47 protein-coding genes and 1 other RNA gene (1 of these 48 cut by a window edge) are annotated in these 57,671 nt (G+C 51.6%); 32 read left to right on the plus strand and 16 right to left on the minus strand.

Features of this window, described 5'->3' with window-relative positions:
- Nucleotides 1–27 precede the first annotated feature (27 nt).
- The 3 genes from ispE to B2R29_RS00940 are packed head-to-tail and all read right to left on the minus strand — an operon-like array spanning nucleotide 28 to nucleotide 3,212.
- Nucleotides 28–885 (minus strand): 4-(cytidine 5'-diphospho)-2-C-methyl-D-erythritol kinase, encoded by an 858-nt coding sequence (gene ispE, locus B2R29_RS00930; protein WP_301179371.1) that lies wholly within the window; start codon nucleotides 883–885, stop codon nucleotides 28–30.
- On the minus strand, nucleotides 878–1,468 hold the full coding sequence (gene lolB, locus B2R29_RS00935; RefSeq protein ID WP_301179372.1) for a lipoprotein insertase outer membrane protein LolB: 591 nt from the start codon (nucleotides 1,466–1,468) through the stop codon (nucleotides 878–880). Before lolB ends, ispE begins: the two co-directional genes overlap by 8 nt.
- 1 nt (nucleotide 1,469) lies before the next feature.
- Nucleotides 1,470–3,212, minus strand: a complete 1,743-nt coding sequence (locus B2R29_RS00940) for a tetratricopeptide repeat protein (protein WP_301179373.1) — start codon at nucleotides 3,210–3,212, stop codon at nucleotides 1,470–1,472.
- A gap of 141 nt (nucleotides 3,213–3,353) precedes the next feature.
- On the opposite strand from B2R29_RS00940, the gene hemA reads away from it, so the two are divergent.
- The 5 genes from hemA to B2R29_RS00965 all read left to right on the plus strand — a co-directional run bounded on the left by hemA (nucleotide 3,354) and on the right by B2R29_RS00965 (nucleotide 8,705).
- Nucleotides 3,354–4,616, plus strand: coding sequence for a glutamyl-tRNA reductase (hemA, locus tag B2R29_RS00945; protein ID WP_301179374.1), 1,263 nt, complete (start codon nucleotides 3,354–3,356; stop codon nucleotides 4,614–4,616).
- Nucleotides 4,613–5,698, plus strand: coding sequence for a peptide chain release factor 1 (gene prfA / locus B2R29_RS00950; RefSeq protein ID WP_301179375.1), 1,086 nt, complete (start codon nucleotides 4,613–4,615; stop codon nucleotides 5,696–5,698). The genes hemA and prfA overlap by 4 nt, the downstream gene beginning before the upstream one ends.
- Nucleotides 5,695–6,534, plus strand: a complete 840-nt coding sequence (prmC, locus tag B2R29_RS00955; RefSeq protein WP_301179376.1) for a peptide chain release factor N(5)-glutamine methyltransferase — start codon at nucleotides 5,695–5,697, stop codon at nucleotides 6,532–6,534. Before prfA ends, prmC begins: the two co-directional genes overlap by 4 nt.
- Nucleotides 6,531–7,304 carry a HesA/MoeB/ThiF family protein gene (locus B2R29_RS00960; protein ID WP_301179377.1) on the plus strand — a complete coding sequence of 258 codons (774 nt, stop codon included), beginning with the start codon at nucleotides 6,531–6,533 and terminating at the stop codon, nucleotides 7,302–7,304. Before prmC ends, B2R29_RS00960 begins: the two co-directional genes overlap by 4 nt.
- A gap of 126 nt (nucleotides 7,305–7,430) precedes the next feature.
- Nucleotides 7,431–8,705 carry an NAD(P)/FAD-dependent oxidoreductase gene (locus tag B2R29_RS00965; RefSeq protein ID WP_301179378.1) on the plus strand — a complete coding sequence of 425 codons (1,275 nt, stop codon included), beginning with the start codon at nucleotides 7,431–7,433 and terminating at the stop codon, nucleotides 8,703–8,705.
- 105 nt (nucleotides 8,706–8,810) lie between these two features.
- On the opposite strand, the gene B2R29_RS00970 is transcribed toward B2R29_RS00965, so the two are convergent.
- The 3 genes from B2R29_RS00970 to B2R29_RS00980 all read right to left on the minus strand — a co-directional run bounded on the left by B2R29_RS00970 (nucleotide 8,811) and on the right by B2R29_RS00980 (nucleotide 13,361).
- Complete coding sequence (locus tag B2R29_RS00970; protein WP_301179379.1) at nucleotides 8,811–10,724, minus strand: phytase; 1,914 nt, start codon at nucleotides 10,722–10,724, stop codon at nucleotides 8,811–8,813.
- Nucleotides 10,725–10,853: 129 nt separating this feature from the next.
- Nucleotides 10,854–12,062, minus strand: a complete 1,209-nt coding sequence (locus tag B2R29_RS00975) for a TonB-dependent receptor domain-containing protein (protein WP_301179380.1) — start codon at nucleotides 12,060–12,062, stop codon at nucleotides 10,854–10,856.
- 291 nt (nucleotides 12,063–12,353) lie between these two features.
- A complete protein-coding gene (locus B2R29_RS00980) occupies nucleotides 12,354–13,361 on the minus strand; it encodes a TonB-dependent receptor plug domain-containing protein (RefSeq protein ID WP_301179381.1) in 1,008 nt (335 codons plus the stop codon).
- 413 nt (nucleotides 13,362–13,774) lie between these two features.
- On the opposite strand from B2R29_RS00980, the gene B2R29_RS00985 reads away from it, so the two are divergent.
- Nucleotides 13,775–14,701 carry a diguanylate cyclase domain-containing protein gene (locus tag B2R29_RS00985; RefSeq protein WP_301179382.1) on the plus strand — a complete coding sequence of 309 codons (927 nt, stop codon included), beginning with the start codon at nucleotides 13,775–13,777 and terminating at the stop codon, nucleotides 14,699–14,701.
- Nucleotides 14,698–15,891, plus strand: coding sequence for a helix-turn-helix domain-containing protein (locus B2R29_RS00990; RefSeq protein ID WP_301179383.1), 1,194 nt, complete (start codon nucleotides 14,698–14,700; stop codon nucleotides 15,889–15,891). The genes B2R29_RS00985 and B2R29_RS00990 overlap by 4 nt, the downstream gene beginning before the upstream one ends.
- Here the strand turns inward: B2R29_RS00990 and B2R29_RS00995 are convergent.
- Genes B2R29_RS00995 through B2R29_RS01005 form a run of 3 tightly spaced genes read right to left on the minus strand, consistent with a single transcriptional unit; the run spans nucleotide 15,843 to nucleotide 18,717 of the window.
- Nucleotides 15,843–16,427 carry a phosphoheptose isomerase gene (locus tag B2R29_RS00995; RefSeq protein WP_301179384.1) on the minus strand — a complete coding sequence of 195 codons (585 nt, stop codon included), beginning with the start codon at nucleotides 16,425–16,427 and terminating at the stop codon, nucleotides 15,843–15,845. The two genes, B2R29_RS00990 and B2R29_RS00995, sit on opposite strands and share 49 nt — an antisense overlap.
- 50 nt (nucleotides 16,428–16,477) lie before the next feature.
- Nucleotides 16,478–16,849, minus strand: coding sequence for a YraN family protein (locus tag B2R29_RS01000; RefSeq protein ID WP_301179385.1), 372 nt, complete (start codon nucleotides 16,847–16,849; stop codon nucleotides 16,478–16,480).
- 26 nt (nucleotides 16,850–16,875) lie between these two features.
- Complete coding sequence (locus B2R29_RS01005) at nucleotides 16,876–18,717, minus strand: penicillin-binding protein activator (protein WP_301179386.1); 1,842 nt, start codon at nucleotides 18,715–18,717, stop codon at nucleotides 16,876–16,878.
- On the opposite strand from B2R29_RS01005, the gene rsmI reads away from it, so the two are divergent.
- From rsmI to B2R29_RS01065, 12 genes are all read left to right on the plus strand, one after another.
- Complete coding sequence (gene rsmI, locus B2R29_RS01010; RefSeq protein ID WP_301179387.1) at nucleotides 18,716–19,579, plus strand: 16S rRNA (cytidine(1402)-2'-O)-methyltransferase; 864 nt, start codon at nucleotides 18,716–18,718, stop codon at nucleotides 19,577–19,579. The two genes, B2R29_RS01005 and rsmI, sit on opposite strands and share 2 nt — an antisense overlap.
- A gap of 187 nt (nucleotides 19,580–19,766) precedes the next feature.
- Nucleotides 19,767–22,103, plus strand: a complete 2,337-nt coding sequence (locus B2R29_RS01015) for a hypothetical protein (RefSeq protein WP_301179388.1) — start codon at nucleotides 19,767–19,769, stop codon at nucleotides 22,101–22,103.
- A 149-nt stretch (nucleotides 22,104–22,252) separates the two neighbouring features.
- Nucleotides 22,253–22,666: a MarR family winged helix-turn-helix transcriptional regulator gene (locus B2R29_RS01020; RefSeq protein WP_301179389.1), complete on the plus strand. Its 414-nt coding sequence runs from the start codon at nucleotides 22,253–22,255 to the stop codon at nucleotides 22,664–22,666.
- An 11-nt stretch (nucleotides 22,667–22,677) separates the two neighbouring features.
- Nucleotides 22,678–23,577 (plus strand): serine aminopeptidase domain-containing protein, encoded by a 900-nt coding sequence (locus B2R29_RS01025; protein WP_301179390.1) that lies wholly within the window; start codon nucleotides 22,678–22,680, stop codon nucleotides 23,575–23,577.
- 62 nt (nucleotides 23,578–23,639) lie between these two features.
- An RNA gene (rnpB, locus tag B2R29_RS01030) (RNase P RNA component class A) lies at nucleotides 23,640–24,009 on the plus strand.
- A gap of 78 nt (nucleotides 24,010–24,087) precedes the next feature.
- Nucleotides 24,088–25,086, plus strand: coding sequence for an adenosylcobinamide-phosphate synthase CbiB (cbiB, locus tag B2R29_RS01035; protein ID WP_301179391.1), 999 nt, complete (start codon nucleotides 24,088–24,090; stop codon nucleotides 25,084–25,086).
- Nucleotides 25,083–26,117 carry an aminotransferase class I/II-fold pyridoxal phosphate-dependent enzyme gene (locus B2R29_RS01040; protein WP_301179392.1) on the plus strand — a complete coding sequence of 345 codons (1,035 nt, stop codon included), beginning with the start codon at nucleotides 25,083–25,085 and terminating at the stop codon, nucleotides 26,115–26,117. Before cbiB ends, B2R29_RS01040 begins: the two co-directional genes overlap by 4 nt.
- Before the next feature lie 145 nt (nucleotides 26,118–26,262).
- A complete protein-coding gene (locus tag B2R29_RS01045; protein WP_301179393.1) occupies nucleotides 26,263–27,312 on the plus strand; it encodes an alpha/beta fold hydrolase in 1,050 nt (349 codons plus the stop codon).
- A gap of 271 nt (nucleotides 27,313–27,583) precedes the next feature.
- Entirely contained in the window at nucleotides 27,584–28,336 is a 753-nt protein-coding gene (locus tag B2R29_RS01050; RefSeq protein WP_301179394.1) for a TrkA-related ion transporter, read from the plus strand.
- A gap of 108 nt (nucleotides 28,337–28,444) precedes the next feature.
- The gene (locus B2R29_RS01055; RefSeq protein ID WP_301179395.1) at nucleotides 28,445–30,151 is read left to right on the plus strand and encodes a DUF3592 domain-containing protein; all 1,707 of its coding nucleotides are present in this window, start codon (nucleotides 28,445–28,447) and stop codon (nucleotides 30,149–30,151) included.
- Between the two features lie 111 nt (nucleotides 30,152–30,262).
- The gene (gene hemH / locus B2R29_RS01060) at nucleotides 30,263–31,252 is read left to right on the plus strand and encodes a ferrochelatase (RefSeq protein WP_301179396.1); all 990 of its coding nucleotides are present in this window, start codon (nucleotides 30,263–30,265) and stop codon (nucleotides 31,250–31,252) included.
- Between the two features lie 103 nt (nucleotides 31,253–31,355).
- Entirely contained in the window at nucleotides 31,356–32,174 is an 819-nt protein-coding gene (locus tag B2R29_RS01065; protein WP_301179397.1) for a crotonase/enoyl-CoA hydratase family protein, read from the plus strand.
- Nucleotides 32,175–32,308: 134 nt separating this feature from the next.
- On the opposite strand, the gene B2R29_RS01070 is transcribed toward B2R29_RS01065, so the two are convergent.
- Nucleotides 32,309–34,150, minus strand: coding sequence for an ABC transporter ATP-binding protein (locus B2R29_RS01070; RefSeq protein WP_301179398.1), 1,842 nt, complete (start codon nucleotides 34,148–34,150; stop codon nucleotides 32,309–32,311).
- A gap of 246 nt (nucleotides 34,151–34,396) precedes the next feature.
- On the opposite strand from B2R29_RS01070, the gene B2R29_RS01075 reads away from it, so the two are divergent.
- Nucleotides 34,397–35,560, plus strand: coding sequence for a type III PLP-dependent enzyme (locus tag B2R29_RS01075; RefSeq protein ID WP_076513758.1), 1,164 nt, complete (start codon nucleotides 34,397–34,399; stop codon nucleotides 35,558–35,560).
- Nucleotides 35,561–35,908: 348 nt separating this feature from the next.
- Here the strand turns inward: B2R29_RS01075 and B2R29_RS01080 are convergent, their stop codons facing one another.
- Both B2R29_RS01080 and B2R29_RS01085 read right to left on the minus strand, forming a co-directional pair.
- On the minus strand, nucleotides 35,909–37,219 hold the full coding sequence (locus B2R29_RS01080; protein WP_301179399.1) for an RsmB/NOP family class I SAM-dependent RNA methyltransferase: 1,311 nt from the start codon (nucleotides 37,217–37,219) through the stop codon (nucleotides 35,909–35,911).
- A 48-nt stretch (nucleotides 37,220–37,267) separates the two neighbouring features.
- Nucleotides 37,268–38,293: an AraC family transcriptional regulator gene (locus tag B2R29_RS01085; RefSeq protein WP_297533252.1), complete on the minus strand. Its 1,026-nt coding sequence runs from the start codon at nucleotides 38,291–38,293 to the stop codon at nucleotides 37,268–37,270.
- Between the two features lie 158 nt (nucleotides 38,294–38,451).
- Between B2R29_RS01085 and B2R29_RS01090 the strand changes: the two genes are divergently transcribed.
- Both B2R29_RS01090 and tmpT read left to right on the plus strand, forming a co-directional pair.
- Nucleotides 38,452–39,294, plus strand: coding sequence for a metal-dependent hydrolase (locus B2R29_RS01090; protein ID WP_068442415.1), 843 nt, complete (start codon nucleotides 38,452–38,454; stop codon nucleotides 39,292–39,294).
- A 102-nt stretch (nucleotides 39,295–39,396) separates the two neighbouring features.
- The gene (tmpT, locus tag B2R29_RS01095) at nucleotides 39,397–40,065 is read left to right on the plus strand and encodes a thiopurine S-methyltransferase (RefSeq protein ID WP_068440788.1); all 669 of its coding nucleotides are present in this window, start codon (nucleotides 39,397–39,399) and stop codon (nucleotides 40,063–40,065) included.
- On the opposite strand, the gene tsaA is transcribed toward tmpT, so the two are convergent.
- On the minus strand, nucleotides 40,049–40,741 hold the full coding sequence (gene tsaA, locus B2R29_RS01100; protein ID WP_301179400.1) for a tRNA (N6-threonylcarbamoyladenosine(37)-N6)-methyltransferase TrmO: 693 nt from the start codon (nucleotides 40,739–40,741) through the stop codon (nucleotides 40,049–40,051). The two genes, tmpT and tsaA, sit on opposite strands and share 17 nt — an antisense overlap.
- Nucleotides 40,742–40,916: 175 nt before the next feature.
- Here tsaA and B2R29_RS01105 point away from each other — a divergent pair, with 175 nt between their 5' ends.
- The 10 genes from B2R29_RS01105 to B2R29_RS01150 all read left to right on the plus strand — a co-directional run bounded on the left by B2R29_RS01105 (nucleotide 40,917) and on the right by B2R29_RS01150 (nucleotide 55,841).
- Complete coding sequence (locus B2R29_RS01105) at nucleotides 40,917–41,957, plus strand: DUF2333 family protein (RefSeq protein ID WP_068435924.1); 1,041 nt, start codon at nucleotides 40,917–40,919, stop codon at nucleotides 41,955–41,957.
- Between the two features lie 212 nt (nucleotides 41,958–42,169).
- On the plus strand, nucleotides 42,170–45,958 hold the full coding sequence (locus B2R29_RS01110; protein ID WP_301179401.1) for an FG-GAP-like repeat-containing protein: 3,789 nt from the start codon (nucleotides 42,170–42,172) through the stop codon (nucleotides 45,956–45,958).
- Nucleotides 45,959–46,046: 88 nt separating this feature from the next.
- Nucleotides 46,047–49,016, plus strand: a complete 2,970-nt coding sequence (locus B2R29_RS01115; protein ID WP_301179402.1) for a TonB-dependent receptor — start codon at nucleotides 46,047–46,049, stop codon at nucleotides 49,014–49,016.
- 84 nt (nucleotides 49,017–49,100) lie between these two features.
- Entirely contained in the window at nucleotides 49,101–50,603 is a 1,503-nt protein-coding gene (locus B2R29_RS01120; protein WP_301179403.1) for a hypothetical protein, read from the plus strand.
- A 177-nt stretch (nucleotides 50,604–50,780) separates the two neighbouring features.
- Entirely contained in the window at nucleotides 50,781–51,572 is a 792-nt protein-coding gene (locus B2R29_RS01125) for a DUF3450 domain-containing protein (RefSeq protein WP_301179404.1), read from the plus strand.
- Nucleotides 51,572–52,942 (plus strand): MotA/TolQ/ExbB proton channel family protein, encoded by a 1,371-nt coding sequence (locus B2R29_RS01130; protein WP_301179405.1) that lies wholly within the window; start codon nucleotides 51,572–51,574, stop codon nucleotides 52,940–52,942. Before B2R29_RS01125 ends, B2R29_RS01130 begins: the two co-directional genes overlap by 1 nt.
- A gap of 2 nt (nucleotides 52,943–52,944) precedes the next feature.
- Nucleotides 52,945–53,469, plus strand: coding sequence for a MotA/TolQ/ExbB proton channel family protein (locus B2R29_RS01135; protein WP_301179406.1), 525 nt, complete (start codon nucleotides 52,945–52,947; stop codon nucleotides 53,467–53,469).
- A gap of 15 nt (nucleotides 53,470–53,484) precedes the next feature.
- Nucleotides 53,485–53,895 carry an ExbD/TolR family protein gene (locus B2R29_RS01140; protein ID WP_068435124.1) on the plus strand — a complete coding sequence of 137 codons (411 nt, stop codon included), beginning with the start codon at nucleotides 53,485–53,487 and terminating at the stop codon, nucleotides 53,893–53,895.
- Between the two features lies 1 nt (nucleotide 53,896).
- Entirely contained in the window at nucleotides 53,897–54,511 is a 615-nt protein-coding gene (locus B2R29_RS01145) for an energy transducer TonB (RefSeq protein ID WP_301179407.1), read from the plus strand.
- A 25-nt stretch (nucleotides 54,512–54,536) separates the two neighbouring features.
- The gene (locus B2R29_RS01150) at nucleotides 54,537–55,841 is read left to right on the plus strand and encodes a tetratricopeptide repeat protein (protein WP_301179408.1); all 1,305 of its coding nucleotides are present in this window, start codon (nucleotides 54,537–54,539) and stop codon (nucleotides 55,839–55,841) included.
- Between the two features lie 74 nt (nucleotides 55,842–55,915).
- On the opposite strand, the gene B2R29_RS01155 is transcribed toward B2R29_RS01150, so the two are convergent.
- The 3 genes in view from B2R29_RS01155 to B2R29_RS01165 are tightly spaced (at most 2 nt apart) and all read right to left on the minus strand, a layout consistent with a single transcriptional unit that may run on beyond the window.
- Entirely contained in the window at nucleotides 55,916–56,395 is a 480-nt protein-coding gene (locus B2R29_RS01155) for a DUF4442 domain-containing protein (protein WP_301179409.1), read from the minus strand.
- Nucleotides 56,396–56,397: 2 nt separating this feature from the next.
- Nucleotides 56,398–56,814 carry a GNAT family N-acetyltransferase gene (locus B2R29_RS01160; RefSeq protein WP_301179410.1) on the minus strand — a complete coding sequence of 139 codons (417 nt, stop codon included), beginning with the start codon at nucleotides 56,812–56,814 and terminating at the stop codon, nucleotides 56,398–56,400.
- Nucleotides 56,807–57,671: the 3' portion of an alpha/beta fold hydrolase gene (locus tag B2R29_RS01165; RefSeq protein ID WP_301179411.1), read on the minus strand. Its footprint extends 77 nt past the window's final position; the window shows 865 of its 942 coding nt (coding positions 78–942); the start codon falls outside the window, past its right edge; its stop codon occupies nucleotides 56,807–56,809. The genes B2R29_RS01160 and B2R29_RS01165 overlap by 8 nt, the downstream gene beginning before the upstream one ends.

The raw sequence follows: 57,671 nt of genomic DNA on the forward strand, positions 1-57,671 counted from the left end.
CCTTACCACTTGGCGACACCCCAGCATTTAAGACGGTCTGAATAATACCTTATGCGTCGTTGAAAGGTTAGTTCCTTTCGCAACAAAGGCCACATACTCAGCCGGTAACTGGTCAGAAACCTGTTTGGCTTCTGTCTCAGAACCGAAGCTTGAAAATATGCAAGCTCCAGTGCCCGTCATCTTAGCAAAGGAAAATTTATTTAGCAAATTCAATGCTTTACCTATTTCTGGGTAGAGCATTGTGACAACTTGCTGGCAGTCATTTCTGCCCCCTTGCCTCAACGCGGTGCGAATATTAATGACCTCTGTATCCCGGGTCAAGCCCTCATGTGTGAAAATTTTACCTGTATCGACATGCACTTGTGGGCAGACCACCAGAAACCAGGGCTCATCCAGCTCTGGTACGGGGGTAAGTACCTCGCCAACACCTTCGGCAAAAGCGGCTTCTCCGCGTATAAACACGGGCACATCGGCGCCCAGAGCGAGCCCCATATCTGCGAGTTCATCCAGATTCAGGTTAAGCTTCCAGAGATGGTTGAGTGCTAGCAGTGTGGTCGCTGCGTCGGAACTGCCACCGCCGAGGCCACCTCCCATGGGTAATACTTTTTTAAGTTGAATATCAGCGCCGGGCGTTTTTCCGGTTGCGTAAGCTTGCAGCAGTCTTGCTGCTTTGATGATCAGGTTGTCTTCGAAAGGAACGTCGTCGATCGCTGGGCTGAGAGTTAACTCGCTATCGTTGCGAACCCGGAACGATAGCTCATCGCCATAATCCAGAAATTGAAACAGCGTCTGAAGATTGTGGTAACCGTCTGCCCGGCGTCCGGTGATATGCAGAAACAGGTTGAGCTTGGCAGGGGCGGGCAGTGTGAGCCAGTTGTCAGTCATGAAGTGTCCACTCACGGATCGAGAAGGTAAAACGGAAGTCATGGCCACTCACTTTAACCAGCCCCGGCAGCCAGTAGCCATTCTGATTTGAATAGCGCTTGTATGTAATGGTCCAGCCGTATTGCTCCATGCGTGAAAGAAGCCCGCTTTCGTCGTACTCAGTGTCAGCGTTGCCGTTCGGGCTGGCCTGTCCTTTTACCCAGTAGCGGATATCTGATACTGGGAAATTCCAGCCCAGGTAGAGCAGCATCAGTTCTTCTGGGGATTCTGCAAAGCGCGGCTCGTCCCAGCCGGGAAGCGTGAGTGCAGCAGAGTCCTTGTCCCCGCTGAGCCTTGTCGCGCCCTGACCAAGCGGCCCGGCGATATAGAGATCAAATTCGCGCTGGTTCTGTTTCCAGTCCATGTAGCCGGTAGCACTGTCATCCGGTGTAATGACCGACATTTTGCCACGGACCTGCCAGTGCTGAACGTCATTCAGGCTGTCCTGCAGAGCGTCGCTGCCACCCTGAGGAAGAAATGACGCACAGCCTGACATCAGCAGAGCTGTGGCTGCAATGAGCAGCCGGGAGATAAAACGAGGCATGTTATAAGTCCGACGGGTCTACACCAAGGCGTTCTAAGGTCTCATTAATGACCTCGCTCTTGGGTTCGAGTTCAAGGCCCTGGGACCAGATGTCGTATGCTGACTCTTTATCACCTGTGGTCCAGTGCCACTCACCCAGATGGGCTGCGATTTCATGATCGTTCATGCGGTTCCAGGCATCGAGCAGCAGGGGGCCTGCCTCATTCAGTTTGCCCTGACGGAAATAGAGCCATCCCAGGCTATCAATGATGGCCGGGTTGTCGGGCTGGAGCGCAATGGCACGTTCAATCAGAGGTTCGGCCTCATCAAAACGGTCGGTTTTATTGGCCAGACTGTAGCCCAATGCATTGAGTGCCTCAGCATGCTCTGGGTTCTTATCAATGATGTAGCGCAGATCACTCTCGAGCAGAGCCATGTTCCCAAGACGTTCGGCCAGCATAGCGCGGGTATAACGCAGGTTGGTGTCTTCGGGTTCGGCCTCCAGGGCAATGGATACGCTCTCGAAGGCCTCCTGCTGGCGTCCGGCCTTGATTAATATGTCGGTCTCGAGACGGCGCAGCTGTCCTGCGTACTGAGGGAATTCAGCGCTGCGCTCCTGCAGGTAACTGGTCGCTGCATCTGTGCCTTGCTCTTGATTGAGCAGTTGCGCCGCGGCAAGTTGCGCAGGCAGAAACTCGCGACTGTCGCCGATCTGGCGGTAGTAACTGATCGCCAGATCGGGATCATTTTCACTGGCGGCGATGCGCCCCAGGTAGTAACTGGCTTCTGATTGCTTGTCGCCGCTGTTCAGCAGTGTGCGCAGCAGCGGTTTGGCTTCGCTGTAATTTTCGAGCTCTTCTTCGAGAAGCGCCAGCGACAGAATGATCTGGTCATCATTGGGGTATTGACGGTTTATGGCAGCGAAGGCATTCCGGGCTTCCCGCACATCTCCCAGTTGCAGGAGCATGCGCGCACGCAGCACGGCGATCTGTTTGTTGTCCGGGTGATCATCCAGCAGCTTATCCAACCAGTCGATAGCTTCATCGACGCGTTGGTTACGAGCAAGAATGCGTGCCTTCTGCACGGCTGCAGGAAGTAACCCTGGCTCAAGTTTCAGGGCCTGATCAATACGCTGGATGGCGGCATCATCCTGACCAAGAGATTGCAGTAGAAGGGCTTGCCCGTACACCAGGTTGCCGCTTTCCGGGTAGGTTTGTGACAGAGCTTCGAGGTCACTGAGCTGATCGCCGCGGACTGTTTCATCGTTAGGCAGCAGGGCGGCTGCGTAGAAATCAAATTGCGCCACGCCCGTCATATCGTAGAAACGGGTGTACAGCTCAAGGCTTTGATCAAACGCCTTACGGCCAAGTGAGACCTGAGCCGCGGCTTGTACTGCACCGGGATCATCTGGTTCGACCTCGAGCCAGATTTCAGAAGCTTCAGCGGCAAACCCTGCAGCACCAATGTACTGAGCAATACGCAGAGCCCGTTCCGCGACGTTAGGGTCGCGGGTTTTACGGGCCTGATCAAGGTAATGAAAGAGTGCAACGTCGTAGCGTTGGCGCTGCCCTGCCATTTCGGCAACCAGCAATGAATACATGGTATTTGCCGGTATGGCTTTGTACTCGACAATTTTTTCCGGAGGCGCAGGAGTGGTCTCCCCGGAAGGCTTTGAATTCAGAGAGGCGCAGGCCGCGGTAACAGCGGTCAGGCCCAGTGTGAGGAGCGTCCGTCCGACGCGCCAGAACTGTTCAGCGTTGGCCATGGTGTGGTTTATCAGCAGATCCGGTATGCAACTATGTCGTTATTTAGGGTTACTTGGACAGGTAAGTCAAAGATTTAGCGGGAAAATTCCCGTATGGCTGTTTATAATCGCGGCTTTTAGGCGAGGAACTCTGGCGGCAGAATGAGTATCTGGGCATTGGGCATTAACCATAAAACCGCTCCTGTAGCTGTTCGCGAACGCGTGGCGTTCGATCCTGCCGGTATGCCTGATGTGTTGAAAAACCTTCGTGCCCTGGACTGTGTCTCCGAAGTCGTTGTTCTATCGACCTGTAACCGCACCGAAATATATTGCACCGCTGACGATCGTTGCCCTGACCTGATTGGCCATTGGCTGGAACAGAATCAGGAAATCGGCCGCAATGATCTTGAAGCTTCTCTCTATTCTCTTGAGAACGACGACGCTGTATCTCACACCATGCGTGTTGCCAGTGGCCTGGACTCGTTGGTACTCGGCGAACCTCAGATTCTCGGCCAGATGAAGTCGGCGTTTGCAGTGGCTCAGGAGGCGGGTACAGTCGGCTCTGAACTTGGCCGGCTGTTCCGTCAGACGTTCTCGATTGCTAAGCGTGTCCGTACGGATACGGCCATCGGACAGAACCCTGTCTCCGTTGCGTTTGCTGCCGTGCGTATGGCCCAGCACATCTTTGCTGATATGAAAAACAGCCGCGCGCTATTAATTGGTGCGGGCGAAACTATCGAACTGGTTGCCCGACATCTGCGTCAGGCGGGTGTTGAGCACCTGACACTGGCAAACCGTACGCTGGCGCGTGCACAGACGCTGGCGCAGGAATTTCACGCAGAGGCGGTGTTGCTGGAAGATATCCCGGTGGTTCTGCCCGATGCTGATATCGTGATTTCATCGACGGCCAGCCCCCTGCCAATCCTTGGCAAAGGGATGGTTGAGAAGGCGCTGAAGAAGCGTCGTCACAAGCCTATGTTTATGGTCGATATTGCAGTGCCGCGCGATATTGAAGCGGAAGTGGGCGAGCTTTCTGACGTATACCTCTACAGCGTTGACGATCTCAGGGATATCATTGAAGAGAACGTCCGCTCACGTGAAGATGCCGCGCAGCAGGCTGAAGAGCTGATCGAAGCTGGCGTTGAACACTACATGCGTGAGCTGAAAGCGCTGGATGCGGTCAGTACATTGACAGACGTGCGCAGTTACGTTGAAACACTGCGAGACGAGCAGCTTGAGAAAGCACTGAAACAGATTCAGAACGGGGGAGACCCCGAAAAAGTTCTGCGCACTTTTGCCCACACGTTCGGCAATAAAATGCTACATAAACCCATGACGGCGCTGCGCCGTGCTGGCGCCGAAGGGCGTCGTGAAGTCCTCGACTGGAGTCGGGAACTGTTCGACCTGGATAACTCAAACGAATGAAACCTTCGATACTGCAAAAACTGGAAAGCCTCAGAGACCGCTATGAAGAGGTTGGACATCTGCTGTCTGACCCGGATGTTATTGGCGATCAGGATAAATTCCGTAATCTTTCTAAGGAATATGCAGAGCTGGAAGAAGTCGCTAAAGCTTACTCAGATTATGAGCAGGCTGTATCAGATCAGGAAGAAGCGGAAGTGCTGGCCAGTGATGACGACCCGGATATGCGCGCCATGGGGCAGGAAGAGCTTGAATCGGCGAAGGTCGCCATTGCTGATCTGGAATCCAGAATCGAAATTCTGTTGCTGCCAAAAGACCCGGACGACAGCCGCAATGTGATTGTCGAAATCCGCGCGGGTACCGGCGGTGATGAGGCCGCCATTTTCTCTGGTGATCTCTATCGTATGTACACCCGCTTTGCTGAAACACAGGGCTGGCGTACCGAAATGATGAGCGCTAACGAGGGTGAACACGGTGGTTTTAAAGAAGTCATCGTGCGTATCAGCGGTACCGATGTGTATTCGCGCCTTAAATTTGAATCCGGTGCGCACCGGGTCCAGCGAGTGCCTGAAACAGAAAGCCAGGGACGTATTCATACGTCGGCCTGTACCGTGGCTGTGATGCCTGAAGTTGAAAGCGAAGACGAAGTCGACATCAATAAGAACGACCTGCGGATTGATACTTTCCGCGCATCCGGTGCCGGTGGTCAGCACGTCAACAAAACCGATTCGGCTATCCGTATTACACACATTCCGACGGGCGTCGTCGTTGAATGTCAGGATGAGCGCTCGCAGCACAAGAACAAGGCTAAGGCCATGGCAATGCTGGCCACTCGTCTGCGTGATGCTCAGCGCGTTGCTGCGCAGGCTGAGCAGGCCGCGACGCGCAAATCACTGGTCGGTTCAGGCGATCGCTCAGAGCGTATCCGCACCTACAACTATCCGCAGGGCCGGGTGACCGATCACCGCATTAACCTGACGCTCTACAAACTGGATGAAATCGTTCAAGGCGAACTGTCGCCCGTGATTGAACCTTTGATTCATGAGCATCAGGCCAATCTGCTCGCTGAAATGGCTGGGCAGTGAAGACAGTTGGCGACTGGCTGGCGTTGGCACAAACGTCATTGAGCGATAGTGATTCTCCTCGTGCGGATGCTGAACTTCTGCTGATGCATGTGTTGGATGTGAATCGCGCCTGGCTTTACACCTGGCCAGAAAAGACGCTGACAGAATCTCAGCAAGATTCACTGGACGCATTACTGGCTCGGCGTATTGAGGGACACCCGATAGCGCACCTGACGGGTGTCAGAGAGTTCTGGTCACTACCGCTCAGAGTTGCGCCTTCGACACTCATTCCAAGGCCGGATACTGAAACTCTGATTGAATGGGTACTGGATCTGGATTTGCCAAAGAGCGCCCGCGTCATTGATCTTGGCACTGGCACGGGCGCGATTGCGCTGGCCATGAAAAGCGAATACCCCTCATGGACAGTAGAAGCTGTTGAGTTTGATGCTGATGCGTGCGCGTTAGCGAACCTTAATGCCTCGCGTCTTGAACTTGATATCCATGTGATTCACGGCAGCTGGTTCGAGCACGTGGCTGGGCGTTTCGACCTGATTGTTTCCAACCCCCCGTATATCGACCCTGAAGACAGTCACCTTTCTGAAGGCGACGTACGCTTTGAACCCGCTTCGGCGCTCGTAGCTGCTCAATCAGGTCTGGCTGACCTGTTTCATATCATTGATCAGGCGCCTGATTACCTGAAACCCGGTGGCTGGCTGTTGCTGGAACATGGGTACGATCAGGCGGATGACGTATGTGACTACTTACGTCAGAAAGGTTTTGATAACGTTCAGAATCGCTGTGATCTGGGCGGCAACCCTCGCATTAGTGGCGGTCAACTGCCGGGAGCCTCTGAATGAACGACCATCAGCTACTGCGTTACAGCCGTCATATACTGCTTCCAGAGATTGATATTGAAGGGCAGGAGGCAATCGCCAGAGCAACGGTTGTTGTGATTGGACTGGGTGGGCTTGGATCGCCGGTGGCGCTTTATCTGGCTGCATCCGGAGTCGGGCACTTGATTCTGGTAGATGACGATCAGGTTGAAATATCGAACCTGCAGCGGCAAGTGATCCATGACACTGAGTCCGTCGGCTTGAGTAAGGTGCAGTCGGCGGCGCAGCGCTGTCAGGCTGTGAACCCTGATGTGAAGGTGTCGACTCATGTACAGCGTGCCGACTATGACTGGTTGCACAAGCAAGCCTGGTTCAATACCGGGTCTGAAGATCAGGGCTTGACCCTTATTGTCGACTGTTCCGATAACGCTGCCGTACGTTACGCAATTAATGATGTGTGTGTGCAAAAGCGCATCCCTTGGGTGTCCGGTGCTGCCGTTGCTTTGAATGGGCAGGTGGCTGTGTTTGATCCGAGCCAGCAGGATGCTCCCTGTTATCGATGTCTCTATCCATCCTTGAAAGATGACGCTCTGACCTGCTCAGAAAATGGCATCTTATCGCCTGTCGTTGGGGTTATAGGTACGATGCAGGTGGTTGAAGTGCTGCGCCTGATCGCTGGGTTTGGCACGCCACAACATGGTTACCTTCGTACCTACGATGCGAGTACAGCAGACTGGCAGCGTTGGAAGGTGCCTGCCAGGCAGAGCTGCTCCTGCCAGAGCGGTTCACGGTAGTTCTCTCTGTTTTTACTGAAATCCTGATGCCGCTTATCAGACCCTCTTCTTATACTTTATTACTATATGGTTATTTTAGAAAATAGGAGTACTCTAAGAAAATAACTATTCTCCGGAGGGACTCTCATGGCACGTGTAGTAATTCTTGGCGCAGGCACCGGCGGTATGGCTGGTTCTTATGAAATTCGTGAGTTGTTGTCTAAAGAACATCAGGTCACAGTGATCAATGAGCGGGAAGATTTCTGGTTTGTCCCTTCTAATCCATGGATTGCTGTTGGTTGGCGTAAGCGCCCGGATACCAGCTTCCCCATCCGTCCTCATCTGGAAAAGAAGGGGATCGAATTCATTGCCCAGGCGGTGACGGCAATCGACCCGGATAAAAACCAGCTGACCCTCGCCGATGGATCAACCGAAGCCTACGATTATCTCGTCATCGCTACCGGCCCCAAGCTGAACTTCGCTGCGGTCGAAGGTGCCGGCCCGCATGGGGGATTCACACAGTCGATCTGTGCGCTCGATCATGCCGAAACCTGCCTTGCTGATGTTGATAAGTTATCGGATGACCCGGGCCATGTGATTGTCGGCGCAATGCCCGGGGCTTCGTGCTTTGGCCCTGCGTATGAGTACGCTTTTATCCTCGATAAGGAACTCCGCAACCGTAAAGTGCGCGATAAAATTCCTATGACCTACGTCACCAGCGAGCCTTATATCGGTCATCTGGGCCTTGGTGGGGTGGGGGATTCGAAATCCATGCTCGAAAGTGAATTACGCAATCGCCATATTAAATGGATCACCAATGCTAAGGTCACTAAGGTCGGCGATGGCGTTATGTACGTTGAAGAATTAAACGACGACGGCTCGCTGAAAAAAGAACATGAGCTGCCATTTAATCACTCCATGATGCTACCGTCGTTCGCGGGTGTTGATCCTGTCGCCGCTGTTGAAGGGCTTTGCAATCCGAAGGGTTTTGTACTGATCGATGAGCATCAGCGCAATCCGAAATGGCGCAATATTTATTCGGCGGGTGTGTGTGTGGCTATCCCTCCGGTAGAAGAGACTCCGGTGCCGACCGGCACGCCAAAAACAGGTTATATGATCGAATCCATGATGACGGCGATTGCGCATAATCTGAAAGCCGACATCGAAGGCGGTGTTGCCGATGCTAAAGGCACGTGGAGTGCGATCTGTCTGGCCGATATGGGTGATACCGGTGCGGCCTTTGTAGCGATTCCTCAGATTCCACCGCGTAATGTTACCTGGTTCAAAAAAGGTAAGTGGGTGCACCTCGCTAAAGTCGCGTTTGAAAAGTACTTTATGCACAAAATGAAAACGGGTTCGTCTGAACCTGTGTTCGAGAAGTACACACTGAAGGCGCTGGGTATTAATCGCTTGAAAGATTAGCGCTGATACGACTTTCTGATGAAATAAAAAAGTCCGGTAGACAACACAGTTGCCACCGGGCTTTTTTAGTTTCTTTAGTGATTCTGGCTTTAAGTGTTCGGGAACTCAGAGACCGAGTTCACGCGCGATGTCAGACCAGCTCACCAGTTTAAAATTCTGGTACTGTGCAGGCATGACATTACGACCGTCCTGAACTACAAGTAAACCCTCAGGATAGGCGCTGCCGAGTGCCGTCGAGGTCACGTCGAGCCCGTCAGTTTCAGATGCGCCATCGATGCCCGCTTTTGAGTTCATGCCGATGTTAAACCGGCCAACATAGGTGTAGGGCGCTTCGCTCGAGTAGAGCACGTAGCTGTCATCGCCCTGACTACTGACCACCAAATAACTTGTTTTATCACCGTGATAAATCGACATGCCTTCGACATCGGCAACGAGGTTGTCATCGACTTCGATGATCAAGTCTGGCTCAGGAGCATTATCTTCAGTGATGGAGGTCAGCCAGACACCCGCAGCTTCTTCGCCGACAAAAAGCCGATTATTTTTATCGTCTGCAACACAGCCTTCTGGTTGAGAAGGAAGTGCGAACTCCCTTACGAGTTCTGCGGTCCACGTATTTTTTTCAGAAATAACTTTATACTGCTCGTAGCGGCCGTCCTGATCATTGATAAATACGTAAGTGCCCTGATTTGTCTGAGCCATACACAGGCCATAGACATCATCCAGTTGCGTCGCAACATCATTTACCCATGAGACATATCCTGAATTTTGATCAATAGCAAACAGGCTGATGGCTTTCAGGTCCCGGTGACTGGCTGCCGCGATATCCACAACACGTCCGGCAAGTTCCAGATTGTAGCGGACGTCGATATTATTAAGTCGGCCATTATCCAGTCGCTGCATTAATTGGCCAGACAGGTCGTAAATATCCAGACCGTATTGCTTATCCGTACCGATGATCAGGCTTGCCTCAGCGCTGTTGCTGTTGACCCAGATAGCGGGATCATCGGCAGCATCGCCTGCAGAAATAACAGGTGATGTTTCAGCGGTTGGAGTAACCGTAACAGGCGCTTCGACATTAATAGGTGAGAGACCGGAGACCGGAAGCGTGCCTTGATAAAGCTCACCGGAGGCATCATCGAAAGCTGAGAAATGCACGTCATCTCCCCAAGCCCAGGCACGGAAGGTTTCTATTTCGAAACCGTCGTTCAGTACCCAGTGCTGTGATTCGACAGCGTGCGGTGTAGTGCTGCTGTCTGGCCCGACTGTGTAGCTGCTGATATAACGGTCGCCAGTGCTGGCCACAATGAGTTGATTGCCTACGATGGACAGTGCGCCAGCGTTTTCCGGAAGTTCGCCGTAAGGCGCTACGAGGTCGACGACTTTGCGCTCATAGGGTGCTTCAGCCGATGCGGAATAAGCCCAGACACCCATATTCTCTTCACTGACATACAGTGTGTTCAGGGCATCGCTGACGACGCAGTTTTCTGTTTCTGGCGGCAGTGGCAATGTACGGATTTCTGTCAGCACATTCTTGTTGTCTATATCCAGTACGTACTGACGCGCGAGGTGGTCGTCGCCAAGAATAAAAAGCTGTGTGATTTGTTCGTTCGGCTGGTAAAGACACAACCCCTCAACGGCATATGATAATGGCTGGGAGGTAACGGTCTGCTGCTTACCGAGATGGTGAGCGACGACAGTTTTGTTGCCGTCGTTAATGGTTACGATCAGCTCATCGCGTTGATCACCGTACTCGGCACGGAAGCTCCCGGCGACGCTTTTATCGTTAATGGTCAGGCCATTGTTGCTGGTGGCGAGAACCCAGCGCTGGAATTTTTCCCCAGCAATCTGCCAACCGGTTTCAGAGGTGATGCCTGTTGCGATAGTAGTGAGGATGTCGGGGGCAGCATCGTGTTCAGATGACTCTGAGTAACTTGCGCAGCCGCTCAGCAGAGCAGTACTTAGTGCAGTAGCTATCGCTGTCATGGACAGTATCTGCAGCTTCGTTTGGTGTTCTTTCATGGTTTATCCATATCAGGTATTCAGAAAACAGGTACCGGCCTGTATCAGCTTTTGCCTATATAAGCCTGGGTCGGTACCTGTTCCGCGCCATAGGTGACGCGGTGACGAAAAGCGTTTTTCGATAAGCGATCAGAAGTTGGTGAAGCGTACACCCAGACGATAGGTCGGACCGTAGTCTTCGTACTGAGCGTTATAGCGTTCTTTGTTCTGATAGCTGTAGTACGGCTCGTCAGTCAGGTTGGCGATTTCAAAGGTCACCTTGAGGTTGTCTGTCGCGTTGTAGGCTGCGTTCAGATCCATCTGTGTCTGGCTGCTTTGATAAACGTCGGACAGGTCGTTCTCCAGGCTATTCACTTCCGCCAGATACTCTGACTTGTAGTTAGTCGCCAGACGTACGCTGTAGACATCATTCTCGTAACCCACGATAAAGTTACCTGTGACGTCAGACTGGTTTGGCAGCTGAATATCGCGCTCGGTCAGTTCGCCATCCACAAAGCCACTGACGGTGGCATCGCTGGAAGTGAAGGTTGCGTTGGCGCTCATCAGAAGGCCGTTGAACGGCGCAGGCAGGCTGCTGAACTGGTGAGAAAATGCCAGCTCAAGACCTTTAAGATCCGCGTTGTCACCATTCTGGAAGGTGATGACTTCATCGTAATCTTCATAGCCAGCCGAACCAGCGATGTCTGATTCATAGATAAAGTTGCTGATGTCTTTGTAGAACAGAGCCGCAGAGACGACGCTGGTCGATCCCATGTAGTGAGAAACACCCAGGTCAAAGTTGGCTGACTCAAGCGCATCCAGCTCAGGATTGCCCATTTCCGCTTCTTCACCGTCGTCAGTGAAGTTAGGGCTCATCTGTTCAAAGGTCGGACGAACGACGGCATTGGTCCAGGCGGCACGCATCTGGGTCGAACGATTAATATTCCAGCGCGTCAGGAGTGCTGGCAGTGTGTGGCTGTAATCGTTGTCGGTATCCGTGCGGATCAGCTCATCGTCGGTGGTCAGAGCGTTACCTTTGAGTTCGGTATCGGTCATTTCGTGGCGCACACCAGCAATGACATGCAGGTCATTGGTCACATCCATGCTGCCCATCAGGTACGCTGCTGTGATGTTTTCGTTGATGCTGTAATCGGCCAGTGTTGATTCTTCTTCATCGTAGGCGCCATCGCGATCAAGTCCTGACATCAGGCTACGAACAGAGTCTTTGTTGATTCCCGGACCAAACTGACCCAGAGAGTAATCCCGGTCGCTGGCGGCATAGTCTGCCATGCTGGTGGAGGCTGCACCGAAGTCTTCGTAAATCCATACATCGCCGTCCTGAGTCTTACGGCGTTTCACGGCTTTTGCACCACCTTTAATGGTCGCGAAGCGTTCGTTAATCAGCAGGTCACGGGAGATATCCAGCTGCGCCTGACGCTGAATGTCTTCGGTCAGATTGCTCTCAGATTCAATTTCAGTGAGTTCAAACAGTGCAGGATCATAGAAAGCGGCCGGGCCACTGACAAGAGGGCGACGGCTGTTACCGAACGACAGGCCGGTGATGTCATCGCTGCTTTCAAAAACCGCGCCGGCAATGCCATCAGGCTCGTCTTCTGAAGCCTTGCTGGCACCCAGTTTATATTCAACGATCTAGTCACCGAAGAAATGCTCCCCGCCGAACACAGACGACATAATCGTTTGTGTTTCTTCACGGTCTTTGAGTTCACGGGCAACGGCACCGTCGATCTCTGTGCCAGCGGTGACACCTTCTGAGAATTCGCTGATCACCGCCAGACGTTGTTCTTCATCTGAGAAGCGGCTGTAAAGATTGTTCATATAAAAACGATGATCTTTGTTCAGTTCCAGCTCAAGGTTCAGTGCTGCACCGATGCGCTCACGATTGATGCTGTACTCGCGCATTTCAATTTCATCCAGTACCGCTGGGTCTTCTTCAAGATCCCAGCCACCGCCGGTTTCCACGTTATCAGAACCGAAGTCGCGGTCATCCCAGCTCAGAGCCAGAGCGACTCCTAAACGTTTTTCACCGTCAAGTTCGAAGGCATTGCCCGCAGACACTGCGAGAGACGGGTTGGTGTTCTCGCTCTGCTCATCGTAGGCCGCTTCCGCTTTTGCCGTGGCAAAGGCGCCTTCTTTATCGAGGGCAGAAATACTTTTAATGTCGACGGTGCCGCCAATCGCATTGGCGTCCATATCAGGCGTGAGTGTTTTCGTTACTGTCAGTGAGCTGAGCAGCGTCGACGGAATCACATCCAGCGCTACGGCACGGCTGCCAGCCTCCGGAGCCGGCACCTGAACGCCGTTGACGGTTACCGCATTCAGTTCTGCGCCAACACCACGAATACGTACGAAACGACCTTCACCCTGATCGCGCTCGATGGATAAACCAGGAATACGTTGCAAGGCTTCGGCAGCGTTGGCGTCGGGCAGTTCACCAATGGCATCGGCATCAACCGCACTGATGGTGTTGTCGGCAAAACGTTCGCGTTCCAGGGCGCGTTGCATCCGTGCAGCCTGACCAGTCACGACGATTTCGTCGTTGGCTACAGGGTCTGCGTTGGTGTTGCTCTGATCAGCCATTGCCTGGCCACTGCTGAGAAGTGCAATGGCTGCAACGAGAGGTGCAGTACGAAATGTCATGATATTGCTCCGTTCATGATTTTTTTGAGTTGTGCATGAGTTGCGCAGACCCTAAAAATCGAATGTTACAGTCGCGTGACTGACCTTCTGGCCGAACGAGTGAAATCATTAAAACCGTGCGATTTTTAGTGGCGTTCGAGCTTTTATGACCAGAGAGAAGGGGGAGTTCAGGGGCGGTATTTACTGGGTTTGACGGTACAGGCGTTAACGTCTGGCGCCACAGGCGCAATATTCCTTCGCGAGGGACTAATCCGTGTGAGCTGATCTGACCCCCGACGTTCTGTCATATTGGGCTGTCACACTTCATAGCTTTTTACGGCGCCCTGATTAAGGCCCCTGGTTATGGCCCCTGGTTATGGCCCTTGGTTATGGCCTCTAGTTACGAGGCTGCCGAAGAGTTTTGAGAATCATTGATGAATTCACTGCTGCGATTACATACCCGAAAGTTATTTCTTGTCGGTTCAATGGCAATGCTTCTGACCGGCCTGTCGGCTGGATTAGGTGACTATAAAGGGTTTGCTGCGATTGATTGGGTTGATGTTGTTGGCGAAGGATCGACCGCGTTGGCCCTTCTTGTGTGGTTGCTGATGGTGTTGCGCAGTCGCCCGGCTGGGCGTGTCACTAACCTGCTGATGCTGGGCTTAGGCTTTATGTTTCTGGCGATGTGGCAGGACACACTGGATGAGTTCTTTGCGTTTGCCAGCACGCAGGCATGGGAAGCTACGGTAGAAGGCTCGGTGGAATCTGTACTGATGCCGATGGGGCTCGGGCTTCTGACCTACGGCTTGTGGCATTGGCACAAAGAACAATTAAGTATTCGCGCCCAGTTGCTGAAACGAGAGCAGGTATTCCGGGATCACCTCTGGTTGGATGGTTTAAGTCAGGTGGCGCGATACGAGCAGATCGAAGCCACTCTTAATTCTGACTGGGAAGATGAGCACGCTCACCAAGTGGCTTTGGTCGTCGAGCTGCATGATTTTCATCTTTTCGAGCGGCGCTACGGCTATAGTGAGGCGGACCGACTACTGCGCGAGACCGGTGAATATCTGATCCTGAATCTGCGTGAGAAGGACCTCATCTGCCGTGTAGCAAGAGACCGCCTGATCATCCTGATGCCGTATACGCGGCCGTCTCAGGCGCGTGAACTGGCCGTCAATTTAAGGTCGGCTGTTGCCCACTTCTGTTTCCATCTGTCTGGTACAGACCAAAGGGTCGAACAGGTGTTAGACGTGGGCATCGGTGTGCGCCAACCCACGGACGATCCTCAGGCATTGGTGAAGCGAGCTACCGATGCGCTACAGAGTGCGGTGGCAGGAAACGGAATGAGCCTGGTGTCATGACCTCGAAGATCAGGCAGGCGTCATTCTCAGGCAGTCAGCAGCGGCAAACTGGCTGGCTTACCTCTGAGGATAAATATCTTCAGGCCTCTTACCCCATTGCGCAGCTGCTGGACTTGGCGCTGGCTTCTGATGTGCCCCAGCATAAGCTACTGCGAGGTACGGGAATTTTTGTCGAGGATCTTGCCCCGCTTGCTCACGTGCATGTCGATGCCCAATTCCATGGCGGTGTGCGGATGAATATCCGCCAGCTGGCGGTTCTGGCCGACAATATTGCTCATTACCTGCCTAAAGAGGAAATCGCAGCCCGCTGGGGAGCTCGTCTTTGGCCCGGATTTGCAGGGCCTTTCAGCCAGGCACTGGCGATGGCGACTGATCTGGGCGATTTTCTGTGCAGTCTTTATCAGTATCGACACTGGTTAACGCCGGGGCTTGTGCCTTGTTTCAGTGAGCAGAACGGATATCGGATATTGCACTGGCAGAACATGTTTGGACTAAGCCCGCGCGCTGAGATATTGCTGCGTGAAGCCTACATGACGGCGCTGGTGTCCGTTACCCGTGAGCAGTCTCACAAAGATAGTGCTGAGTGGATTTGTTTTATTGGTCAGTGCGATGACTCGCAACTGAGGCGTATGCGTGTTTATTGTGGTGAGCAGACGACTGCGGGAGGCGGGGGCTCTTTTATGGCGATTCCAGAGACGGTGTTATCGGCACCCTGGGCAGCTGGCTCCGCCCGGATTCGGGATATGGCGGTCGCGCAGGCGAATACACTGACGGCAGGTATTCCCGCCGAGTCGTTCACTGAGCAGGTGACTGGTTTTCTGGCGAATACGTTTCCTGAGGTTCCTTCTCTGACGGATACAGCCAGCCGTTTTGGTATCAGTAGCGCGACGCTTAAGCGCTATCTGGCGGTGGACGGTATGCGTTATCAACAGGTCGCGGATCAGCTACGTCTGAGGCACAGCCTGGAGCTTATGCACTTTCAGGGGTTGAGCAACGAGGCGATTGCCGACGCTTTGCGTTTGGGGGATGGTGCAAATTTCCGGCGCAGTTTCCGACGCTGGACGAAACTGTTACCGAGTGATGCCAGAGAGGCGCTGAGCGGCAGGTTGCCACCGCTCATTGCTGATCATTCCTCAGCTGATCATTCTTCACCAAAGAGTGCGCAATCAATCAGGTCACAGAGGCAGTGAATGACGACAAGATGCACTTCCTGAATTCGGGCGGTGACGTCAGACGGTACGCGGATTTCTACGTCCTCTGACGTTAATAGCGAGGTCATGTGTCCGCCATCTTTACCAGACAGTGCCACGACGACCATGTCACGTTCGTGGGCTGCCTGGATAGCCTGAACCACATTGCTTGAGTTACCGCTGGTCGAAATGGCCAATAGCACATCGCCGGGATTCCCGAGGGCACGGATCTGTTTGCTGAATACTTCGTTGTAGCTGTAGTCGTTAGCGATTGAGGTAATCGTTGATGGGTCGGTTGTTAATGCAATGGCCGGGAGGCTGGGGCGTTCACGCTCGAACCGGTTCAGCAGTTCAGAAGAGAAGTGCTGCGCATCGCCAGCAGAACCACCGTTACCGCAGGTCAGAATTTTTCCGCCGCTGATCAGAGCATTGACCATCATTTGTGATGCATGCTCAATGTAGGGTGGCAGCTCTTCAGCGGCGAGTGTTTTGGTTTCGATGCTGGCGCCGAAGTGGCCGATAATACGATCTTGCACAGACTAACTCCCGAATAAACCTGTCGCCATCATAAAGAAAAAGACGCATTTCAGAAAGCGTCAGATATCCACTCAAACACTACGGGGTTACCACTGGCAGAGATCACATCAAAGCGGCAATCAGGCTCGTGGTTTCCGTAGTGCTTCTGAAGGTAATGCAGTGCGGCCCGGCGCAGGCGTCGCTGTTTCTGATACGTGACTGTTTCTGCACCTGAGCCGTGATCTGCAGACTGACGGTAGCGCACTTCGATAAAGACCAGTACTTCACCATCGCGCATGATCAGGTCGATTTCACCACCCTTGATCAGGTAGTTACGACTGACCTTACGCAGTCCTTTTTTTTGCAGAAATTTCTCTGCTTCCAGCTCCACAGCCGAGCCCTTGCTCCGCGTTGTAGGTCTGGTATCTGAGTTAAACCACATAAGCCCTCCATGGCGTATGGTCAGAATCAGTCGTCGGTGGTTTCCGGACTCCTGGTCTCCGATAGTTTTATCGGCTTACCGCTGCGAAAACGCGTACAGTCAGTACTGCGATGAATGCGTCTGGCGTTATCCAGCGTTAATGCACCGGTGTTGCCGTAGATTCGACTCTCCGGGAACGCCTCAAGTTGCTTAACCCGGGCAACGAGACGAAAGGCGTCTGCACCCATCGCATACAGTCGGGTGAATCCACCTTGCCCTCCGGTAACGTCATCGACTTCAGCTTTCAGCGATGTGTCGTGAAGTAGCCAGGGTACATCGCAGAAGTAGATACCATTCAGATCACGGTCTTTGCGTACATCCACTTCGCCAGAGAAAACATGCGACGTTGCATAGACGGGCAGATCACCGGCGAAATTAAAGGCCAGGGTTGGTTTGATCTGGCGTGCCTGCTCAGGGAGGGCGACCATGAACAGCCAATCGGCATCCTGACGGCGTCGAGGTTCAAACTCGACAGGCTCACGCATGAGGCCACGGACGCTGCGATAACGGTTTTTACTGCTATCGACGTTCAGCAAACGACTGATCGCCGGATTGTAGTCCTGTGCGCGACGGGGGTATTGAAGTGTTTCTTCGATTTCTCCACCCAGCTCCAGCCAGCGGGCCTCAAATGCGGCATAAATACGCTCGCCCCAACTGCCTTGAGGAATCATCACCAGAGCGCGGCGATGACCATCCAGCCAGGCTTTTTCCGCAATCTGGATCGCTTCGTCTTCTGCTGCAAGACCAAACTGAAACAGTTCAGCTGGCAGAGTAGAAAACGGCGTTGCCTGTTTGCTGCCATAGTTCAGGGCCAGAGTTGGGAGTGGCAGGGTGGCGCGTTCTTCGAGCTTCTGCACATCCTGCTTATCAAGCGGGCCAACCAACCATTGGCTACCTGATTGAATGGCCTGCGCATAGGCCTGATCGACGGACTCCATGTTGGATGCGTCGATAATGGTTACCGCGGGTGCAGGGTAACCCTTACCCAGTGTTTCGTAGTATGCGGCCATAAAACCGTCGCGTATGGCTTTACCCGAGCTGGCGAGTGCGCCACTCAACGGCAATAACAGTGCGACGCGCTGTGGACGTGATGCCGCCATATCTTCAAGTAACGCAAGTGCGCCGGGCAGTTGAAACGAAGCCGGATGATCCGGGTTCATAAATTGCCACTCTTTGACACCAGCAAGTTGTTCATCGAGCGTTAGTTGGTGGTCGCGGCTGATCGCTGCCAGAGTCAGCCAGGCGCCGAAACGTGTGTCTGGAGCATTTTCAGCGCGTTGCTGCAGCTCTTCAGGCGCCAGGCGCTGAAGGTCGTCCCAGAGCTGGTTGTAGTTTTCTGCTTGCTGTTCACCTTCCAGCACAGCAGAAATAAAGTCGCGTTCCCGGGCGGCAGCCAGGAACTCGCCGTCGGCCTCAAGGATTTGCGCAGATATCAGAGTCGCGCGGTATTCCTGTTGTTGGCTGGCGTAATTCTGCAACATTTCGAACTGCTGCAATTGATAGGCAGCAGCCTCAATATTCGTAGCGCCAATCTGGCTTTCTGCCATCAGCAGGTGCCACTCAGCGCGAGCCGCTGGCGACAGGCTGCTGACATCCAGTTGTTGCAATTGCAGGCAGGCGTTGCCAAACTCGCCGCTCTCGGCCATCTGGCGCACAGCCCGCAGTTGTTGCTCGACCTCCGGGCGAATTTCCGCTTCCGCGGTCGTCGTTTCATCCGGGGTCGTTGCACACCCGGACAGGCCCGCCGCCAGAGTGGCAACAGTCAAAGCTGGAAGCAGTAACTGCGACCAGGTTTTCAGCAAGCGTTTTTCAGATACGGTGTCCCGCATGATTTCTCATCCGACCAAAGCTCAGAGTGGCGTTCTGTACGTCGTCGCCACCCCGATTGGTAATCTGGCAGACCTCAGCGAGCGCGCTGTCAGCGTATTGTCTGAGGTCGATGTAGTAGCCTGCGAGGATACCAGACATACACAGAAATTACTGCAACACCTGGGCCTTCGCAAAGTGATGATGTCGGTTCACGATCACAACGAGCGCGACCGCATTTCACAGATTGCCCAGCACCTGACGGACGGACGCTCGATGGCGTTGGTATCGGATGCTGGCACCCCTTTGATTTCTGATCCGGGCTACCCCCTCGTCCAGGCACTTCGTGAGCAGGGCTTTAACGTCACACCCGTCCCCGGCCCCAGTGCACTGATTACAGCGCTGAGTGCAGCAGGGCTACCGACCGATCGTTTTCTGTTTGAAGGTTTTCTGCCGCATAAGGCGGGTGGTCGTCGTGAGCGCTTGGAACCTCTGGTGAATGAGACGGCAACCCTGGTGTTTTATGAATCGAAACATCGGATTCTTGAGACACTGACCCTGATGGCGGAAGCCTTTGGCGAGAACCGTACTGCGTGTGTAGCTCGCGAACTCACTAAAACGTACGAGAGCTTCTATCACGGCTCTCTGAGATCGGTCCGGGAGCAGCTACTGGCGGATGACGATCAGACAAAAGGAGAATTTGTTGTCATGGTGGCGGGGAATCCTGAGCCAGCCACGGCGACGGCGTTCGATACGGATAAGCTGTTTCGTCTGCTTCTTGCTGAGTTGCCACCTAAAAAGGCCGCTGCGGTGATTGCAGAATTAACCGGTGAAAACAAAAAAGCGCTGTATCAGCGTGCGTTGGAGATTCAGGGCAAGGCCTGAGCAGACAGTCTTTGAAGATTATCTTTACACAAACGAGATAACGCTCGTTCAGTCACTGTGGTTATCATCACACTAAGGGCTATTACTAATACGTATGGCCCGTATTGTCCTTTCGCTCTTATTTACCTAAACAGGCGACTGGCCAAGAATAGAAAAGCAAAAAATAAAAAATATAAATAGGCTCGCCATGACTCTGATCAAACGCTGCATTCTGCTGCTAACCGCGGCGGTACTCGCTGCCTGTAATAGCGTAGAAATCACAGCCCCAGATGATAACTCTGTGCACGCGGAAAAGCCCGGAGACTTCCGGATCGTCTTCAGTGGCAACTCAGCGCCTGATGATCTCAAAATTCAGTTAAACAACGTAGATGTGACTGATCAGTTTGTGGTCAATAAGGCGGAGGCTTACGCCTATGGTTCCGATCTTGGTGCCACTGTCTTCGGTGGTCGGAATGTGCTTTGGGTTCGCGCATTCAACAAAACCGATCGAGCGACGTTCTATTACGATAACGCAGGGCCCGTTATTCATATTCTGGAGGCGGATCACGATAGCCGAACCGTCACAGGGTATGTTTCGGATGACTCTCTTATCGAAAGCCTGGTACTTGATGGCGTTGGCGTTGATCTGGACCTGACAAACAACTTTTCAGTGTCATACGCAGATCAACCGTTTAATACCTTTACAGCGACCGATTCGTTGGGGCGTACTTCAACGTCTGTTTTTGCCCGTGATGACAACGAGTTTAATGGTATTTCAGCTCGTCTGAATCAGGGTGGTTTTGATTTTCTGACCCGTGCTTTGGAGCAGGAGCTGAACTCTATGGACCTGACCGACATCGTGTCAGGCATGGAGAAGATGACGCTGCTCAACACCTTGGGCCTGTTTAATCTGGATATGACAGTAACCAGCCTGAGTTTCACCGATGTGGGTGTAGACCTTACTGTTCTGGAAAACGAGCGGCTAGATACTGATATTCAGGCGCGCGATGTGGTTCTGGGCTTCCGTCTGTCGGGCACCATTGGTTTTATTCTCCCGTACAACAGCTCAGGGACAATGCGCTTCAGTTCCCTGCAGTCAGGCACAGACCTGCTGCTGGATGTGCGCAATTCTGATCTTGATATTGATCTCTCTAATACGTCGATCAATCACAGCTTTCCATCCATCGATTTCGACAATACCAGCGGTATTCTGAATATTCTCGATGCCATCACCAGTGCGATTGTTGGCGTTCTTGCTCCAATTTTTGAGAATGTATTTATCAGCATACTGGAGCAGGTCATCGTTCCGGTTATGTCTGATTTTATTAAAGACATTCCGATCTCGCTGGAGGTGGTTAACCCCGACAATGCTGAGGCCGTTAACATCTATGCGTTACCTACCTTCCTTGATTCGAGAAATCAGGGCGTCAGTGTCGATCTGGGTACCCGCATCTGGGCGCCACAACCGTCACAGGATATTCGTCGTGCGCTGGGCTCTCTGTATGTCGAAGGTGACACACTGACTATGGGGCCGGTGACACCGAGTGGAGAAGACTTCCATTTTGGCGCTGCTATTTCTGCAAATGTGATTAATCAGGCGCTGATGGCAACCTACGAAGCAGGCATGCTCAGCACCGTGATCAGTGAGGAGTACTACCCACAGGCAACGGCGTCAGCGATTTCTGTTTACCGCTCAGACGACACTGATATTCAGGAAGCCGATGAGATTCGTATGACACTGGCACCGTCTTCTGCACCGTACGTTACTCTGATGCCTGCGGATGGCGCTGCGGGGGCGCTCGCTTGGTACGACGTAACGCTTACGTTTGAACTATATAAGTCACGCTGGGGTGAGTTCCGTACCCTGTTTGGTACGACCTTTAACCTCGAAATTCCGTTTGAAGTCAGCTCTACCGAAGATGGCTACTTAAGCATTGGCCTGGAGCAGTTACCGACTCTGTTTATTAAAGCGACGGATGAAAGCGGCATGATCCGCCTGACTCCAGAGTTTATCAACGCAACTCTCGACTACTTTATGCCACTGGTCATGCCAGAAATTGCCGGCCACCTGAAGGTCGTGCCGCTGCCTCGGATTTATGAGCATACATTACTGATGCGCGACTTCTGGGTAGGCGGAGAAAACAATAACTCGCTGGCACTGGCGGGAGATCTGATTCCGGTTGCCGTGACGGCCGCAGCGGCAGCGCCAAGCACCGATATTGCTCGTGTAGATAGCGAAGATGTCGCGGTTCAGGTAACAGGCATTAACAGCACTGGCCAGACTACCTCTGATGTTCTTCTGGTCAACAATGGCGAAGTAATGATTGATGTGGGTGGTCTCAACCCTGATGCGAATCTGGGTGATCTTGAGCACAGATATCGTGTTGATGGTGGTGCCTGGTCGATCTGGAAGCAGCGCGAAACAATTACGCTCAAGAGACTGCTGGCGGGTGACCACTCTGTGGAAATCTGTTCACGCTCGCCACTGTTGAAAGAAGAAGTCAGCTGCCCGGTCGTTAACTTTAGTACGACGGTGTCACGCTGAGCATCACCAGAGATTCTGTTCTCACCACTTAGTTAAAGGGCCTACGGGCCCTTTTTTTTACGGCTATCCATTGTCTCTTTAAGTTTGTTTACATGTAAACTAAATGATGTTTATATGTAAACTAGTTTGCTGGTTTGAGATAAATGGTTATGGATAAACGACTCTTTTTCTTGATGAATATGGCGCAGAAGAAGCTGTTTCGCTTTATGGATCAGGCCTGCGAGAAAGAACTGGAAACATCGATGACACAGATGGCGGCTCTGATGGTGATTGCCAGCAAAGATGATTGCCAGCAGAAAGACGTCGCGCAAACACTTGAATTGAACAAGTCCGCGATTACGGGGTTGGTTACTCGTATGGAGAAAAACGGCCTTTTGGCGCGAGCATCGTCGACCGAGGATGCGCGTGCCGTGGTGCTCAGAGTTACCCCAGAGGGCCGGGATAAGCTAACGCGGCTACAACCGATGATTGCGACGATGAACGATATCTTTTCCGATGAGTTCAGTGATGAAGAGATGCTGACCATTCTGCGTTTTTTAAATTTTATTATGGGCAGGTTCTGATGGAGGCAACCGTGATTGATCAGGTGAAAGAAAAGAGTGGGGATAAGCAGGCAAGCGGCGATCCAGAAATCGTAGAAGTACCGACGCCTGCTGGCCATGCTATTACTGCTCGTATTTTCAGAACAGGCGCCAGCCCGGTAAAAGGAGTATGCGTTATTGCGCCTGCGACTGGAGTTGCGCAGTACCTGTACGATGATTTTGCCCTCTGGCTGACCACTAAGGGGTTTGAAGTTGTGACGTACGACTACGATGGCATCGGCCTGTCGCTCAAGTCTCATGTAAAACACAGTCGCAGTGACAAACTGAGTTGGGCAAATAATGACAGTGTGGCCTTGCTGGAGTTTGTTAAAGCGAAGTTTCCGGAGCTGTCACTGACCTGGATCGGTCACAGCGTTGGCACGCATATTTTGGGAATGATGCCGTCAACCAAAGGTATCGATCGTGCGATCTCTGTGGGTGCGGGTACCGGTACCTGGTGGATGAACGCAGCGCCGACGAAGCGTGTGGCCTGGTTTCTTTGGTACGGCCTCGTGCCGGCTACAGTGCCATTACTGGGTTACTTCCCTGGCAATCGACTCAAGGTGATGTGTGATCTGCCAAAGGGTGTCATTATGCAATGGCGGCGTTGGTGTCTGAATGGCGATTACTGTGTTGGCGTCGAAGGCGACTGGTTACGCCAGCGGTTTGCCGGAGTGACCTGTCCGATCAGCTGCGTCGCCTTCACGGATGATGACATGATGTCGATGGCGAACGTCGATAAGTTGCACAGCTTCTTCACCGGCGCAGACATCACAAAAGTCGTGGTCAGCCCGGAAGAAGTGGGTCAGAAGCGTATTGGTCATATTGGTTGGCATAAGAAGAAGTATCAGACTCTGTGGGAAAACGTATTTATGCCACTCCTGAGTAACTAAAGTCAGAATGAACCACTGAAATAAGAGTGCGACAGCAAAGGCTTTCCGTTACACTCCGCGCCGGAGTCGGCCAGACAGTCGCTGCCTGCGCAAGCAGGGGGAGGAAAGTCCGGGCTTCATAGGGCAAGGTGCCAGGTAACGCCTGGGGGGCGTGAGCCCACGACCAGTGCAGCAGAGAGTAAACCGCCGATGGCCGCTTTTGCGGATCAGGTAAGGGTGAAAGGGTGCGGTAAGAGCGCACCGCGCGACTGGTAACAGTTCGTGGCACGGTAAACTCCACCCGAAGCAAGACCAAATAGGTTCCCTGTTACCCTTGAGGTACAAGGCGTGGCCCACGCTGGGAACGGGTAGGTCGCTTGAGCCTGCGAGTGATTGCAGGCCTAGACGAATGACTGTTTAACACAGAACCCGGCTTATAGACCGACTCCACTTTTTTAAAAACCCCGCTTGTTCACGCAGGCGGGGTTTTTCTTTTACAGTATGCTGGATTTCTGAATACACGGACTGCTTATGCTGTTTTTCTGGTTTCAACAGGACGTACTCTCCCTGCACTGGGGGGTATTGCTTCTTGCCGCCATGCTTGTCGGTGGTGTGTATCTCGACTCCCGCCTGGGAGAGCCTGCTAAATTTCATCCACTTGTCGGTTTCGGGCGCTGGAGTCGATTACTGGAGCATGTATTGAACAGGATTTCCGGAGCACCGGGCTATCTTGTTGGAGTCGTAGCTGTTGTCGCTGCGCTATTACCTCTGATATTGATTATCTGGATGCTGCAAAGCTCCGCAACCTTGTCGCTGATAGGGACATGCTTGCTGCAGTTGGTGATTCTGTACCTTTGTATCGGCTGGCACAGCTTGCAGGAGCACGTGTCGGATGTCTGGCGCGGTCTGGCAACAGATGATCTGCCAGCGGGGCGTGAAGCTCTGGCTAAGATTGTCAGCCGGAATACGCAAGTGCTGGATGCCGATGAAGTAGCACAGGCCGGTATTGAGAGCACACTGGAAAATTCCTCGGATGCGTTATTCGCGACCTTGTTTTGGTTTCTTATTGGCGGTGCTGAGGCGGCTCTGTTACATCGGTGGGTTAATACGCTGGATGCGATGTGGGGATATCGGAACGAGCGCTATTTTTATTTCGGTTGGGCAGCGGCCCGGCTTGATGATGCGATGGCCTGGCTACCAGCGCGCCTTACCGCATTTTCATTTGTGTTAGCCGCAGGCGAATATCGACAGAAATCACTGGATTGCTGGAGAACACAGGCAAAATATTGTGATAGCCCTAACGGTGGTGTTGTGATGACTTCAGGCGCGGGCGCACTCAACCGGACATTAAGCCAAAGGGCTGACTATCAGGGAATAATAAAACAGAAGCCTGTGATGGGGTGCGGGTTGCCTGCCGGTGTCGATGATATTCCGCGCGCGATACGCCTGGTTAAGCAAGCCATCCTCATTCAGTTATCTTTTATGGTGTTCTGCTGTCTGTCACTGCATTACATCACAGGTGTGATGTGAAAAAGCTGAAACCCTCGATTAAAACGGCTGCTCACGGTTCTGATCTGACGCGGGCAGTGACCCTTTATGATCACAAAGCCTGGCTGGACCTTTCATCCGCTGTAAGCCCATACAGCTGGTGGACTGAACGATCGGAAGAAGTGTCATTATCGACTGTGGATATACGGTCATTGCCCGATCATTGCGAAAGTCTCGATGAGTCCATGTTTGCGTACTACGGGGAGTCCGGGCTTGCGGTGGCAGGAAGTCAGGCGGCCATACGTGGCCTACCTTTATGCTTCGAAGACAGTGATGTCTGGATCGTGTGTGGAAGTTTCGCAGAGCACGCGTTGAGTTGGACGATGCATGGCCATCGCGTACAGCAGAAAAGTATCGAAGAGATCCGTCACTCAATAATGCTCGGTGGCGTGCCTGATGTGCTTGTTATCGTGAATCCAGACAACCCCAGCGGTTATTACTTTTCTCAATCTGAGCTTCTGAAATGGGCAAGCGCTCTGGATCAACAGGGAGGTGTATTGATCTGCGATGAGGCCTTCATGGATGCGACTCCAGATTGGAGTCTTATCGGGAAGAGTCGACCAGAGAATGTTGTTGTTCTTCGTTCATTGGGTAAATTCTTCGGCCTTGCAGGAATCCGGTTTGGGGCTGTATTCGCAGAGCCCACGTTACTCGCTACGCTCTCATCTTATCTTGGCCCCTGGGGGATCACGTCGCTAACTCTCTGGATAGCTCAACAGGCTCTGGCTGACAGCGTATGGCAATCCGTTCAGGTTGATCGATTAGTCGCCTTGCAGGAGCAGATGTCTGCATCGCTGCTTGGCACCGAAGCCTTCGTTGGCAGCACGCCGCTATTCCTGACGTTGCGTTCCGAGTGTCCGTTGGTTTGGCAGGATTGCCTGGCGAGTAGAGGAATATGGAGCCGGGCATTTCCCGATCAGGGCTTGCTTCGTCTTGGGTATCCGTTGCCTGATCAAGTGGGACGAATCCTTGACGAAGTCTTGGCGCTGCCTGGGCTGAAAGCATTCCACTAAGGCCTTTGGCTACTTCTGAATGTACTTTGATGTCACCTTGAGAGGGTTTTACCTCGCCATTATGGCGGTTTAAGACCTGTCAACAATCCGACGCCGCACATAGGATTGGAGAACACCTGATAAAATTATCAATTGCAGGGACGATATGTTGCTCCAGATACCGACAAATACACCGCTGAAAAAGCCACCCGTGGACTACTGTCCCAAAGGGGCTGAACGCTGGTTTACGATTTCGGGAGGAAAGGATACGGGTAAAACCATGTTTTACTACGATATCTCGGTAGGCGGGGATGAACCCGAAGCAACGGTTGTGTTGGTGCACGGCAACCCCGAAACCAGTTACACCTATCGCCATATCAGAGATGAACTCATCCGCAGTGGTCGTCCATTAAGGATCATTGCCATGGATCACATCGGTTTTGGCCTTTCTGATCAGGCAGATTTTGAGATGGTGGATATGCACCACTCGGATAACCTGATTCAGTTAATCCGTTACCTCGATCTCAGTGAAGTGACCCTCTGTATTCATGATTGGGGTGGCCCTATCGGAGTCGGGGCATTTATTGAAGATCCATATCGGGTCAAAAATCTGATGGTGATGAATACCACTATTTTTCCTATGCCCAAACAGGGCTATACCTATAAAAATTATCCTCATCCTGTACTGACTTGGGCGTTGTTTCCGCGACTGTATCCCGCCTTCGCATGGGGTGGTGTTGCAGCTACCGCAGTGTCCAGTGGTGAGCCTCAGACAGTCATGAGTCTGATACGGCGCGCTACAGGTAACACCCTGGCACATCTGTTCAATAGCGTGCCTAAAACTTCACCTGAGTATGTCTGGTCACAATCGTTGCGCAGTATAGCCAATGCCCGCAGCTCAATGCGCAACGTTAAGCAGACGCCACGATGGGGATACGGATATCGCTACCTAGACGAAAGTTACGGCCCTCAGGACAATACTGAGTATTATCGGAATATGCAGGAGCGAGTGCCCAGGTACTGGAAGAACTGCCCGGCAGCCGGTGTGTTTGGTCAATGGGACCCATGCGGGAAAGACGAAGTCATTGCCCAATGGCACGAGGTATTACCAAAGATGAAGAAAGCAACACTGAAGTATCCGGACGTTGGTCACTTTGTCGAAGAGGTGAAATGGAGAGAGATTTCTTCAGAAATTCTGAAATTGAATTTCTCCTGACACGATCTTTAATTAATTTATTTGTTATCGTGTGCGCTGTTTTTCTGAATGTTTCGTTCAGTTAACAGCAAGCTAAGTAAACCTGTATCTTAATATTACTGCCTGTAATCGACGTATACATAATACTCGAGTGGCGATACGAAAATACGTCAGTTGAAAGGTTGATACTCCTCAATCATCTCTTAATTTTCTTCTCATAATAAAACGGTCTTAGCACTTTTATTCTGTCTCTTATACTTTCTTTAAGGTCACCGAAAAGTGGAGAAGAATCATGAATAATCATATCGTTGTAATTAACTCTCCGAAGTACAATCGGGATATTTATTTCCGGCGTTTTGTTGAACAGATACGCCAGAATAAGATGCACCGAAAGACTCCGGTCGTTCTTCTTAATACTGACTATCCCGATGGATTACCATCTTCGCTGACGGGTTTAGGTATTCATCTGGTGCAGGGGCACGGTAATCATGAAGACGATTTTCGTCGTGCAAATCTTGAGGGTGCTGAAAATATTCTGATTCTGGCAAAAGATGAATATATGGAAGACTCCGACAGTCTCTGTTTTGACCTCTGCTATCGCATGAAAGAGCACGGCTTGGCTTACCGTGTGATTGTCGAATGTGTAGAAGACGAAAACCGTATTCGAATGAAAAAACTCGGTGTTAAGTCAGTGATCCGCCCGATACGTTCGTACCCGGAAATTCTCGTTCGTGCTATGGAGTCTCCTGGATCAGAATTAATCATCGAAGATATGTTCACGCACGATAAAGATCACTTCGTCCGCTATCCTCTCTGGTTGGAAGGTGACTGTTGGCGAGATGTGGTGGCGGCCATGATGATGTCGAATATCGGGACTCCATTGGCCTGTATCGGTAAAGGGGGCGAAGTGAATATTCACCCAGCTGCGGATGAGCGAGTATTCGGGCAAAGCCTCATTATTCTGGTTAAAACAGAATACATACCGAACGAAAAAGAAGTACAGGAAGCATTCCGGAAGTTTAACAGCAGTGATATGAGTGCCTGAGCTGATTAGTAGGTGGCTGAGTGAACAGGTGACTGGCTGGGCAGGTGAACTGATGCGGTGGATTGGCTAGACTACGAGTATCAATCACCAGTAAGCCGGGAGTCAGGGATGTCCACATCCAAAACAGGAGCAACCGATACCGGATCCAGGCGTGGTATCGGTATGTTCATTTTTGGTCTTATGTTTCTTGGACCTGCGCTGGGGATATTGCTGTTTGGTCCTTTGGATACTTTCCGTCTCCATCTCGTGACTTCTGGCTGGACACAGGTACCAGCCACTCTCCAGCGTATCGATATTGAATATCACCACGGTGATACGACGACATATTCCCTCGAGGGCTCATACAGTTATCGCGTCAATGGGCAGGAATATTTAAGTCAGCGTATCAGCTATTACGAATCTCCGGATAACATCGGCGACTGGTATACAACGACCGAAAATAAGATTCTCAGAGCGTCTGCCAGTCAGGGGCTTACCGCTTGGGTAAACCCGGACAATCCATCGGAGAGCTACCTGGTCAGGGATATCCGCTGGGAAAAGATCGGCTTTATGATGATTTTTGTTCTGGTGTTTGGTGGCGCTGGTGTGGGGATCATGTTTTTTGGGCGCTACTCCGCCCGTCAATCAGGTGAAGCTCAAGGCGTCGTGTATTCAGGACAGAACCTGATGCACTGGGTACTTGGTTTTATGTCGATGATTTTTTTGCTGATCTCTTTGCCCGCCGTTCTGGATTTGCCTTCTGAATTCAGCGCTGGAAATCATGCCATTGTGTTTGTTCTTATATTCCCTTTGGTAGGTGCAGGCCTTGCTATGGCTGCATACAAGTCGCGAAAGAACTGGTTATTTTACGGCCGCACGCCGCTGTATCTGAATCCCGCGCCCGGGCAAGTGCAAGGGCAGGTCGGTGGGACGTTACACATCAATAAAACCGGGCTGGGTGACCAGTGGAATGTCAGGTTGAAATGTCTTCGTCAGACACGCTCGACAGGCAAAAACAGCTCAACACGCGAAACCTTGTTATGGCAGAGCAGTACACTTCCCGAAGTAACTGAAAGCAATGGTGAAACACGCCTTGCCTTTGTTTTTAATCCTGACCCAGAGCTTCCACAGAGTTACCGTAAAGGTCGAAAGGCAGTGATCTGGCGGGTTGAGGTAGAAGGTCCCACTGAGCCGGTCACATTCCAGCGTCAGTTTGTGCTGCCTGTTGTTGAAGGTACTGGTGGTAGCACTCTCAATATTTCTGCGGCACATCAAAGCAAAGTATCGCGCAGCCAGGTCGCTGCTGCGGAGGCCTCTCTCAGTAAGAACCTGGATATGACACTAAGCGGCGATGACTTTGTTATTCGCAGTGCGGCAGGGCGCCATCTGTCCTTCTTTCTTGTTTTTATGTTTGCCGGAATCGCATTTGCCGGGGCTGGCGTGTTTATGTTGAATCAGGCGGCTTCTGAAGGCATTGGCCTGTATTTTATGGGCGGTGTCTTTTTTCTTGTGGGGCTGCCTCTTGCTCTGAGTGGTTTGTTTGGGCTCGGCCGGTCATTGGAGAGCCGCTGTGTCGATGGAAAGATTGAAACCGTTCGGCACTGGATGGGAAGGGCGCTCTGGCGTCGCGCTACTGAATTCAAGAGCGCTCAGCAGCTCGAACTGAAAGCGGCGGGAAGTTCGACTACAGGGAACAGTACGAAGGAATATTTTCACATCCTGATTCGTGATGGTCAGCGGAAGGTCCGTATCGCAGAGATGGTCGAGGGGCGTGAGGTTGCCGAGTTGTTGATGGAGAAGCTTCGCGCCAGTCTGGTGTCTCAAGAGTTGATCTGATTTTGCAGGTTGGTGACCGCAACTCCGGCTTCCGCTAAACTATACAAAACTGATACAAGTAGCCGAAATTACGGTGGAGAGTGATTGTGGGATTGATTGTGGAGAGTCATTGTGGATAAGCCCCCATTTGGTGTTCTTATTGCCAACCTCGGTACCCCGGAAGCACCGACTGCGAAAGCAGTGCGTTCGTACCTCCGAGAGTTTCTCAGCGACCGACGTGTGGTCGATGTTCCGCGTGTGTTGTGGTGGCTGATTCTGAATTTGGTCATTCTCGTCATCCGCCCACCGCGGGTAGCGAAAGCGTATGCTAAAGTCTGGGGCCCTGAAGGTTCTCCCTTAATGACGATTTCGCGCGCACAACAGCGTGCGTTAGCAGCGGCCTTAAAAGCCGAATACGGTCAGGACATTCCTGTGTCGTTGGCCATGACCTACGGCAAGCCCACGATGGAAGAGGCTGGCCGTGAACTTCGTAAGGCCGGTGCGGAGCGTCTGATTATATTGCCGCTGTATCCGCAGAACTCGTCGTCGACCACGGCGGCAGTTCATGATCGATACTCCAATGCGATGGCGCCTTGTCCGCACGTTCCGGCTGCTCGCTGGATCACCGACTACCACGTTCACCCAGGCTACATAGGTGCTCTGGCAAACTCAGTACGTGAGTATTGGGCTGAGCATGGCCAGGGTGATCGCCTGATGATGTCGTTTCACGGCATTCCGCAGCGATATGAAGATCGTGGTGATCCGTACCCAAGCCAGTGTCGGGCGACGGCAGCAGCCCTTGCCAGTGAGTTGGGGTTAAGTGATGAGCAGTGGATCTGTAGTTTCCAGTCGCGCTTTGGTCGCGAAGAGTGGGTGAAGCCGTATACCGATCACACGTTAGAAGATTGGGGTAAGGGCGGCGTCGGGCGTGTTGATGTTATCAGCCCGGCGTTTGCGGCGGACTGTCTCGAAACGCTGGAAGAGCTGGATATGGAAAACCGCGAGACCTTCATAGAAGCTGGCGGTAAAAACTATCACTACATTCCTTGTCTGAATGATCGCCCGGATCACATCGGCATGATGGTATCGCTGGTGAAAGAAAATGCGGGGGGCTGGTCTTAATAAAGCCACTGCTGTGCTTTTCGGTTAGCCTATCGTGCATTTTGATCATGGTTGTCCTCGTATCTTTGTGCAAAGATGCGGCAATCATAAAAGGTAAACAGCGATGAGTGATCACAATAAAGTCTTAGTTGAAGTGCAGGACCATATTGCCTGGGTGTACCTGAACCGCCCGGAAAAACTGAATGGTCTGGATCTGGATATGTTCCATGGTCTGGTCGCGGCAGCGAAAAAGATACGTAAGGATCGTAGTGTTCGTGCGGTGATTCTTGCAGCGAAAGGTGAGTCGTTCTCTGCAGGGCTCGACTTCAAGGCGGTCAGTAAGAATCCATCGATGATTCCGAAGCTGTTCCTCAAATTCCCCTGGACCAAAATGAACCTGGCGCAGCGTATTGCCCACATCTGGCGGGACCTGCCAGTGCCGGTGATCTGTGCGATTCATGGCAATTGCTTTGGCGGAGGGATGCAGATTGCGCTTGCCGCGGATTATCGCATTGCGACGCCGGACGCCAACCTCTGCATTATGGAAATGAAATGGGGCCTGATTCCTGACATGAGCGGCATGGTGACGCTGTCGCGTCTGACTCGCGTTGATATCGCTCAGGAACTGACCATGACTGGTCGTCAGTTCAGTGCTGAAGAGGGTTTCAGTTATGGGCTGATTTCGAAGCTGGCCGATGATCCTCTGGCGGAAGCAAAGGCGCTGGCCGAGACTATCGCGTCGAAGTCACCAGATGCCATTGCCGCAACCAAATATCTCTTCAAGAAAACCTGGAAAGCGGACACCTGGAAAGCGCTTCGTTGGGAACGTTGGGTTCAGACTCGTCTGTTGGGTCGCAAGAATCAGCAGATCGCAATGAAGAATGGTCTGGCGGGTAAAGGCACTGAGCCGAAGCCATTCAAAGATCGTAGTAGCTTTAAGTAAGTCCTTTAAATAGATTGGTTCCCCGGAACGGATCAGGTTCCTTCCTGAACGCCTCATCATCAGGCCATCGCGTCTCCGGGGCTGCGTCATAAAACCTTATTTCTGTTAAGGGATTATGACGAGCTCTGTTTGCTTTAATCTTCCCCTAAGAAGCCACCGGTCTGGTGGGCCCACAGTTGCGCATAGATGCCGCCCTGTGCAAGCAGTTCTTCATGCGTTCCCTGCTCGGCGATTTTGCCGTCATCCAGTACGATCAGCCGGTCCATTGCCGCGATGGTCGACAGACGGTGAGCAATGGCGATTACAGTTTTATTTTCCATCAGGCGGTAGAGGCTTTGCTGAATAGCCGCCTCTACTTCTGAATCGAGCGCTGATGTTGCTTCGTCCAGAATCAGAATCGGCGCGTCTTTTAAGAGCACACGTGCAATGGCGATGCGTTGGCGCTGACCGCCGGAGAGTTTGACACCGCGTTCGCCGACCTGAGCGTCGTAGCCCGTGTTACCTTCCGGATCGTGGAGATCACGGATGAAGGCATCTGCTTCAGCTTTGCGGGCAGCGTCGAGTACTTCTGCGTCACTAGCATCAGGCCGACCGTAGAGGATGTTGTCGCGTACGCTTCGGTGCAACAGGGAAGTATCCTGCGTCACCATGCCAATTTTTGATCGCAGACTCTCCTGCGACACCTGACTGATGTCCTGTCCGTCGATCTTAATCTGTCCACTATCGATGTCGTAGAAGCGCAGCAGCAGATTGACGAGTGTGGATTTACCCGCGCCTGAGCGCCCAACCAGGCCGATCTTTTCACCGGGTTTGATGGTCAGGTTCAGAGCTTCAAATACTGGATAGCTCTTGTCGTCAGCGCCTTCGTATGAAAAGTGCACATCATCGAGAGCGATCTCCCCGTGTGTTGCCTTTAGTTTTGGCGCATTCACGGGGTCGGTAATGGTCTGTGGTTTCGCCAGCGTGTTCATACCGTCAGCCACTGTGCCCAGATTTTCAAAGAGTGAACTGATCTCCCACATGATCCATTGCGCCATACCATTTACGCGTAGGGCCAGACTGACTGCAATCGCAATGGCGCCAACAGTGATGGCGCTGTCCATCCACAGCCAGATAGACAGGGCTGCGACGGTAAAGGCCAGCAGGTAGTTGATCATATTCACTGAAAAGTTCAGACCGGTGGCCAGGCGCATCTGGTGATATACCGTACCGAGGAAGCCATCCATGCTGTCACGGGCGTAAGACGTTTCCCGCTCTGTGTGTGAGAACAGTTTTACCGTCTGAATATTGGTGTAGCTGTCGACAACACGCCCTGTCATAACACTGCGGGCATCCGCCTGCTCTGTCGCAATTTTTTTCATGCGCGGCACAAAATAAAACTGAATACCTATGTAGGCCGCCAGCCAGACGACCATGGGCAGCATCAGTCGCCAGTCTGCTGTGCCAATCATCACCAGGGCTGAAATAAAGTAGACGAGGATATAGACCAGCACATCCAGCAGCTTCATTACAGTTTCCCGGACTCCCAGCGCCGTTTGCATCACTTTGGTGGCAAGGCGTCCGGCGAAGTCGTTTTCATAAAAGTTCAGACTTTGCTTGAGCAGATAGCGGTGCGCCTGCCAGCGAATGCGCATTGGGTAATTGCCGAGCAATGACTGATAGGTGATCAGGGCATGCAGTAATACGACGACAGGCATGGCGACCAGCACCACCAGGCTCATGAGCAGCAGTTTGGTGCCTTCGCTGGCAAATAAGGTGTCTGGGCTTTGCGTGGATAGCCAGTCGACCAGGTCACCCATAAAGCTGAAGAGGGTGACTTCAAGTATGGCGAGCATGGCGGTCAGACACGACATGGCCAGCAATGAGCCTTCCAGTCCTCGGGTGTAATGGCGGCAGAATGCATAGAGTCCCTGAGGAGGTTGCTCCGGATGTTCGGGAGGAAAGGGATTGATGCGTTTTTCAAAAAAGCTGAGCATAGATGTCCAGAGCCGGAGTGGAAGAGTAGTGCGAAACAGGAACCTTAACGGTTTCTGGGAGTCATTTTAACCTGAATTGTGCTTGCAGGCTCTGGCAGAGTCTGTTGCACTGGAACGGACAATCCGCCCTACGTGATTTTCTCATCGTAAGGGTAAGAAAATTTCACTGTACTGTTATTATAAATCCTCTATCTTTGCGCGACTTCAAACGCACAGCAGTCTGACCCTAAGGAGGTAGCGAGCCTGATGTTGACCCAACCGGAAGCCTATTACGACGCCGATACTTTTGCCCGCATTAAAGCGGCTGCAGATCAGCAGGAAACGCCTGTTCTGATCGTGGATACCAAAACCTTCGGCGAGCAACTGGATCACCTGATGGCTTGCTTCCCTTATGCAAACACCTACTACGCGGTGAAAGCGAATCCTGAGGTAGCAGTGCTGGAAATCCTTCGTGACCGCGGCTGTAACTTTGACATTGCCAGCCGTTACGAGCTCGACAAGGTGTTGTCGCTGGGTGTGGGTGGTGACCGAGTCAGTTTCGGTAACACCATCAAGAAGATAAAAGACATTCGCTACGCCTATGAGAAGGGGGTTCGTCTGTTCGCATCGGACTCAGAAGCCGATCTTCGCAATATTGCAGAAGCTGCTCCAGGGTCGAAAGTGTTTGTACGCATTCTGACCGAAGGCTCTCAGACCGCAGACTGGCCACTGTCGCGTAAGTTTGGTTGTCATGTGGACATGGCCATTGAGCTTTGCATTATGGCGCGTGACCTGGGACTGAAACCTTATGGTATTTCGTTTCATGTTGGCTCTCAGCAACGTGACATTGGTGCCTGGGACTCTGCGATCGCTAAGGTTAAGTGGATCTTCGAGCGCCTGAAGGAAGAAGAAAATATTGAGATGAAAATGGTCAACCTCGGGGGCGGGTTCCCGGCGAACTACATCAGCCGCACCAACCCTCTGGAGACCTACGCAGAAGAGATTACCCGATTCCTGAAAGAGGATTTCGGCGACGAGCTGCCTGACGTTATTCTCGAGCCGGGTCGATCACTGGCTGCGAACGCAGGTATTCTGGTCAGCGAAGTGGTGCTGGTCAGCCGCAAGAACCGTACCGGTCTGGACCGCTGGGTCTACACCGATATCGGCAAATTTGGTGGCTTCGTAGAAACAATGGACGAGGCGATCAAGTATCCACTCTATGTGGAAAAAGACGGTGACACTGAAGAGGTAATTATTGCAGGCCCGACCTGTGATTCGGCTGACATCCTGTACGAACAGTACAAGTATGAACTGCCACTCTCTCTCGAAGCCGGTGATCGTATGTACTGGTTCTCCACCGGCGCGTACACCACCACCTACAGTGCGATTGAATTTAACGGTTTCCCTCCGTTAAAAACGATCTGCATCTGATCTCTCCTGTAAAAAAAGAAGCCAGGCGCACAGCGTCTGGCTTTTTTTTATCACTCCGCTGACCCATATTCCGTTGTACTTCAGGGATTCGCAGAGAGTTGATCTTCGTTGACTGCGCTCCGCAGCACAGCCGGCTTATTTCCAGCCAATCTCAGTTACCGCGGCGACACGCAAAATAAATCGCCCTGAAAACATATCAGTTACGTGACGGTAGGTAGATTTCAGGGCTCGATTTTGCTCTGACGGTCGCGCGGCGCCTTTATTGTCTGGCGCCGCCTGAATGTCTGCTGAGCCCAGTAAACGAAGCTCTTATGCAGAAACGGATATGAGAGTCAGCTGGGTTATAAATCAGTTTTGACGACTCATTACAGCAACAAACATGGTATCGGAATCGACATCCGGTGCACCGAGCAGTCGCGAACTTTCCAGAGCAAAGTCAGCGTGATTTTTCAGAAAGGCTTCCACCGCATCTTCGTTTTCTTCCGCCAGCCAGCTACAGGTCGCATAGATCAGTTTACCGCCACTGCGCACAGCGTCACTCGCATGGTTTAACAGTTGTTGCTGCAAAGCAGTCAACTCGTTCAGGTAGTCGTCGTTGAGTCGATTGCGGGCGTCCGGGTTACGACGCCATGTGCCCGTAGCGGTGCAGGGGGCATCAATCAATACTTTATCGAAACCTTTCTGTCGGGCAATTTCTTTAGGCAAGCGCAAAGGTGCTTCGCCGTCCCAGACAAAGGTACGGATATTGGCAATACCGGCACGCTTGGCACGTTTTTTCAGCTCAGTGAGTTTGAATTCTTTGAGATCAGTGGCGACCACCGCACCTTTCCCGCCCATGCCGTCAGCGATGGCCAGGGTCTTTCCGCCAGCACCCGCACAGGCGTCCCAGATTTTTTCTCCGGGTTGCGCGTTCACTGCGGCTGCAATCTGTTGACTGGCAAAGTCCTGAACTTCAACACGACCTTCTTTATACGCATCGGTCTGTTGAACGCCGAAGCCACCGGTAGCGCACAGTCCGTGTTTATTGAGGTTAACCTCCACTCCGGCAGTCTTAAGTTCATCGCACAGAGCTTTCGCATCCTGTGCAGCGGCCGGACGCAACCAGAGCGGCGGACGGCTTTGCTGCATGCGCATAAACTCCTGTCGGTGCTTGTCGCTCCAACCAGACAGCTCCGTTCGACGGTCAATCACGCCGGCCAGAGACGCATCAATACCAAACCAGATATAAGCCAGTGGTGAATCCGGGTTCTTACGCACCCAGGCAGCGGTGTCGTCGACCGTTGTTTTGCGGCTGCCGGCCTGCCAGTCGTTGGGAATGTACCATTGCGAGTAGCTGCGGCGCTGAATCCAGAACCAGAAGTTATTGCGACTCAGGCTTTCTGCCTGCTCAGGGTTCCATTGCTCAGCCCAGGCTTGCCAATCCTGATCGAGGCCGCGTTCCTGGATAAGCTCAAGGGCACACGCGAGCTGGCGAAAGCGCAGTGCATGCTGCATGGCACTGCCGAGTTCCAGAGGCATGGTTTCGCGGAAGCGCTTACGCCAGCTGGCTGCTTCATGCTTGAGCCAGCGATCAAAGTGCGCGTTAGCGGGTTGGCTTAACCATTTCAGCCAGAGCGTATGAAGCTGGTTGTAGTTGATCAGTAAGGGCTTGTCGATCATAGGTGTCTCCGGCCGGTGAGAATGGCGGCGCAGTATACCCGAAAGTGATCAGCCCGTACTGCCTTGTCTGTATTGGCTCGGGCTGGCGCCGGACCAGTTTTTAAATGCTTTGGCGAAGTTACTTGCGTCGCTATAGCCTAGCTGGTCTGCAATCTGATCCACCGACAGCGTAGTATCCTTCAGCAGGCGTTGCGCTTTGCTATAGCGCAGCTCATCTTTGATCTGCTGAAAACTGCGCTCTTCGGCTTTGAGTTTTCGGTTCAGGGTCGCGGCCGACATAAACAGCATATTCGCGACATCCTCCACGGTTGGCATCTCTGCCAGGTGATCGTTAAGTATCTCTCTGACTTTACCCGCCATGGTATTGGTCTCGGTCACCTGTGTCATCGCCTGGGTTAGTTCCTGCTGGGCAAGATCGGCCAGTTTTGGATCAAAGAAGGGCAGCATGCCGTCGAGTGCCTTGCGGGGCCAGGTCAGGCAATTAATAGGGGCGCCAGTGTATACGGCGCAATTGGGCAAGATATCCTGGCTGGATAGGTCACCACGGCAGGCAATCTGAATCATGCTGCGCGCGTTACGTGACTCGGCAGGTACAAGAGTACGGCAGATGGTCTCGACGCTGGCCAGAAACGCCAGAACCATAAAAAATCCGGCCCGGCTGTCGGGAATACGGGTGGTGATGTAAAGGTGACGACTACTTTTGTCGGTTTCGCGACGCAGTTCAAACAGCTGCACGCGGGTTTCGATGAACTGTTCTACTTTACCCGCTGCATCTTCCATGGTGGCACTGTATTGGGCCGCGTAGCCCAGTGCGCCATGCTTGGAGAGGGTCATACGCTTGCCGAACTCCAGAGCAGCGGACAGGTCCACGTGCTCGAGGAAGTTGTCGATCAGTAGCAAAGCGGACTCATGTCCGATCTGCACGCTGGGCATGAACATCAGGTTTTCAGGTAGTCCGGTGCCCTCCAGGAGCGCAGACATGGGGATGCCACGCTCAAAGGCCATCTCGCCAAGCAGTATAAGGTAATCAGACGAGAGTCTGTGCTCACCCGATCCGATGGTTTTAGTCGTCATAGATACCAGATGCCAGTTTTGAACCACAGGGTGAAAGCATTGCACCCCAAAATATCCGGATCAGTATGTCATAGTGATTGCATGTCAGGTATGTGAATTCTGGCCAACGATACAGAAATTAACAATTCGTGGACGGGCTTCCCTAAGAGGGTGATCGTATGACTAATATTAAGAATAAATCTGCACAGGTTGAGATCAAACCGCGTCGCATGGCGTTCGATACTGAATCGCCGATGAATAAATACGCTTTTAAAAATAATTCACTGATCAGCACCTTTTTCTATGCGCTATCGGCGCTTTTCCCTGATGGTGAACGGTTCTTTATTCACTCCGTGCGTAACTACCGCGACGACATCAAAGACGAGACTCTGAAGGAGCAGATCCGTGGTTTTATTGGTCAGGAAGCTCACCATGGCGTATCGCATGAAGCGTTAAACCAGGCAATTACCGACATGGGCTTTCCCATGGATCGTATCGTCGGCCGCTTGCACAAGCGCGTTGATTTTCTGAAGAAATTCAGCCGCGAACGTCAGCTTGCTTTGACGGTTGCCATGGAGCACTTCACAGCGTCATTGGCGGAATTTTTGCTCAAGAATCCCGAAATACTCGAAGATGCAGATCCGACGGTTCGTAAGATGCTGCTGTGGCATGCTGTAGAAGAAATTGAACACAAGGCTGTCGCGTTTGATGTATATCGTGAGCACGTAAATGATGAGTTTATGCGTAAGCGGGTGATGGTGATTTCTATGATCAGTCTGTTTTCTCGTTTGGCTATGTATCAGGTCTGGCTACTGCGTTCGCAGCGTCACTTTCCAAGCTGGAGAGAGTGGAAAGAAGCCGCAGTATTTTTCTGGGGTAAGAAGGGCGTTCTTCGCGATAACATGAAAGGATTAGCGAAGTTCTTCAAAACCGGTTTCCATCCATGGGATATTGATCAGAACTACCTGATTGAGAACTGGGAAGAGAGATACCCCGATATTGCTGCACTGCAGGTGAATTAATCTGCCGAACGATATTGTTTGACGACGCCCGGCAATGCCGGGCGTTTTCGTCTGTGAGCAGCTCAGGCATAATGCCGCCAGATTTAATTCTGTGGAGCGCTTATGAAGCACGATTTCTGGCACGAACGTTGGGAAAAACAGGAGATTGGTTTTCACTTGAGCGATACCAATCCCGCCCTTACCAGTCACTGGCATACCATTCCTGTCGATCTAGGCGAGCGTGTTCTGGTACCACTCTGTGGGAAGTCGGTAGATATCCTATGGCTGCTGCGTGAAGGCTATCAGGTAGTAGGCGTAGAGTTGAGTGAAATTGCGCTGGATGCACTGGCTGAGTCGATCGAAGAGACCTTCAGTCTGGCGGTCGATAAGCAGCAGGTGGGTAACCTCATCCTCTACCGGGCTGCAGGTATTCTGCTGATTTGCGGTGATTGGTTCAGCCTGACTTCATTTGATACTGGGCCAATCGATGCGGTTTATGATCGTGCAGCACTGGTCGCAATGCCTGAAGAGATGAGGGCCGACTATGCCAGCCAGCTGCTGAAGGTGTCAGAAAATGCACCTCAGTTGCTGGTTACGTTTGAGTACGACCAGAACGAGATGTCGGGACCGCCGTTTGCTGTGGATCAGGCACAGGTTGAGTCGTTTTACGCCGATGCGATGAACATTGATCTGATGGCTGATAAAGACTGCCTGGTTGATGAGCCCAAGTTTCGCGAGCGTGGCCTCTCTGCGTTGCGTGAAAAAGTGCTTCGCCTCACGCCAAAGGGCTGACCTCGGTAATTACAATGCTCTGGTCGGAGGGATAGCGCCAGCGGATGTTCAGATCCCATAGACGCACGCCGTATTCCCGTTCAGGATCATGCGCCTGGTAGGCTGGGCGTGGGTCCTGAGCCAGGCACTCCTCAATAACAGCAATGACATTCTCGTTGAGTCTGGCGGCTTCTGTAGTCGCCTGTCGACGGGCTTCTTCGGACCAGCTCACAGTGAGCGGTTCTGGTGCTGAAGGCGCTATCGCATTTGTCGCATCAGGTACAGAGTCGGTGTAGGGCACGTAAGGTTTTATATCGACAATGGGGGTGCCGTCGAGAAGGTCTGCGCCCGAAACCAACAACGTGGTGCCTTCTATTTTCTCAATTTTGACCAGTGACTGGCCCAGTCCGTTGGGGCGGTGCGTACTGCGTGTCGCGAATACCCCAATGCGCTGATTACCACCTAACCGTGGCGGACGGACACGCAGTGATTCCGGGCGGCTTCCAACACCATGAAAACAGAATATCAGCCAGATGTGCGACACCCGCTCCAACCCCTGTAGTGCTCCGGGGTCGTCAAACGGTGCCTGTAACTCTATCCAGGTGAGTACCGAAGGTGCCAGGCCGGGTTGACGAGGGATGGCAAACTTCTCTTTGTAAGGGGATCGGGCTAACGCCAGAATGTCTAAAGTGGGCATATAGGTCTCCGTTGGCGACTGGCAGTATACCGCTTTGGCGTGAGTGACGGGACTTCCCCCGGTAGCTGGCTCTTGTGGATACTCCTTTAATCGGTGAATTGCGTTATCATCAAGCCCGGACAGTAGTTTGTCCCTCTGAAATTTTTGTTGATTGAATAGTTAAGGATCAGAACCTATGAGTGGTTTGCAGGATCGAGTACAGGATACGAAAGAGCGCTTTCAGGACTGGATGGCAGATCGAAAGGACGCCAAAGGTGGTTCCGGACGTCTGATCGTCTGGCTGGTGGTGTTATATCTTCTGGTTGCGCTGGTAGTAGGTATGTTCTGGTCGCAGGAGCCGGAGACATTTAACGTACAGGCGTCAGCGAATACGCGGGCAGAAGAAATGGGTGTTCAGCCAGTTCGTGGCTTCACCACTACCGCTACCCTGATGAAGATCACCGAAACCATGCTTTACAAGCCGGGTGGCTATCTTTCGAACGATATTTTCCCGCCGGGGGTGTGGCTGGATAACATTCCTAGCTGGGAGTTTGGTGTACTGGTTCAGGTACGTGACTTCTCCCGTGCACTGCGCAAAGACTTCAGCCGCTCGCAGAGTCAGTCGACGGAAGATAAAGATCTGGAAATTGCTGAGCCGCAGCTGCATTTTGACGGTAACAGCTGGTTGGTCCCTGATTCCGAGGGTGAATACAAGCGTGGCCTCGAAGCTCTGCAGTCTTACCTGACCCGCTTGTCTGATCCAAATGAGCCGACGGCGCAGTTCTACGCACGTGCGGACAATCTGCGTCAGTGGTTGCTGGATGTTGAAACCCGCCTGGGTAGCCTCTCTCAGCGTCTGAGCGCATCGGTAGGCCAGCGTCGTCTCAATGAAGATACAGGCGCGACTCCTCTCCCTTCAGAGGAAGAGGTAAGAACTCCGTGGACTGAGGTTGACGATGTGTTCTACGAAGCGCGCGGCACTTCATGGGCGCTTCTGCACCTTATGCGTGCTATCGAGGTAGATTTCCAGGAGGTTCTGGAGAAGAAGAACGCGTTGGTTGGTCTACGTCAGACCATCCGCGAACTGGAGGCTACACAGGAAGCACTCTGGTCTCCAGTGGTACTGAATGGCAGTGGGTTCGGTGTTTTCGCTAACCACTCGCTGGTACTCGCGTCTTATATCTCCCGAGCTAATGCGGCGATTCTTGACCTTCGTGAGCTGCTTGCTCAGGGTTAATTGCTGACCTCTACAGATGCCGCACGCCTTGCGGCATCTGTTCTTTACTCTCCCAAAAAGTAAGAACTCTTCTACATTTCAATAAGACACATGGCGCATTTACGTTTTGTTGTCTGGTTTTGTTGGCCTGTTTGTGCATAACTATGTGCTAGGTGGCCCTTTCTGCCTTGACGGAAGGGAATCACGATTGTCCCGGATTTGGACCTTCAACATTGAAAGCACTCATAACAATAATTACGAGCGCGTGTTTACTGGTTGCCTGTGGAGGTGGCTCTGGAACGTCAGACGATACTCCAGCTCCGCCGGATACCGCACCAGCTACGCCAGAAGAAACCGTAGATACCGACGATGATGGTATTCCTGATTCTCAGGATGACGACATCGATGGGGATGGCGTGCGCAACGCCGAAGACGCTTTTGTATTTGACGCCGGCGAATGGGCGGATAGCGACTTTGATGGCATCGGTAACAATGCCGACGCAGACGATGATAATGACGGTTACTCCGATAGTGATGAAGTCGCGGCTGGCTCTGCCCCCTTGGATGCGAGCGATACGCCGGCAGATCTCGACGGCGACTTTATCCCTGACGTTCTTGATGACGATATAGACGGCGACGGTGTTCTGAATGATTTAGACGCCTACCCTTACGATCCAGAAAGGAGTGAGCCTGATGTTGTTACTGAGCCTACCGAACTGGACACTGAACTTCTGGCGCTTATCGCTGACATTGGGTTTGATCCTTCCGAGCTGACAGATCGTATAGTCCCTCAGCCGGGAGATGCGTTGGTCGAGCTGGGTAAGGAGCTGTTTTTCTCCAGATCTCTCAGCTTTGGTGATGATGTTGCCTGTGCGAGTTGCCACGACCCGAGACTTGCTGGAACCGATAATCTCAGTTTGCCCGTCGGCGTTGGCGCTCATAATCCGCTGATTGTCGGGCCTGGGCGCCGACATGATGGGAACTACTACATCGACCCTAAAGCTGACTTTGGTCCGAACGTACCTCGCAATAGTCCGACGACCTTTAATATTGCTTTCTATGACCGAGCTATGTTCTGGGATGGGCGTATTGAAACCATCGAGTACGATCCGGGAGACCTTTACTACGTAGGTGTCGATACTGGTGCCCCGAATGGTGAAGGTCAGTTGATGCGAACACCGGACAGCCAGTTCCGTGGACCAGATAACAAGGCTGGTCCCAACCTGACTGCTGCTCAGGCACGCTTTCCGGTAACTTCTGTGGTTGAAATGCGCGGCTTTGATCCTGCCGCAGGTCTTACCTCATACGATACTCGTGATCTGATTGCAGAAAAATTGCTTGATCGTGGTTGGGAAGGATACTTCCGCGATGCCTTCAACGATTACATTAGTCTTGATAGAAAGCTGATCACTTATGACCGCATAGCGATGGCACTTGGCGAGTATCAGCGCTCGCAGGTTGCACTGGATTATCCGTTCTCGCGTTATGTTGACGGTGACATTAATGCGATTTCTGAAGAGGCAAAAGAAGGTGCGCTACTCTTCTTTGGCGAGGGTAAATGTTTCGGCTGTCATGCAGGTGCTAAGTTTTCCGATGAGCAATTTTATCCCTTGGCAACGCCACAGATAGGGCGTGGTAAAAATGTCTTTTCTCAGGACTTTGGTCGCTATAACACGGTACCGGATGTATCAGATAAATTCGCTTTCCGTACTCCCAGTTTGATTAATGCCGAGCTCACATTCCCCTATATGCATGCCGGCTCTATCGCGACACTGGAAGAGGCCATACGTTGGCATTTCGATCCGGTAGCACAACTTGAAGGGTATGATTATAGCCTTGATCATCTTGCCCAGTTTGCTGGCCTCAATATTAATACAAGCGGCCACCAGGCTCAGGTTCCGGCAATTTCTGCGGCTTATCAGCAATGGCGCTCCAATAAGTCACGTAGATACAATCGTGTACCCAGTGTCGTCTCGAGCGAGAAAGTCTCACAGTATGCGGCCTTTATTCGGAGCTTGACTGCCGATTGTCTGAAAAGCAGCGTTTGCGTCGAACAATGGATGCCAGATTACACATCGGTCGACCCCGATGGGTTCCGGCTTGAACCAGAGTTCTCCTTCTTCGATAACACTGCTGTTTTTGACGTATTTCCTCCTGCTCCAGGAGAATCAGTTGCCCCAGTCTTTCCTGATCTTTCTGAGATAGAGCCAGCTAATATATCGTCCTGTGTGGCAATGGATGTGGATAGTCGCCCGGAAATTGATCTTTCTGTTGGCTTCAGAAAAGTAGTCCTTTCCGGGTTGAATGAGTCACACAGAGTTGGGCCAGAAATACTCGACGATATTGTCAGTACTGCGGAAGTTGCCCTGGTGATAGGTTCTATCGCTTCCGCAGATATTGATGGTGATTGTGATTTTGATCTCGCCATTGGACTTGGTAAAGAGAAAGGTATTCAGATATATCTCAATGAGAACGGACGTTTTGAAAAAGCACCGGATAATATGGGTATCGATAGTAGAGGTGATATTGCTGCTTTCTCTATGACTGATATCAATGGTGATGGTTGGCCGGACCTGCTGGTCGGTCATGTATACGAGCCGGACAGTAAGTTATGGTTGAACAATGGTGGTGATGGTTTTCTTCGGGTAACTCAGTTTGGCCATGATACGGTGCGCACAACTCATAACTCGACTTTTGCTGATATCGATAACGATGGTGATCTGGATATATTCAGTCACAACTGGGACTTTATGCGCACGGCAGAAGAAATCCATATCTGGAAGAATGATGGCCGGGGCTTGTTTGAGCCCTGGCAGGATGACGTTGTTTACGGCGCATTTGGCGATCGGGATTATACCTTTGCTGCTAACTTCGCGGATGTGAATAAAGACGGTAATCTGGATATCCTGGTTGCTGCAGATTTTCAGCGCTCTCAAGTCTTTCAAGGGGCTGATTCTGGGACATTTTTCAATGCGACCCGAGCCAGTGATATAAAAGACTACAATGCGATGGGGGCTGCTGTAGGAGATATTGACAACGATCAGGATCTTGACTGGTTTGTTACCAATATACAGTTTCCGATCGCGGGTTATGCTCCCTTTGTTAATCGGATGTATTTGAATGAGTCAAGTGAAGGCGGTGATATTCAAATGAACGAGGTTGCTGCACATGTTGGTGTCGAGGATGGCCTTTGGGCATGGGGTACCTGCATGAAAGATTTTGACAATGATGGTTGGTTAGATATCTTTCATGTAAATGGGTTCGGCTATGCTAATAACACCTTTGAGCATCCGTTGTTCGAAGTACTCTCGTGGCTTGGAATTACCGGAGTCTATGACCTAGTGGATTCCAATGTTGGTGGGCTAGTCAGTTCTCTTTACGGCTATTTCGGTGGCTTTACGCAAGTGAACGAAAGGCTCGGAAATGGTTACCTAAATGAAAGCCAGTTCATGTCAGAGCTGGAAGCACTCATCCAGTCATCGAAAGAGCTCAATGAAAGGCTGGGTGAGGAGACTTACGCTCTTGAATATTTTTATGGCACGCCAGCCCGGTTGTTTATGAATAATCAGGATGGCACCTTCCGTGAGGAAGCTGCATTGCGTCATATTGATGATACTGGTGAAGGCCGGGGAATTGTCTGTAATGACTTTGATCGAGATGGCGATATCGACATCGTAATTATGAACCACAGTGGATTTCCATCGTATTATGAAAATCACTTCCGTCGTTTAATTACTGCGGACGACAACTTCCTGAATGTAAGACTTCGTGGTGTTGGAGGTAATCAGTCCGCTTACGGTGCCAAGGTCTATGCGACCAGTGAAACACTCAACCAGTACCGGGAAATGCGTTTTGAGAATAATTACATGTCCAATAATGCACCAGAACTCCACTTCGGCTTAGCAGGCGATAACGCTGTCAGCGAACTGCGAGTAGAGTGGCCAGATGGTGAAGTGACAATTGTCAGCGACGTTCCCGCCAATCAGTTTATGGTTATTGAGCACCCGTCGTACAACGACTGACATGTAACAAATCCTTCATAAAGCTGTAGTAAATTCGCCTCCGTTTCATTCTCGGGGGCGTGCGCCCCCAGTAATTACCGGGGGAATCATGAGTTTTAAGCGCCTCATCAGTACGGCCGCGATCACCAGTAGTTTCTGCTTCGCTCCAGCGCATGCAGCAGAAGTTGTCTTTTACATCACCGAAGATGGCAGCGCGGCGGACGCCGTGTCGGTCGCTGTTAATGGCCAACGTCAGATAGTCAACCCTCAGGGCTTTGTAACCTTTGAACTGCCTGCCGATAGTTACACTGCAGAACTATCGCAATACGGTGCCTGGGTAGGAGAGGCTGATTTCACCCTCGAAAATGACGACTCTTCAGAAGACGTATTTGTTGAGATTTTAGGTGGTGAAGCCATTGCTGAAACCAGCTCGTCTGACGCCGCTGGCGGTGTAATCAAAGGTCAGTTGATATCCAACGAGACTGGTGGCCCAGTATCAGGTGCTCGTGTATCTGCGGCGGGTACAGACCTTGGGGTGATCACTGACGATGATGGCAGCTTCTCACTCGAGTTACCGCGCGGTAACTACACTCTGACTGTTGCTCACCCAAGCTATCAGAGAGCTGAACTTAACGTAAACAGCATGCCCGGCGTGCCGGTTGATCTGAATGTTGAAGTCGGGATGTCCGGGAATGGCGTTATTGAAGAGGTCGTGGCCGTTGGTACTTATGTTGCTGATTCTGCAACCAGTCAGGAACGTGATGCCAGCGCTGTCCTGGATTCGATTGGCGCGGAGCAGATGTCTCAGTTTGGTGACTCCAGTGCGGCGTCCGCGCTAAAGCGTGTTGCTGGCGTGGCCGTTGTTGGTGGTCAGTTTGCAGTCGTTAGGGGTCTTCAGGGGCGTTATATATCTTCTACCTTGAACGGCGGTTTGATGCCAAGTACAGATCCACTTCGTCGTGATGTTCCACTGGATCTTTTTCCGGCCAATGTTCTTGGCGGTATCAATATTCAGAAATCATATACACCTGAGCTTCCGGGAGACACAACGGGTGGCATCATTATGATGACCACCAAGGATCTTCCTGACGGACCGGTGAATAAGATAAAGGGCTCTCTTGGCGTCAATATGCGGACTACCTTCAGTGATGTTGCGTATTACGATGGTTCAGAGACTGACTGGATGGGCGTTGATGACGGAACGCGAGATCTGCCAGCTGCTTACGCTGCAATATCTAACAATGGTGAAGACGCTATTGAAGTTTGTACCTTCGACCCTGAAATCTGTACCAGCCCTGAAGATGCAACGAAGGCTTTTAATTCATTCGACCACAACTTCGCTGTAAAGAATGTACAAGCAAAACCAGAGAAAAGTATTGCATATCAAATCGGCACACTGAGAGATATTGGCCCTGGGGATCTGGGCTATTACGCAGCGCTACAGTACAAGGATAAGTGGACGGCCAGGCATGATGCAGAGGTTGATGACCTCGGTGTCGTGGGTACCTATGAAAGGACCAAGCGGAATATAGATGCGACAGGTTACTTTGTCGTGGGGTATGAAGACGAAAATATGGTGTTGAACAGTAAGACAACCTTACTACGAAATACTGAAAATACTATTAAAGTTGCACAGCTTTTAGATGTCGATGAAGAGCAGCCTCAGGATGAAGTAATCTTGCAATGGGTTGAGCGACAGTTTCTGGCTCAGCACTTTCTCGGAGAGTACTACTTCGATCAGAAAAACAGTCTGGATTGGCGTATAAACCTGGGCCAGACGAAACGTAATGAGCCAGATCGCCGTACCTACCAATACCTTGCAGGTAATCTCAGTAACTCGACCGTAGAGCGACGCTTCTCTGAGTTGGTCGAAGATTCGCTGGATATTGGCTTTGACTATAAGTACGAAACCAACCTTTCTGCAGAGACACTGTTAAAACTTAAATTTGGTGCTATGGCATCAGAAAAGGAACGGGAGGTCACTCTGGTTCGTGTAGGTATGGATGCTAACCCTGCAAGTGGTATCGACTTTTCTTCTGGAATTGAAGAGATAATAAATGATGAGAATGTCGATGATGGGTTCGTACGGTATCAGTCCAGAACAGCAGCAACTGATAGCTACACAGCGACTGACTCTGTTACTGCTTATTACGGTTCTTTCGGATTGGACTTCTATTCCTTGCAGTTGCTAGCAGGTGCAAGGTCGGAAACCTCAGAGCAGACTCTGACTTACCCTAATAGCAATAGCGATGAGAGTTCATTATCGTCTACCAATCTTCTGCCAATGTTTTCCCTGAACTATCAGGCTATGGAAGATCTTCAGTTCCGCTTTGCTGCAAGTCAGACAATATCGCGCCCTGGGCTAACTGAGCGATCTCTTTCTGTGCAGTTTGATCCGGATACTGACGAAGCGATCATCGGTAATCCAGACCTTGTGATTTCTGAAATAACAAACATTGATGTCAGAAGTGAATACTACTTTTCTGAATCAGAAAGTATGAGTCTTGCCTACTTTACTAAAGATATAACTGCGCCAATTGAGCGAACTATCCCTGACGGTTCGGGATCTGCTGCACGCGGTGTTACTTTCCGGAATGAAGACAGTGCTGCCGTCAGTGGTATTGAGTTTGATATCCGAAAGAATTTCATTGAGACCATTTATGGCAGTGCTTTCGTTGCGGGCAACCTTGCATTGATCGATGCAGAAGTAACCTTGAGTGAGGAAAGTGCTCGCTTCGAAGGGCGAGATAGCAGACGCCTGCAGGGACAGAGTGAAACGCTGGCGAACGTACAGCTAGGCTTTGATGGAGAAGAGTACGGTCACTCTCTCACTCTTTTGGTGAATTACGCTGGTGATCGTATCTATAAATCTGCTCGGAGTATTGAGCCTGAATTTGAAGAGGCGAGAACTGTCGTTGACCTGGTTTATAAATGGGAACCTTCGGAGCGTCTTGAGTTGAGTGCGAAAGCCGGAAATATCACAGACTCTGCAGTGAAATTTAGTCGCAATGACGAAATTACTGAACAGTACTACGAAGGTACGACTGCTAGCCTGAGCTTCTCTTACAGTTTCGAATAATAAACTAATCCTTTGTAATTTAAGTGTCATAAAACGCGGTTAGTCTTTGCCGCGTTGATTTAATAAACCTTTGAGAGAACAGCTATGGAACTCAACAAAAATATTCTTGCGATTTCAATTTTGAGCGCAACCCTCGTCGGTTGTGGTGGTGGTAGCAGCAGTAGCAGTAGCGATGACGACACGACTACTCCAGTTGCGGGCACTCCAGACTTTGTTACCTGTAATGCGGACGAAACCATTTGTACTCTCGAAGGTACAATTGATCAGGACTTCACTCTTGAGTCTGGTATCGAATGGCGTCTTGGTGGCTTCACGGTTGTTGGCTCAGGTGGTTCTGTACTGGCAGACGCAGCTGCCGTTACTGCAGCTAAAGAAGCTGGTGTAACCCTGACAATTGAACCTGGTGTACACGTAAAAGCGTTCAGCACTGGTGCTCTGCTGGTTACTCGTGGTTCAAAACTCATGGCTGAAGGTACAGCTGCTCAGCCGATCACTTTCAGTTCTATCCAGGACGAAGACTTTGACGGCCTTGGCGAATGGGGCGGTGTTATTGTACAAGGCTTTGCACCACAGTATGGCCCAGGTGATACTGGCGCATGTTTTGGTTCAGGTACTGTGTGTAACGTTGAAGGTGAAGGTGGCGACGAAGTAGGTAACTTCGGTGGTAATGAGCCAGCGGACAATAGCGGTGTGATCAAGTACGTTCGTATTGCTGAAGGCGGTAAAGTTGCCGGTCCAAACAACGAGATTAACGGTCTGACTCTTCAGGGTGTGGGTCACGGTACTACTGTTGAGTACGTACAAGTGCACAACAACCTGGATGACGGTGTTGAGTGGTTTGGCGGTACTGTGAACGCTAAGTATCTGGTGCTGACTGGTAACGATGATGATGACATCGATTTCGATGAAGGCTTCAAAGGTAATATCCAGTACGCCATCATTCGCAAGAACCCTGCTCTGGTTGCACCAAGCGGTTCTAACGACCCTCGTGGTATCGAAGCGAACTCTTCCGATGATGAGTACGTGCCTCAGACAGAAGGAGCCCTTGCGAACATTACTCTCGTTGGTGCTTTCATGAGTAACGACGAGCCTGCTATGCGTCTTCGCGGTGCGCTGACTGCTAATGTATACAACACTGTTTCTTACGGTTTCGAGCACTGTGTTCGTATTGACGATGCCAACACAGATAAAGATAACGGAACAGGTTCGACAGTTGCAGGCGTCGATGGTATCGACGAATTGTCTGATGTAACCCTCAACAATGTTATCGGTAACTGTGGCGACCTGGGTGCTGACGAGTTCTACGAGGAACGTACGGAAGACGCTGGCAGCAACAATGGTTATGACAATACTGTAGTCATTGATTCTGCGGGTGCTCTGGCTAACTCTTCAGCGACCGTTACTCAGATGGATTTTGCTGAAGTAGATAACGGTTCAGGTTTCGCATTCGACAACACAACATATATCGGTGCAGTTGAGCCTGGAACTTCCGAAGCAGATGCTTGGTGGGCTGGTTGGATCATCGAAGGCTCTCTCGACGATATCGAGACTCAGGATCCTACCTTCGACCCTACTCCTGCTGACTAATCAGTAAGAGCTCCAGTAAAACGGCACCTTCGGGTGCCGTTTTTCGTTTTACGACAGCTGTATGTAATTTCTCTGTAGTAATTCTGCAATGTCACAGAATTGTCATCTTTTCTTCGTATTCTTCTCGCGAATTCAGAAACGCCGGTTTCCGGCCATTCTTTTAATTGGGTATTTAACATGGCAACAACTAAACGCCAGGCATCGCGCCTTCTGAGCGCTATCGCTATTGCTGGTATGAGTTTTACGGGCGTCGCCTCTGCTGCAACGCTGGATGATGCGGTCGAACAGGGTGTCGAGCGCGTAGAGCAGGCACAGGCTTCTCAGCAGACTATCGATTCAATCGACAAAGACATTCGTGCTACCGAGCGCGACTATCGTGCGCTGATGAAAGAAATCGAAGGCCTGAATGTTTACGTTGCTCAGCTGGATCGCCAGCTGGACGCACAGGCAAAAGATCTGGCAAGTATTGATAACAGTATGAGCCAGGCCGCTCTGGTTGAACGTCAGATTACACCACTGATGCTGCGCATGATTGACGCAGTAAATCAGTTTGTTGCTGCTGATGTCCCTTTCCTCAAAGAAGAGCGCATGGCGCGTGTTTCTAAGCTCAATGATCTGATGGGGCGTTCTGACGTCACTGCCGCTGAGAAGTACCGCAAAGTGATGGAAGCTTATCAGGCAGAAATTGAGTACGGCCGCACTATCGAGTCGTACCGTGGTGAGCTGGAAGGCGAAACTCCGCGCGAAGTCGACTTCCTGCGTATTGGTCGTATTGCTCTGGTGTATCAGTCCCTGGACGGACAAGAGTTGGGTATCTGGAACACGAACTCCAACAGCTGGCAGCCTCTGGCGCCAGAGTATAAGAGCAAAGTGATGGCGGGTATCCGTATTGCGCGTGAACAGGCTGCACCAGATCTGATTAAAGTTCCGGTCGCTGCTCCTATGATGGCTCAACGGGAGGCGAACTGATGAAACTCCGTAATCTATTCCTTGGCGGTGTATTTGCACTGGCAATGCCGCTAGTTTCAGTGGCAGAAACAGCCAACCTTGATCAGCTTCTGAACCTCGTAAAAGAAGGTCAGGCGCGTGACAACGCTGAATTTGAACAGCGTATCGCTGAATTCCAGGGCTCAAAAGCCAAGCAGGAGCAATTGGTTCGTGATGCGATGGCTGAACGTGATCGCCTCGAAGCTCTGAGTGCCGATAAAGAAGAACAGTTCCGCGATAACGAACTTGTGGTTGCAGAAAAGCAGGCTCAATTGAACGATCGTCTGGGTAGCCTGAAAGAACTCTTCGGTGTGCTGCAGCAGGTCGCTGGCGATACCAAGAGTGTTTTCGAAGGCTCTGTGATCAGCTCTGAACTGCCAGGTCGTGAAGCATTTTTGACCGACCTTATCCGTGTTGCAGGCGCCACCTCTGAACTGCCATCAATTGAGCAGCTTGAGCGCCTCTGGTTTGAGATGCAGCGTGAAGCGACGTATAGCGGTCGCATTGCAAGCTACAACGCAGATGTTGTAACACCAAGTGGCGAAACAACTCAACAGCAGGTTGTTCGTATCGGTGGATTCAACGCGGTTTCTGACGGTAAGTATCTGAACTGGGACATTGAATCAGCGCGCCTGATTGAGATGGATAAGCAGCCAGGTGCACGTTACACCGATGGAATTACAGCTCTTGAATCTGCGAGCGGTAATGAGTTGACCGGTTTCTGGATTGATCCTTCTCGAGGCCAGTTACTGAAAATTATGGGGCAGTCGCCAGAATTGGGTGATCGCGTAGACCAGGGTGGTGTTGTTGGTTACATCATTCTCGCACTGGGTGCCGTCGGTATCTTGCTGGCGATCTGGCGCATGATTGTTCTTAACATCGAAGCGGGTCGTATCAATAAGCAGATGAAGACTGAAAGCGTTGACGAAAAGAATGCGCTTGGTCGTGTAATGGCTGTATTCAATGCCAACAAGAAAAGCGACACCGAAACGCTTGAGTTGCATCTCGGTGAAGCTATTGCGGCAGAAATTCCACGTCTGACCCGTGGCATCGGCTGGATCAAAATCATTTCGGTTGTTGCACCACTGCTCGGTCTTCTGGGTACGGTGACCGGCATGATCGATGTGTTCGAAACCATGTCTCTGTTTGGTACCGGCGATCCTAAGCTGATGGCGGGTGGTATTTCTCAGGCGCTGGTTACTACGGTATTGGGTCTGGTTGCAGCGATTCCTTGTGTGTTCCTGCACACCCTGACGAACAACCGCAGCCGTGCACTCATTATGATTCTGGAAGAGCGTGCTACTGGCATCCTGGCTCGCCAGTCTGAACAGCAACAAGCGAAAGCAGCCTGATCATGATCTTTGGTGAAGTATACGAACCGGTTTATCTGTTCATGGAGCGTGGAGGCGACGTCCTCTACGCCATCTTCGGACTGATTCTGCTGCTCTGGTTATTTGTACTGGAGCGTGCCGGGTACTTCGCATTTTCTCACCGCAACGCTATGCAGCGCGCAGTGAGTGAGTGGGAAGCTCGTACCGAGCGTAAATCCTGGGCGGCGCATCAGATTCGTGAAGATCTGATCGCCTCCCTTCGCTCAGACCTGGAAGCGAACATGACCACGATCAAAATGCTGATCGGCATGGCGCCTCTGTTCGGTCTGCTCGGTACCGTTACCGGCATGATTGAAGTATTTGACGTGATGGCATTTTTTGGCAACGGCAGCCCTAAAGCGATGGCTTCCGGTATTTCCAAGGCCACGATTCCGACCATGGCCGGAATGGTAGGTGCCCTGACGGGAGTGTTCGCTCAGTCCATGCTCGAGCGATACATCAAACGAGAAAAAATCCGTATCGAAGATCGTCTGACCTTTGATCATTAATTCGGGAATAAGATTATGAGACGCAGTTTTTCTGCCAGTCAGCAAGTAGAAGCCGAGGGTGAGATTGATATCACCCCGATGCTGGACGTTGTATTTATTATGCTGATTTTCTTTATCGTGACCGCGTCGTTCGTTAAAGAATCGGGTATTGAAGTTAATCGTCCTGATGCGAGCACCGCTCAGGCGAAACCACGCGCAAACATCCTGATCGCCATTAATGAAAATGACGAAATCTGGATTAATAAACGCCGCGTTGACGAGAGTCAGGTCCGCGCAAATATCGAGCGTCTGCACGCTGAAAATCCGCAAGGAACCGTTGTGATCCAGGCGGATGAAGAAGCGAAGACCCGTAAGCTGGTGGCAGTGATGGATGCTGCACGTCAGGCCGGAGTCTACGACGTCTCACTGGCCACAGAGGCGATGTAAGATGCCGGTTGTTGTCCGTTTTGGTGGCGCGCTTGCCGTCGCATTCGTCGCCACCATCGCTGTGTTCTGGATGATGCAGAGCCTGATCAGTACGGGTGGTTCAGTCACCATGCCGACTGACTATGGTCGTATCCAGAGTTTCGTGATGAACGAGCCAGATGACGAAGTTCAGACTAAAGACCGTCAGCCTGAGAAGCCACCGGCACCGCCAAAAGAACCGCCGCAGCCAGACATGGTAAAGCCTGAGTTCAATTCTCAGAACGCCGCTGATCTGTCGATGGGTGCACTGGATATCTCTGCCGATCTTGCGTTGGATGCAGGCCTGAGCGGTGCAGGTAGCGATGGTGAGTTTATGCCGATTGTTAAAGTCGCGCCGACTTACCCACGCCGTGCAGCTCAGCGAGGCATTGAGGGCTATGTCGTCGTCGAGTTTACCGTAACGTCACTCGGTACTGTGACTGATCCAGTCGTGCTTGAAGCCGAGCCACCGGGTGTATTCGATAAGGCTGCGTTGGATGCAGTTAAGAAATTTAAATATAAACCCCAGGTAGTTGAGGGAAGTGCAGTAGATGTACCCGGGGTTCGTAACATTATCCGCTTCGAGCTGGATAAGTAACGTATAAAACTGGAGTGAGTGTTTTATGAAAAAGTTACCGTTAGCATTAGTGATGAGCGCATTGTTGGGTGGCATGCCATTTGTGGCAGTTCAGTCGGTACTCGCTACTGAGGAAGCGGCAGATAATGCGCAAGAAGAAGCCTCGTCGGGCCCTCGTGTTCGCAGAACCATGACACTTCGTGAGATTGTATTTGAAAAGCTTGAGGAAGCGCAGCAAGCTGCTGATGCCGGTAACTTTGACGAAGCCTTGCAAACACTTGAACGATTGGAAAAACGTAAGCGTAATTCTTACGAGAGAGCGATGACGCACAACATGTACGCCTACGTTTACTCGACTCAGGAAAATTACGCGGCAGCGATTCCTGAATACGCAAAAGTTATCGAGATCGATAACGCGCCAGACAGTCTGAAACAGACGACGCGTTATACGCTGGCAAAACTGTACATGCTTCAGGAACGTTACGCTGAGTCACTGGCGACCATTAACGAGTGGATGTCACAGTCAGATAAAATCAATGCTGACGCCTACATGTTCCGTGCTCAGGTTCAATACCAGCAGGAAGAGTATGAACTGGCAGGCGATGATATTGCGACTGCAATATCTATGCGTGAAGAAGCGGGTTCACGCGTTACCGAAAGCTGGTTACTGCTACAGCGTGCCGTGATGTTTCAGTTGAAAGATTATGATGGCCTCGCAGAGACTCTGGAAAAGCTTGTTGCGACTTATTCTAAATCTGAATACTGGATGCAGCTGGCGGCTGTGTACAACGAGCTGGGTCGTGAAGACGAGGAACTGGCGACGCTCGAAACAGCGTACGACCAATCACTTTTCAGCAAAGAACCTGAGTATCTCAATTTTGCTCAGGCGTTGTTGAGCCGTGAAATTCCATACAAGGCAGCGCACGTTCTGGAAGCAGGAATGGACGCAGACATTGTTGAGAAGAGCGCGCGTAATCTGTCGTTGTTGGGCGATGCCTGGATGCTGGCGAAAGAATACGACAACGCGATTGTTGTGATGACACAGGCTGCGGATGCCTCCGGAGAAGGTCGTGACTACTTTAAGCTTGCTCAGATTTATACCGAGCGTCAGGAGTGGAGTAAGTCACTTGAGTTCAGTAATAAAGCATTGAATGCTGGTGATCTGAAGGCACCTTACCAGGCATTAATTATTAAAGGGCTTGCTCAGTACAATCTTGATCAGCTTGAGGCAGCGTCGGTGACCTTCTTTAAGGCAGCCTCTTATCCGGCGGCTGAAAAAGTTGCTCACCAGTGGCAGGACTACATTGAGAGTGAACAGCAGCGTCGGGAATACATTGCTAACGCTGGTTAACACTGAAAAATAAGCATAAAAAAGGGGAGTCGCTTGGCTCCCCTTTTTGATACATGATCAGCGTCGATTTTTTATTAACGCTTAGGTGTCCACGCCCAGATCATCTCAGCGGTTACGCTTTCAGTACCTTCTGCATCTTTCAGTACCACGGGTACGCTGATATCGCCTTTCTCTTCGTTTTTCAGCCTTTCCAGGTCGGCATCACTCAGAGTTGCTGTGGCAGTCAGATCGCCTTTGGTACGTTTCAGGTACGTCAGGTTCATATTGCGAATCACCAGAACGCGGCTGTCTGGCACATTCATGGCGGTGACGAAGCCGGTTGCTGATTCAGCAGCCAGCGCCATCGCGGCCGCGTGCAGCGTGCCAATGTGATTTCCTACCTTGCGGCGCTTTTTGATTTTTACCACACACTCATTATTGGTCAGCTTTTCTACCCGACATGAGGCCGTTCCTGCGAACGGAATAATTTTGCCGATGATAAAAGAGCGCACTCCTGTCTGCCATCCGGCGGGTAGGCGTTCAAGATTATTCATCACTCGGTTAAGACGGTTCATATTTATCTCCTGTCGGGCACAGCCACCATGGGGGCAGACTGTGGATATTTTCTTTTGCTCAGACGCCATGTTTTCTCAAGGCTGTCGGGTAGCGTATCTTCTTTGGCTACGGTGAACCCTGAGTTCTCATAGAAGGTCATTAATTCAGGTAACGGGAACAACCAGACGGGCTTCTCTACGTTACGCATAATATAGCGGCAGAGCTCTGATGCTACTCCCTGATGACGATGATCAGGCAGTGTGCAAAGGTTACGGAGGAGCCAGACGTCTGAGTGGTCCTGGAGTCGGGTGACACAACAGCAACGACCAGCGCTGAAACTGGCATAAAGGGTGTCTCCCGGACTAGCCCGGCCACTGTATTGTGCCGCTTTATACAAAGCATTGGCTTCGGCGACAGTGGCCTGCCTGAAGTCAGTCAAGCTTGCTGATAAACGCGCTGACGGTTTCGGCGCTGGCGGATGGATCTTCCAGCATAGGTACATGCCCCAGATCTGGGTAGATCTTTACGTCAGCCTGAGGGATGACTTTTTTAAACTCTGCGACGGCAGAGACGTCCAGAACCCGGTCTTTTTCACCCCACATAATTAGTGCAGGCATATTTACCTTGTCAGCGATCATCTGGCTCATTTCATGCTGATCCATGCGCTCGCGAGTCGCGATCATATCGTCGAAAATCTCCTGGTTCAGTGGCGCACGGTCGACGGTCTCGCGAATTAAGGCAGGACGCAGAGGCCATGGGAGTGGCGGCTGCTTTTCCAGAATAAGGTCCATGCGATATTCAAACGATGCTTTATCAGTAGCAATCAAGGGGTTGTTACCAGCTTCGAGTTCAGCAAAAAACTGACTTTGGTTCTCGCCGTCCAGGCCCGCAGAATCTATCAGGATCAGGCTGGCGATGTCGTCCGGAAAACGCGCTGCGTAAATCGCACTGATGGCACCGCCCATGGAGTTACCGACAATATGGAATGGTTCGAGGTTGAGATATTCAGCCAATGCTTTCAGGCGTTCTGCCTGACGCTCCAGGTCATAGCTGTCTGCCTCGCTGGATTTTCCATGACCTGCAAGGTCTGGCGCGATGAGGTAGTAGTTATCCGGTAACTTATCCGCAAACTGCAACCAGGTGCTGTTGTTAGCCGAAAATCCGTGCACCAGCATCAATACCGGGCCATCGCCCTTACGGATCAGATAATTCATCTCGATGTCAGCAATATCAGCCTTATGCTCATCCAGCCCGGCTTTCCATTCGCCCAGATCAAGAGCCTTCTGATAGAGCGAG

It is taken from the genome of Thalassolituus sp. UBA3500 (assembly GCF_002377545.1).
In the GTDB taxonomy this organism is placed as follows: domain Bacteria; phylum Pseudomonadota; class Gammaproteobacteria; order Pseudomonadales; family Oceanobacteraceae; genus Thalassolituus.

What these genes read in the sequence shown, in the direction of transcription:
- B2R29_RS00970 (WP_301179379.1), bottom strand. Translation starts at nt 10,724, where the DNA reads ATGAAAGAACACCAAACGAAGCTGCAGATACTGTCCATGACAGCGATA.
- B2R29_RS01150 (WP_301179408.1), top strand. Translation starts at nt 54,537, where the DNA reads ATGAAAAAGTTACCGTTAGCATTAGTGATGAGCGCATTGTTGGGTGGC.
- B2R29_RS01005 (WP_301179386.1), bottom strand. Translation starts at nt 18,717, where the DNA reads ATGCGGGACACCGTATCTGAAAAACGCTTGCTGAAAACCTGGTCGCAG.
- cbiB (WP_301179391.1), top strand. Translation starts at nt 24,088, where the DNA reads ATGCTGTTTTTCTGGTTTCAACAGGACGTACTCTCCCTGCACTGGGGG.
- B2R29_RS00990 (WP_301179383.1), top strand. Translation starts at nt 14,698, where the DNA reads ATGACCTCGAAGATCAGGCAGGCGTCATTCTCAGGCAGTCAGCAGCGG.
- tmpT (WP_068440788.1), top strand. Translation starts at nt 39,397, where the DNA reads ATGAAGCACGATTTCTGGCACGAACGTTGGGAAAAACAGGAGATTGGT.
- B2R29_RS01090 (WP_068442415.1), top strand. Translation starts at nt 38,452, where the DNA reads ATGACTAATATTAAGAATAAATCTGCACAGGTTGAGATCAAACCGCGT.
- B2R29_RS00980 (WP_301179381.1), bottom strand. Translation starts at nt 13,361, where the DNA reads ATGACATTTCGTACTGCACCTCTCGTTGCAGCCATTGCACTTCTCAGC.
- B2R29_RS00985 (WP_301179382.1), top strand. Translation starts at nt 13,775, where the DNA reads ATGAATTCACTGCTGCGATTACATACCCGAAAGTTATTTCTTGTCGGT.
- B2R29_RS00940 (WP_301179373.1), bottom strand. Translation starts at nt 3,212, where the DNA reads ATGGCCAACGCTGAACAGTTCTGGCGCGTCGGACGGACGCTCCTCACA.
- ispE (WP_301179371.1), bottom strand. Translation starts at nt 885, where the DNA reads ATGACTGACAACTGGCTCACACTGCCCGCCCCTGCCAAGCTCAACCTG.
- B2R29_RS01065 (WP_301179397.1), top strand. Translation starts at nt 31,356, where the DNA reads ATGAGTGATCACAATAAAGTCTTAGTTGAAGTGCAGGACCATATTGCC.
- B2R29_RS01080 (WP_301179399.1), bottom strand. Translation starts at nt 37,219, where the DNA reads ATGATCGACAAGCCCTTACTGATCAACTACAACCAGCTTCATACGCTC.
- B2R29_RS00960 (WP_301179377.1), top strand. Translation starts at nt 6,531, where the DNA reads ATGAACGACCATCAGCTACTGCGTTACAGCCGTCATATACTGCTTCCA.
- B2R29_RS01085 (WP_297533252.1), bottom strand. Translation starts at nt 38,293, where the DNA reads ATGACGACTAAAACCATCGGATCGGGTGAGCACAGACTCTCGTCTGAT.
- B2R29_RS01000 (WP_301179385.1), bottom strand. Translation starts at nt 16,849, where the DNA reads ATGTGGTTTAACTCAGATACCAGACCTACAACGCGGAGCAAGGGCTCG.
- B2R29_RS01145 (WP_301179407.1), top strand. Translation starts at nt 53,897, where the DNA reads ATGCCGGTTGTTGTCCGTTTTGGTGGCGCGCTTGCCGTCGCATTCGTC.
- B2R29_RS01015 (WP_301179388.1), top strand. Translation starts at nt 19,767, where the DNA reads ATGACTCTGATCAAACGCTGCATTCTGCTGCTAACCGCGGCGGTACTC.
- B2R29_RS01140 (WP_068435124.1), top strand. Translation starts at nt 53,485, where the DNA reads ATGAGACGCAGTTTTTCTGCCAGTCAGCAAGTAGAAGCCGAGGGTGAG.
- hemA (WP_301179374.1), top strand. Translation starts at nt 3,354, where the DNA reads ATGAGTATCTGGGCATTGGGCATTAACCATAAAACCGCTCCTGTAGCT.
- B2R29_RS01135 (WP_301179406.1), top strand. Translation starts at nt 52,945, where the DNA reads ATGATCTTTGGTGAAGTATACGAACCGGTTTATCTGTTCATGGAGCGT.
- B2R29_RS01075 (WP_076513758.1), top strand. Translation starts at nt 34,397, where the DNA reads ATGTTGACCCAACCGGAAGCCTATTACGACGCCGATACTTTTGCCCGC.
- lolB (WP_301179372.1), bottom strand. Translation starts at nt 1,468, where the DNA reads ATGCCTCGTTTTATCTCCCGGCTGCTCATTGCAGCCACAGCTCTGCTG.
- B2R29_RS01020 (WP_301179389.1), top strand. Translation starts at nt 22,253, where the DNA reads ATGGATAAACGACTCTTTTTCTTGATGAATATGGCGCAGAAGAAGCTG.
- B2R29_RS01130 (WP_301179405.1), top strand. Translation starts at nt 51,572, where the DNA reads ATGAAACTCCGTAATCTATTCCTTGGCGGTGTATTTGCACTGGCAATG.
- B2R29_RS01125 (WP_301179404.1), top strand. Translation starts at nt 50,781, where the DNA reads ATGGCAACAACTAAACGCCAGGCATCGCGCCTTCTGAGCGCTATCGCT.
- B2R29_RS01050 (WP_301179394.1), top strand. Translation starts at nt 27,584, where the DNA reads ATGAATAATCATATCGTTGTAATTAACTCTCCGAAGTACAATCGGGAT.
- B2R29_RS01115 (WP_301179402.1), top strand. Translation starts at nt 46,047, where the DNA reads ATGAGTTTTAAGCGCCTCATCAGTACGGCCGCGATCACCAGTAGTTTC.
- tsaA (WP_301179400.1), bottom strand. Translation starts at nt 40,741, where the DNA reads ATGCCCACTTTAGACATTCTGGCGTTAGCCCGATCCCCTTACAAAGAG.
- B2R29_RS01120 (WP_301179403.1), top strand. Translation starts at nt 49,101, where the DNA reads ATGGAACTCAACAAAAATATTCTTGCGATTTCAATTTTGAGCGCAACC.
- B2R29_RS01105 (WP_068435924.1), top strand. Translation starts at nt 40,917, where the DNA reads ATGAGTGGTTTGCAGGATCGAGTACAGGATACGAAAGAGCGCTTTCAG.
- B2R29_RS00965 (WP_301179378.1), top strand. Translation starts at nt 7,431, where the DNA reads ATGGCACGTGTAGTAATTCTTGGCGCAGGCACCGGCGGTATGGCTGGT.
- B2R29_RS01045 (WP_301179393.1), top strand. Translation starts at nt 26,263, where the DNA reads ATGTTGCTCCAGATACCGACAAATACACCGCTGAAAAAGCCACCCGTG.
- B2R29_RS01070 (WP_301179398.1), bottom strand. Translation starts at nt 34,150, where the DNA reads ATGCTCAGCTTTTTTGAAAAACGCATCAATCCCTTTCCTCCCGAACAT.
- rsmI (WP_301179387.1), top strand. Translation starts at nt 18,716, where the DNA reads ATGATTTCTCATCCGACCAAAGCTCAGAGTGGCGTTCTGTACGTCGTC.
- B2R29_RS01155 (WP_301179409.1), bottom strand. Translation starts at nt 56,395, where the DNA reads ATGAACCGTCTTAACCGAGTGATGAATAATCTTGAACGCCTACCCGCC.
- B2R29_RS01055 (WP_301179395.1), top strand. Translation starts at nt 28,445, where the DNA reads ATGTCCACATCCAAAACAGGAGCAACCGATACCGGATCCAGGCGTGGT.
- prfA (WP_301179375.1), top strand. Translation starts at nt 4,613, where the DNA reads ATGAAACCTTCGATACTGCAAAAACTGGAAAGCCTCAGAGACCGCTAT.